The sequence below is a fragment of the Rhizobium sp. P1_C7 genome, assembly GCF_056406295.1.
In genome coordinates this window covers 227024-283395 of record NZ_JBFUAL010000007.1, presented here as the reverse complement: position 1 = coordinate 283395, position 56372 = coordinate 227024, and the positions used below count along the sequence as shown (strand labels likewise).

Sequence of the window (56372 nt, the reverse complement as noted above, 5' to 3'; positions counted from 1 at the left end):
TCAGCCAACCTAGCGGCATAGCGTGCCATCGTATCGACTTCAAAATTAACGAAATCTCCGGCCGTGCGAGCGCCCCACGTCGTCACTTCAAGCGTGTGGCGGATCAACAGCACGTCGAAATCGGTGTGTTCGACGGCATTGACCGTCAGCGACGTACCATCAAGCGCAATCGAACCCTTAGACGCCACGAACTTGGCCAGGTGCTCCGGAGCGCGCAGGCGGTAGCGTGTAGCATCCCCCTCTTCCGTGACCGACAGGATCTCTGCCTTGCCGTCCACGTGCCCGGAGACGATGTGGCCGCCCAGTTCATCCCCGATCTTCAGCGAGCGCTCCAGATTGACGCGGCTGCCTTCCTTCCAGGTCGCGATCGTTGTCAGCCGCAACGCTTCTTCCCATGCTTCAACTTCGAACCAGCGGCCGTTGCTTCCTGCGCTCGGTAGGCCGGTCACCGTCAGGCAAATGCCGGAATGTGAGATCGAGGCGCCCATGTCGATCGTCGCTGGATCGTAGCTTGTGGCCACACGTAGCTTGATGCCTTCTTTCAAAGGCGAAACGGATTCGATCGTGCCGACATCAGTGACAATTCCGGTAAACATCAAACGTCTCTTTCATATTCGTCCAGGCGGTCGTCGCCGACAATGAAGGTGCCTACGTGGGTGAAACCCGATGGCATATCGGTTTTATCGAGCGGCGTTTCAATACCGCCATCTCCAATGATGCCCGGTCCTTGATAGAGCAAGATGCGATCGACATAGCCGGCATCAAGGAAGAGCCGTGCTGTTTTCGCTCCACCCTCGACAAGCAATGAGGAGATTCCCCGGGAGGCAAGAGCGGGAAGAAGCTCGTCCAGACGATAGGGATTGCATTGAACGATCTCCACACCTGCCGCGTCGAGCGCTGCGCGGCGGGCGAGAAATTCAGCGTCCTCGCTATTGTCGAAGTGAGGTGGCTCGGCTGCGACAACAATGACCGGGACGTCCCTTGCGGTCTCGACAAGCTTGCTGCTCAGCTGCAGCGACAGCTTTTCGTCGAGGACGATACGGATCGGCGACCGCCCTTCCAGCCCTCTTGACCGGACGGTCAGCAGCGGATCGTCTGCCATCGCCGTCCCTATGCCCACGAGGATCGCATCGGCTTCTGCCCGGAGCATCTGCACCTCAGCGCGCGCAGCAGCGCCGGTGATGGCGATCTGGCCCTCGCCCTTCCTGCCGATCATTCCGTCAGCAGAAACTGCAAGTTTGAGAATCACATAGGGGCGATGCTTCGTCTGACGCGTGAGGTAGGCAGCTAGAGAACGCTTGCCCTCTTTTTCCAGGACGCCGGCATCGACCTCAATACCCGCGTCGCGAAGCATGGCGATGCCCCTGCCCGAGACGCGCGGGTCCGGATCCGTGACACTGATAACGACGCGGCCAACACCAAAGGCAATCAAAGCCTCGGCGCAGGGAGGCGTCTTGCCATGATGCGAGCAGGGTTCAAGCGTCACATAAGCCGTCGCGCCGCGTGCCGACTCGCCGGCTTCGGCCAAGGCCTGCGGCTCGGCGTGCGGGCGACCGCCGATCGCGGTCACGCCGCGGCCGACGATCTCGCCGTTGCGGACAATGACGCAGCCGACAGAGGGGTTGGTTGATGTTTGCCCCAGATGGAGGAGACCCAACCGGATCGCCTCCTGCATGAAACGCGCGTCGTCTGGCGAAGCGCTCATGGCCTATATGTCCGAGGGGTCGCGGGCGATCTTGGCATTGATCTCGGAAATGACTTTCTCGAAATCCTCGGCATGGGAAAAGTCGCGATAGACCGACGCATAACGAACGAAGCCGACGTCATCGAGGCTCTTCAGGGCTTCCAGCACCTGAAGGCCGATCTGCTCCGAGCTAATCTCCACCTCGCCGGAGCTTTCCAGCCGCCGGACGATGCCAGAGACAGCACGCTCAATGCGGTCCCGGTCAACTGGACGCTTGCGCAGCGCGATCTCGAAGGACCGCACCAGCTTGTCGCGGTCGAAAGGCACCTTCCGGCCCGTCTTCTTCGACACCATCAGTTCGCGCAACTGAACGCGCTCGAAGGTCGTGAAGCGGCCCCCGCAATCAGGGCAAATACGCCTGCGGCGGATGGACGTATTGTCCTCCGCCGGGCGTGAATCCTTGACCTGTGTGTCTTCCGATCCGCAAAATGGGCAGCGCATGCGCTATCCTTAGCCGATGTAGTCGTACATTGGGAAGCGGCCGGTGAGGTTCATCACCTTGCCACGCACGGCTGCTTCGACGGCAGCATTGCCTTCGTCGGAGTTGGCCACCTTCAGACCGTCGAGAACCTCGACGATAAGGGTGCCGATTTCCCTGAATTCCGCTTCCTTGAAGCCACGCGTGGTGCCGGCCGGTGCGCCGAGACGGACACCTGACGTAACAAAGGGCTTTTCAGGGTCGAACGGGATGCCGTTCTTGTTGCAGGTGACGTAGGCGCGGCCAAGCGCTGCTTCGGCCCGCTTGCCAGTCGCGTTCTTCTTGCGAAGGTCGACGAGCATCAGATGATTGTCGGTGCCGCCGGAGACGACGTCGAGGCCGCCTGCGAGCAGGGTTTCCGCGAGCGCCTTGGCGTTCTTGACGATCTGCGCGGCATAGTCCTTGAACTCCGGCTCAAGCGCTTCGCCGAAGGCGACTGCCTTCGCAGCGATGATGTGCATCAGCGGACCGCCCTGGAGACCCGGGAAGACGGCCGAATTGAACTTCTTCGCCAGATCCTCCTCGTTTGTCAGGATCACACCGCCGCGCGGGCCACGAAGCGACTTGTGGGTCGTGGTCGTGGCAACATGGCAATGCGGGAACGGCGACGGATGCTGACCACCGGCAACGAGGCCGGCGATATGGGCCATGTCGACCATGAGGTAGGCGCCGACGCTATCGGCGATCTCGCGGAAACGCTTCCAGTCCCAGATGCGGGAGTAAGCCGTGCCGCCGGCGATGATGAGCTTCGGCTTGGTTTCTTCGGCCTTACGGGCGACTTCGTCCATGTCGAGCAGGTTGTCGCCTTCGCGCACGCCGTAGGAGACGACGTTGAACCACTTGCCGGACATGTTGACCGGAGAGCCGTGCGTGAGGTGGCCGCCCGAATTGAGGTCGAGGCCCATGAAGGTATCGCCCGGCTGCAGCAGCGCCAAGAACACGGCCTGGTTCATCTGCGAACCGGAATTCGGCTGAACGTTGGCGAAGTTGACGCCGAAGAGCTTCTTGGCGCGATCGATTGCGAGTTCTTCCGCGATGTCGACGAACTGGCAGCCGCCATAGTAGCGCTTGCCGGGATACCCTTCGGCATACTTGTTGGTCATGATGGAGCCCTGGGCTTCCAGCACCGCGCGTGAAACGATGTTTTCCGATGCAATGAGTTCGATCTCATGCCGCTGGCGGCCGAGTTCCTTTTCGATCGCGCCGAAGATTTCCGGATCGGTATCGGCTAGCGAACGATTGAAGAAGGTCTGAGTGGAAGCATTGGTCATGGGCGGGCTCCTCAACTTGAATGCGCGAAGCTTTAGCCTTCCGCTTTCACGAGAGCAATACGAAGAACGACATTTGCTAGGCAATCTACGCGCAACAAAAAACCGCGCCCGGAAGGGCGCGGCTTCGAATGCAATTGCTGGGCAATTGGCCTTCGCCTTACTGAACCGGCTGTTCCGTGCCAGCGGTTGTATCGAGCGCCAGTTCGGCGTTGCCGTCCATCTGGTAAATGTCGTCGCGGAACTGCACTACGCCGTCGGGCATGCCCCAGGCGGAGATATAGACAAAGTAAACCGGAACTTCCTCAGCAAGTTTGATCGGCGTGTTGACGCGGGTCGTGATGACCTGCTCCATCTGCTGGCGGGACCAAGGCGGAGTGTCGCGCAGCAGCCAGTTCGTCAGATCGCGGACGTTCTGAACGCGGACGCAGCCGGAAGACTCAAAGCGCATGAGCTTGTTGAACAGGCCCTGCTGCGGCGTGTCGTGCATGTACTCGCCGTTCTTGTTGTAGAAATTGATCTTCGTCGATGCCATGGCGTTGATCTTACCCGGGTCTTGCCGGAACATAAGGTTCGGAGCTTTCTCGGCGTTCCAGTCGATCGTTTCCGGGGCAACCTCGTTCCCCTTGCCGTCGAGGAGGCGAATGGCATTTCTCTCGAGATAGGTCGCGTCCTTGCGCATCAGCGGCACGATGTCCTTTTCGACGATCGAGCGGGGCGCCGTCCAATAAGGATTGAGGATAACTTCGTAGATCTTCGAGTTGACGAGATGCGTGGGGCGGCTGAGACGGCCAACGACCGCCGCATGTCGCGTCGCAACGCTGCCGTCTTCGACAGCCTCGACATAGGCGGCCGGAATGTTGACCATGACGTGGCGGCGACCGAGTTCTGGCGGGAAGGTCTGCAGGCGGATGAAGTTGGTGTTCAGCTGCTGCAGGCGCACGTCGGCTGGAATGTTCATCGCCTTCAGCGTGAACTCCCCGATAACGCCGTCGGCCGGAAGACCGTGGCGCGCCTGGAAGCGCTTCACGGCACCATCCACGTAGGAGTCGAATGCCGAGGACATCCCCGCTTCGCGCGGCAGGTCCCCGGTGATGGCAAGACGCTGGCGAAGAGCCTGGACGGACTGGTCGGTGACGCCAATCTGCAGACGCTGTTCGCCCGGATTGACCTGGGGCCAGCCACCGGCTGATGCGATCTGCTGATACTGCGAAATAGCCTGCTGAATGCTGCCGACCGACTGCGGTCCGAGGATCGGCGTATTGGAAACCATGGCAGTCGCCGTACGGGAGGCAGCCTTCGCATCGAACTGATCGTCCCAATCGCCGCGCTCGGGCGCATTGATCAACGAATCGATCGCGGTCTGTGCCAAAGCAGGGGCTGCAACTGCGCCCGCACCGATCATTGCAGCCGACGCTAGAAACGCCCGGCGAGAGAGAACTTCAGTTCCGTTTTTTTTTGACATCATCCCAACCACTAAATTGCCGCTGCTTGAGAGACCGGCGGCCTTTGCCCTATCACTGCGAGAACGCAGTCCCTATCAACCCGTTGCCACGGCACACCACAAAAGTACGCTACCGGCGATCACATGATTGCGAGCAGGAAGCGCCAGGCTATTGGACCTCTGACTTGGGAAGCCCAAGTTGCCGTGCGTTTCCGCTGACATGCTAATATGGCCGATTCGTGTCGCCGATGCAGAACGCAACCTTCGATAGCAAGCAACCTTGCACAAACTGTGGCGGTCAATAGCGGCTAAAAAACGGCTTGAAAACAGGCGATTGCGCTTCCCCGTCATGCGTTGCAAAGATGACACGCGCACCCTCAACTGCAAAACCGGACGCGCAGGGAAACGCACCCGGTTTTCTTTGACCTTGGAGGGGTCTTGGTCCTTAGAGACGGTACAGGATCTGATCGTTCCAGAAGCGGTCGAGACGGGTCAGCAGCTTATTCATCTGCGTGAATTCATCCGTGCCGATGCCGCCGACCTTGTCGATCGAGGCGATGTGGCGCTCATAAAGCTTGCCCACGGTTTCAGCGATGTCCTGGCCAGTTTCCGTCAGACTGATGCGGACCGAGCGACGGTCGATGCGCGAGCGCTGATGGTTGATGAAGCCGAGGTCGACGAGCTTCTTGACGTTGTAGGACACGTTTGAGCCCAGGTAGTAGCCCCTGGAGCGAAGTTCGCCGGCGGTCAGTTCCGAGTTGCCGATGTTGAAAAGGAGAAGAGCCTGGACGGCGTTGACGTCGCTACGACCCTGACGGTCGAACTCGTCCTTGATGACGTCGAGGAGACGGCGGTGAAGACGTTCAACAAGGTGAAGGGATTCCATGTAAAGATCACGGATGCCCTGCTCCTGCTGGTCACGGAAGTTCGATACCGCCTGCGGCTTGATTTTCGTGTTCATGATGACTGCCTCACTGTTTGTTTGGCGGTGTTGGTTTTCTTCCCGCCTTGAGACAGACCCTATCGAATACAAATAAAATTCTACTTAAACCGCAGGCTTAACAGTGCCTTACCGAAAACCCATCGTTGTATCAGGGTAAATCAACGCTTACCTGCTTTCGCCGTCTTCGCTTTTCCTGCCAGAGCACAAAGCGAAATATGCAATACAAAGCAGCGACAAGAAGGTGCAGCAGGATGATAAGACGGTTGGCGCCAAAAATCTCCGGCAGGAACCCATACATGATGATCTGGCCGCCAGCCGCAAGCACCCAGATCACCGGCCCCCAGGAGACAACCAGCCACAGACCGAGCGCTGCAACCGGAAAAACAACAGCCAGACATGTGCTCGCCACCTTCCACGGCAGGCTGAGAAGATCGAAGCGCCCCGCACCGACAAGCGAATAGCCGACGAGCATCGCCCAATACTGCAAGCCGAACCAGAAGCAGGAGATCGCAACCAGCCGCAGGAAAAGGATAAAGAGAACGCTTGCCAGCGTGTTTTTCGGTATCGTCGGAGAATCAGCGTCCATACTTGAGACAATAGGGGTGCGGTTGCGCCTTCGCCAGCGCTTCGTCCATTGCGGCCAATCGTCCGGTTTCGATTTTGCAGGCAGCATGATAATGAGCACACCGACAAGTGGAATGGCTGAAAGTTAGAACGACCATGCAGGACAAGACGCACCTCGTCGATGAAATCACCGGACACCGCCGCATGCGGCGCAACCGCAAGGCCGACTGGACCCGCCGGCTGGTACAGGAAAACCGTCTGACGGTAGACGATCTCATCTGGCCCGTCTTCGTCGTACCTGGTTCCGGCATCATCGAGCCAATCCCGGCCATGCCAGGCGTAAACCGCATGAGCGTGGACAGGCTGCTCGAGGCCACAAGGGAAGCCGCCGATCTTGGCATCCCGGCGATCGCGACCTTCCCGAATATCGAAATGGAACTGCGTGACGAAACCGGCTCCAACAGTCTTGAGGTCAACAATCTGATCAATCAGGCAACGGCCGCGATCAAGAAAACGGTCCCCAATATCGGTGTCATCACCGATGTGGCACTTGATCCCTTCACCAGCCATGGTCACGACGGCATTTTGCGGAACGGCGAGATAGTCAATGACGAAACCGTGGAACAGGTCTGTCGCGCAGCGGTTATGCAGGCAGAGGCCGGCTCCGATATCATTGCACCCTCGGAAATGATGGATGGCCGGATTGGTGCAATCCGCAGGGCGCTGGATGCCGCCGGCCACCAGGATGTTGGCATCATGAGTTACGCCACCAAGTTCGCGTCGGCGTTCTATGGACCTTATCGGGAGGCAATTTCCACCGGCGGCCTGCTGAAGGGCGACAAGAAGACCTACTACATCGATCCGGCCAACGGCACCGAGGCAATCAGGGATGCGGCACTCGACGTCGAGGAAGGCGCCGACATGCTCATGGTCAAGCCTGGCCTGCCCTATATCGACATCTGCTGGCGAATGAAGGAGGCGTTCGGCCTGCCGACATTCGCCTACCAGGTTTCGGGCGAGTATTCGCAGATCAAGGCGGCCGCGATGAACGGCTGGATCGACGGCGAGCGGGCGATGCTCGAAACGCTGCTGGCGTTCAAGCGCGCCGGATGTGACGGCGTCCTGACCTATTTTGCTGTAGAGGTCGCCAGACTATTGGCAAAACGCTGATCGTTGCCCGCCAATATTGTATTTGAAAGCAGCGATCCCATATTTGCGGCATCGCTTCTCGTAAGGAGACCGTTAAGATGACGCTCAACTCGAATCCGCTCTATGCCGCACCGGACGACTGGCGCGCCTATAGCGGCACGCTGAGCCGTCGTGCCTTTGCGTTCGTTCTCGACTATGTCATCATTCTGCTGCTCTGCATCCCGGCAGCGGTGGTGCTGTTCTTTCTGTCGATCGTCACGCTGGGGCTTGGCTTCTTCCTTTACCCGGCACTCTTCGTGATCGTCGCCGGCCTCTATTTCGGGTTCACGGTCGGTGGTGCCAGCCAGGCTTCGCTCGGAATGCGGGCGATGGGGATCGCGATCGCGCGTGTAGATGGGCATCGCATGGATTTCCTGCTTGCAATTGTTCATCTGGCGCTATTCTGGATACTGAACTCCGTTCTGACTCCGCTGATTCTGCTTGCCGGACTTTTCACAGATCGCAGCCGCCTCATCCACGATTTTCTGGTCGGCACCGTCACGATCCGGACAGCCTGAAAATTCTCGCGGCACGCTGAAATATTGGCGCTTCTCCAGCCTTTGCCGGAGAAACTTGTGGCCCATATCCAAAAGTATAACAGGTCAACACGCGCGCACATCCGCCGTGCTGTTGACGTTTTCTTTTCTTAAGTCATGCTGTTCATAAGCATGTAACCAAGGGATATCTCCGCAGCAGATGAACACGCAGACAACGCCATCACCGCAGTTTTATCTGACGGCCCCGGCTGCCTGCCCCTATCTGGCCCACGAAATGGAACGTAAAGTCTTCACCCATCTCGTCGGCCCGCGCGCGGCCGAAATGAATGACATCCTGACGCAAGGCGGCTTTCGTCGCTCGCAGAATATTGCCTACCGCCCGGCCTGCGAAGCCTGTCGCGCCTGCATTTCGGTACGCATCCTCGCGCAGGAGTTCGAGCCGACAAAATCGATGAAGCGTGTTTTGGCGGCTAATGCCGACATCATCGCGACCGAGTTTCCGGCCCAGCCCTCCAGTGAACAATACTCGCTGTTTCGCCGCTACCTGGACTATCGACATCAGCAGGGCGGCATGTCCGACATGACGGTGCTGGATTACGCGATCATGGTCGAGGACACGCACGTCAACACCAAGATCATCGAATACCGGCGTCGCGTGGAAGGATCCGGCCTCGAAGCCCGACCGAGCGGGGAACTGGTTGCGGCAGCGCTGACAGACACCATGAGCGACGGCCTGTCTATGGTCTATTCCTATTTCAATCCTGAGCTCGAACGGCGTTCGCTCGGAACTTTCATGATCCTGGACCACATCCGGCGTGCAAGGGTGCTCGGGCTGCCGCACGTATATCTCGGCTACTGGGTTCAAGGCTCGCGGAAAATGGACTACAAGACCCGCTTCCAACCGCAGGAGCATCTGACGCCGCGCGGATGGGAGCGTTTCGATCCCTCCATTTTGCCTGAAAGCACCCACGACTAAATGCCCCTACCCGCTCTTTCCGACCATCGGAAAGGCCTGCTGCTGACGGCGATCGGCGGCCTTGCTCTTTCCATGGACATCCCACTCGTGCGTCTCGCCCACGGCGACATGTGGTCAATCCTCTGCACACGCAGCATCACGACAGTTATCGTGACGCTGCTCGTTGTTTGCGCGATACGATATGTAAGGGGAGCCTGGCCGGTTCTGCTGCCCGGCCGCCATGGCATTGCCGCGGGGTTGCTCTACGGGCTTTCGACATTGACGTTCCTGCTGGCGGTCTTCCATACGGCGACCGCCAACGTGGTGTTCATCGTTGCGTTCAATCCAATGTTCGGCGCCCTCTTGTCGTGGGTATTCCTGAAGGAGCGACCGGTCGTGGCCACCATGGCGACCATGATGGCCATGGTGTTCGGGGTCAGCCTGATCGTTTACGACGGGCTGGCCGGCGGCCATATGTTCGGCGACGCGATGGCGCTGCTCAGCGCCTTCATCCTTGCTTCCGCAATCACCATCAGTAGGGCGTCGCGCAAAGATATGGGCTTCGTGCCGCTGCTGGCCGCGATCATTCCCGCGGCGCTCGGCTTCGCAATCGTATTGCCGACCGGTCTTTCGATTGAGCATCCTGCCTGGATCATCTTCAACGGCGCGATCCTCATGCCGGTGGCATTCTGGTGTCTTGCCACCGGGCCGCGCTATCTGTCTGCGCCCGAAGTCGGGATGTTCTATCTCCTTGAAACGATCCTGGCGCCGGTGTGGATGTGGACAATATTCGCGGAAATGCCGCCGGCGATGACGCTCATGGGCGGCGCCATTCTGGTGTGCGCAATTATGGTGCACTCGCTTTGGATGGTGCGGAGGAAGCCTGCGCAAGCAGCTCTTGCACATTGACCCCGCGCATCGCCTCGAGCTCCCGTTCAAGTCCATGCATCACGTGAACCCAGCCCTGGCGGGTCTGCTCCTCGAACTGCGCCCATTCGGCGCACATTTCGTGTGAGAGCGTCAGCCGTGTTCCTTCTGGCAATGGCTCGATTTCGATCTGGATACGATCGGCGTTATGATCATGCTCGGCCACCGAGAAGCAGAAAACCATCCGCCGCGGCCGACGCAACTCCAAAAACACGCCATAATGAACCGCATCGCCTGTCGGCCGCCTGTCGATGACGAGAAAATGGCCGCCCACTCGCGGATCGATATCGGCACGGATGACGCGCCCCCCATCTGTCGCGAATAGGAACCGCTTTGCGATCTCTGGATTGAGCCATGCGTCATAGACCGCACAGGGCGACGCTGCGTAAGTATGCGCTACATTCAACGTAATGGTATTGCAGGCACCCATCAACATTCCTCCGTGATCGGACGTGCAGCCTTCACCAGCCGCACATACGATCATTCCGTCCGCCTCGGAATGATGTTGTCCATGTTGTGATTACAGGACAAAACTAGAGGAATTGCCCCACTCGCCAAGAGCGGAGCGCTGATATATTTCAGCCTGCGAATTTGCCGCTTCGGGGAAAGCCCTTGGGAACGGTACGGCCGGCAGACGCGCGATCGGCCAACCATTCAGAAAGCTCGTCCTTGCCCTTTTTGAAGGTGCGGCCGGCGCTGTCTTCCCAGACGAGCCCATCGGCGATCGCAAAGCAGCGTACATCAGATATGCCGCCATCCTTATAACGTTGCAATCGAACACCCTTGCCTCGGGACATCTCCGGCACCTGCTCAAGCGCAAAGACAAGCAGCTTGCGATTCTCGCCGACGACGGCGACGTGATCACCGCTGACGGGAACGAGCAGCTTCGTTTCGTCCGGCATCGACACGTTCATGATCTGCTTGCCCTTGCGCGTATTGGCGACCATATCGGCTTCCACGACGACAAAGCCATTGCCAGCTGTGGAGACGATCATCTGCCTGCGCTGGGGATCGTGGACAAAGGCAGTCAGGACGTCCTGGTCGTTGTCCATGTCGATCATGATGCGCAGCGGCTCGCCGTGGCCTCGGCCACCCGGCAACCTGTCACCGCCAAGCGTGAACGCCTTGCCGCCTGTCGTGACGATCAGGATCTTGTCGGTGGTCTGCGCCGGGAAGGCGATCCGCAGTCCGTCGCCTTCCTTGAAAGTCAGGGTCGCGGTGTCGGAGATGTGTCCCTTCAGGGCGCGGATCCATCCCTTTTCAGAGACGACGACGGTGATCGGCTCCTTCTCGATCATCGCCTGCTGGATCGCCTCTTCGTCGGCGTCCGGGGCCTCGGCGAACTGGGTGCGGCGGCGGCCAAGCTCGGTTGCCTTGGCAAATTTCTTCTTGACCTCGCCGATTTCCCAGGCGACCGTCTGCCACTGCTTTTCCTCAGAGGCGAGTAGAGCTTCGATCTCGCCTTTTTCATTGGTGAGCGCATCGAACTCGGTGCGGATCTCGAACTCTTCAAGCTTGCGCAACGAGCGCAGCCGCATGTTCAGGATTGCTTCGACCTGATTGTCGGTCAGCCCCCAGCGGGCAACCATCACGGGCTTTGGCTCATCCTCCTCGCGAATGATCCTGATCACCTCGTCGATGTTGAGGTAGGCGATCAACAAGCCCCCGAGGATCTCGAGGCGCTTGTCGATCGCGGCAAGGCGGAAGCTCGAGCGGCGCTGGAGCACTTCGCGGCGGTGATCCAGCCACTCCTTGAGGACATCGTTCAGCGCCATGACGCGCGGAATGCGGCCCATGGAGAGCACGTTCATGTTCAGCGGGAAGCGGCTTTCGAGCTCCGTCAGCTTGAACATCGACTCCATCAGGATGGTCGGATCGACCGTACGGTTCTTCGGCACCAGCACGACGCGGACGTCTTCCGCCGACTCATCGCGTATGTCTTCCAGCAGCGGCAGCTTGCGCGCGATCAGGAGCTCGGCGATCTTTTCGATCAATCGCGACTTCTGGACCTGGAACGGAATCTCGGTGACTATGATCTGGTAGCCACCGCGCCCGAGATCCTCGATCTGCCACTTGGCACGCACACGGAAACCGCCGCGGCCGGTCTTGTAGGCCTCGACGATGCTTTCCCGATTGTCGATGATGATACCACCCGTGGGAAAGTCGGGACCCGGGATGAATTCGACGAGCTTTTCGACGGTCGCGTCCGGATGCTTGATCAGATGCAGTGCGGCGTCGCAGAGTTCGTGCGCATTGTGCGACGGGATGGATGTCGCCATGCCCACAGCGATGCCCGAGGAGCCGTTTGCCAACAGGTTCGGGAATGCACCGGGAAGAACAGTCGGTTCCTCGTCTTCCTCGTTGTAGGTCGGCCGGAAATCGACGGCATCCTGCTCGATGCCTTCGAGCAGCAGCGATGCCACCTCCGTCATGCGCGCTTCGGTATATCGATAGGCCGCGGCGCTATCGCCATCGATATTGCCGAAGTTGCCCTGCCCGTCGACAACGGGGTAGCGCTGCGAGAAATCCTGTGCGAGGCGCACGAGTGCGTCGTAGACGGATTGGTCGCCGTGCGGATGAAACTTACCGATCACGTCGCCGACGATGCGGGCGCACTTCTTGAATGACGAATTGGAGCGAATTCCCATCTCGCTCATCGCATGGATAATGCGGCGGTGGACGGGCTTCAGGCCGTCTCGAACATCCGGCAGCGCGCGGTGCATGATGGTCGACAGCGCATAGGCAAGATATCGCTCCTCGAGCGCTGCCTTCAGGTCGACCGGCAAAATGCTGTCATCGTCTCCGCCTGACGGCGGCAAAATCTCTTGTCCCATTCGTCTTGACTAACCGAGATGCCGGTTCCGAGCAAGGAATCCGGGCATTCCGGCTGTGGATGAAGTCTTCGAACGGGAAGAAAACAACGCCCTGGGCCGATCCGCCTGAATTTGGACTTTGTTTGCTTATCCCTTCAACACAAATTTAGAAATCCCGAAATATAAACCGCCATCGATCCGTAGTAGATTGACGGCCAATTTCACACCGCCACCAGAGGACTACCAATGACATTTTACAGGACGACGCGGCTTATGCTCTCGGGCGTGGCTTTTCTTTCGCTTGCCGGCTCCGCCTTCGCTCTTGACGGCCAGGACCTGCTGAAGAAAATCAACGCGGCCTACACCCTTCAGGGCGGTACACTCGCAGCCGACGGCGTCGATGTCGACGGCACGACGGTCACGCTGAAAAATGCAAGCTTCAAGCCCAACAGCGGCGCGGCCCTGCCGATCGGCGAAATCACGCTGACCGGGGTCGAGGAGGACGAGGATGGCGGCTACTACATCGAGGAAGCTGCGTTCCCCGACATCAACACAACAAACGATGGCGCGACGCTGACGGCAACAGACCTGACGCTCGGCGGCATTTCGATCCCGGCCGATCCGAAGGGCGAAGGCCTGGATTCCATGCTGCTTTATGAGAGTGCGCACAGCGGTCCGGTGAAAGTCGTCAAGGACGGCGCGGAAGTCTTCTCGCTCGGCGGCAGCGACGTCAATCTGACGCTGCGCGAAGACGAATCCGGCTTCGACTTCGATGGCGCGTTCAAAAGCCTCAAGGCCGACCTCACCAAGGCTAGCGACCCGCAGAGCAAAGAAGCGATTGACAAGCTCGCGCTCCAGCATATCAATGGCGACATCACCATGAAAGGCGCCTGGGAGCTGACGCCGGGCACCATTGACGTTTCGGAATTCGCGTTCGATTTCACCAATATCGGCAAGCTGAACCTGGCATTCAAAATCTCCGGCTACACGATGTCCTTCGTGAAGTCGCTGCAGGAAGCCGCCAAGCAGGCGGAAGCCAACCAGAACAAGGAAGAAGCACAGCAGGCGTTCGGCCTGTCAATGCTTGGCCTGATGCAGCAACTGTCGTTCGAAAGCGCCCAGATCCGCTTCGATGATGCGTCGATCACCAAGCGCGCACTCGACTTCGCCGGCAGCCAGCAGGGCATGTCCGGCAAGCAGATGGCGGATTCGCTAAAGGCTATGACGCCGATCATGCTGGCGCAGCTCAATATCCCTGAGCTGCAGAACGCGGTGTCGGCTTCGGTCAGCACCTTCCTCGACGACCCCAAGAGCCTGACGGTGCGCGCAGCGCCTGCCAAGCCAGTACCGCTGCCGATGATCATGGGTGCCGCAATGGGTGCGCCTAATACGCTGCCGGAGGTGCTGGGCGTCAAGGTTTCGGCGAACGACTAAGACTGCGGTCTCGACTTGAAGAACCCGGCGCGCCTTGCTCACCGGGTTCTTTACGTTGTTGTTCCGGGGTGTCCCGCTTTGTTTACCGTGGATCTGCGCGAAGCGATCTACGCTGCGGTCTGACGCATGGTCCTGAAACAAAAAACCCGGCTCACGCCGGGCTTCTTAACTCAAACGTCGATCGCTCAGTCCTTCTTGACGGGCGGGATTGGCCGGATCGCGAGTTCGCGCAGCTGTGCCGGCGTCGCAGGGGTCGGAGCGCCCATGAGGAGATCCTGCGCCTGCTGGTTCATCGGGAAGAGCGAGATCTCGCGCAGATTCTTGGCGCCGACGAGCAGCATGACGATACGGTCGATGCCGAAGGCGGCGCCACCGTGCGGCGGCGCGCCGTATTGGAAGGCACGGTAGAGGCCGCCGAAGCGGTCCTCGACGTCCTGCTGGCTGAGACCGACCTTTTCGAAGGCGGCGACCATGGTCTCCGGCGACTGGTTGCGGATCGAGCCCGAGGCGATTTCGAAGCCGTTGCAGACGGCGTCGTACTGGTACGCCTTGATCGTCAACGGATCCTGGTTCAGCAGCGCGTCGAGGCCGCCCTGCGGCATCGAGAACGGGTTGTGCGCGAAATCGATCTTCTTCTCTTCCTCGCTCCATTCGAAGAACGGGAAGTCGACGATCCAGCACAGTTCGAAACGGTCGCGATCGATCAGGTTGAGCTCGTCGGCAGCACGGTTACGGGCTTCACCTGCGAACTTGTAGAACTTGCTCGGCTCGCCGGCGACGAAGAAGCAGGCGTCGCCCGCTTCAAGGGCGAGCTGCGTGCGGACCGCGTCTGTACGCTCCTCGCCAATGTTCTTGGCGAGCGGGCCGGAGCCGGCGATCTTTCCGTCTTCTTCCTTCCAGAAGATGTAACCGAGGCCCGGCTGACCCTGGCTCTGCGCCCAGGCGTTCATGCGGTCGCAGAACGCTCTGGAGCCGCCGGTCTTTGCCGGGATCGCCCAGATCTCGACCTTCGGGTTCGAGGCGATCATGCCTGCGAAGACCTTGAAGCCGGAGCCGGCGAAGTGATCGGTGACGGCTTCCATGACGATCGGGTTGCGCAGGTCTGGCTTGTCGGAGCCGTACTTGCGGATCGCCTCGTCGTAAGGAATCCGCGGCCATTCCTTGGTAACAGGCTTGCCTTCGGCGAATTCCTCGAAAATCGAGGTCATCATCGGACCCATCGTGTTCCAGATGTCCTCCTGCTCGACGAAGCTCATTTCGAGGTCGAGCTGGTAGAATTCGCCCGGCAGACGGTCTGCGCGCGGGTCTTCATCGCGGAAGCACGGGGCAATCTGGAAATAGCGATCGAAGCCGGCGACCATCAGCAGCTGCTTGTACTGCTGTGGCGCCTGCGGCAGTGCGTAGAAGGTCCCGGGGTGGATACGGCTCGGCACAAGGAAATCGCGCGCCCCTTCCGGCGAAGATGCCGTCAGGATCGGCGTCGTGTATTCGGTGAAGCCGACATTGCCCATTTCGCGGCGCATGGAAGAAATCACCTGCGTCCGCTTCACGATGTTCTTGTGCAGTGTCTCGCGGCGCAGATCGAGGAACCGGTACTTCAGGCGCACGTCTTCCGGATACTCGGGCTCGCCGAAAACCGGCAGCGGCAGCTCCTTGGCAGCAGAGAGAACTTCGATCTCCTGCGCGTAGAGTTCGATCTCGCCGGTTGCCATCGTCTTGTTGACGGTGTCATCGGTGCGCGCCTTGACGAGGCCATCGATGCGGATGACCCACTCGCCGCGGACGGCTTCGGCCTGCTTGAAAGCAGGCGAATCCGGATCGGCGACGACCTGGGTAATGCCGTAGTGATCGCGAAGGTCGATGAAGAGGACGCCGCCATGGTCGCGAACGCGATGGACCCAGCCGGAAATCCGGACAGTCGAGCCGACATCCGACTTGCGGAGGGCTGCACATGTGTGGCTGCGGTAGCGATGCATAATCTCAATTCCCGGTATTTGGCTTAAGACGGCAGCAAGGGGCTCCAATGGCTCTCCCGCGCCGACAAGAAAATCGGGCGGAAAAGCGCATGGACTGCCTGATTTGTCAAGACTTGGCACAAGCGGCATGCGCTTTGGGAAGGGATAATGGTCACGGTACTGGCCTCCCATGCTGCGAAGGCGTGCGTCAGTTTGGCAGCTGATACATATTGCTGAAGCCAGCGGTCAACTTTAAAGAGGAACAAGATCGTCGTTCCGGAGTTTCGCCATGCCCCTCCTCAGCCGCCGCAATCTGTTGAAGGCCTCGGCCGTGGCGGGCGCCTACGGGATCGGCGTCGGGGTCGCGGGAAAGTTCGGGTTCGCGGAAGCCGCGCCAGAACCGCAACTGCTGAAGGCCATGAAGACGCAGGCGGCTCTGACGAATACAGGGCTGACCAAGGATATCATGAGCTGGGGTGATACCGGGATGCCGCCGGCGCTCCGGATGATCAAGGGGAGACCCTACGCCGCAAGGCTGACCAACACGCTCGACGAGCCGACAACCATCCATTGGCATGGCTTGAGAATCGCCAACAAGATGGACGGCGTCCCCTTCATGACACAGCCCTACGTCTATACCGGCGACAGCTTCGACTACAACTTCACGCCCCCTGACGCCGGCACCTTCTGGTATCACCCGCATTGCAACACGCTGACGCAGATGGGCCACGGCATGACCGGCGTGATCGTGGTCGAAGATGCGGCCGATCCGATATTCGATTCCGAAGTCGTGCTCAATCTGAGGGACTGGCGACTCGGCAGCGACGGGCAGTTCATTGCCCCCTTCCGGCCGCGCGATGCGGCGAAGACCGGCACCTATGGAACGGTCAGGACCGCCAACTGGCATCAGGAACCTGAGTACGATGCGCCTGCCGGCGGCCTGATCCGGGTCAGGATTGCCGTTACCGACGTCACCCGCATCTTCTCGCTGAAGATGGAAGGCGCCGAGGCGACGGTGATCGCGATCGACGGCAACCCGGTACCGAAGCGGTTCCCCCTCGACCTGCTGCTGATCGGACCCGGCCAGCGTCTCGACCTTGCAGTCCGCATGCCCGACAATGAAGGCGCGATCGCAACACTGGAAGACATCCGCGGGACCACGCCGAAGACGATCGCCAAGCTCCGAGCCGTTGGACTATCCTTGAAGCGTGATGTCGGCGACCTGACGGCGCTTGGCGAAAACCCAGTTGCCAAGGCAGACCTTTCCTCAGCACGGAAGATACCGCTCATCCTCAGCGCGACGGCCGAAAGCGCACCCGCCGACAGCATCTGCGGCACGCTGGGCTACAGTTTCTGGGCGATCAACAAGGTGCCGTGGCCGGGCGACGCGTCCGATCCGACCGCCCCCCTTGCTGAACTCAAGCTGGGGCGGAGTTATATACTGCAGCTCGAGAACGTGACGCCCCACGCCCACCCCATCCACCTGCACGGCATGAGCTTCACGACGATCTCATCATCGATGCGCGAGGTCATGCCGCTCGTCTCCGATACCTACTTGATCCAGCCGGACGAGAAGGTGCAGCTTGCATTCGTGGCCGACAATCCGGGCGACTGGCTGTTGCATTGCCACATCATCGAGCACCAGAAGACCGGCATGACGAGTTATATCAGGGTTGTTTGAGGGACAATTGCGGGTTCCGGTTGACATATCCGGCTGAAAGGAGAAGGAAGATTTATCAACCTTTGTCCTGTGAATGAATTGAGATGATCGAAACAACCGCCGAATTGGAGGCGGCCTGCAAAGAGCTGGCCAAGTCAGAATTCATTACCATCGACACCGAGTTTCTTCGGGAAACGACGTTCTGGCCGGAACTTTGCTTGATCCAGATGGCCAGCCCGACGACAGAAGTCCTTGTCGATCCGCTGGCGAAGGGTCTCGATCTCAAGCCGTTCTTCGAGCTGATGGCCAATGCCGGCGTGCTGAAGGTCTTTCATGCCGCGCGTCAGGATATCGAAATCATCTTCAACCGCGGCGGCCTGATCCCGCATCCGATCTTCGATACGCAGGTCGCGGCCATGGTCTGCGGCTTCGGCGATTCTGTATCCTACGACCAGCTCGTCAGCCGCACCAAGGGCGTACAGATCGACAAATCGTCGCGTTTCACCGACTGGAGCCGCCGACCGCTATCGGAAAAGCAGCTCGACTATGCGTTGGCCGACGTGACGCATCTGCGCGACGTCTATCTCTATCTCAAGGCAGAGCTCGAGCGCGAGGGGCGTTCCTCGTGGCTTTCGCAGGAAATGGATATCCTCGAAGCCCGCGAAACCTACGACATGCATCCCGACGATGCCTGGCAGCGCCTGAAAATGCGCCTGCGCAAGCCGCAGGAACTTGCTATCCTGAAATATGTCGCAGCTTGGCGCGAACGCGAGGCGCGCTCGCGAAACGTCCCGCGCTCGCGCGTCCTGAAGGACGACGCAATATACGAGGTCGCACAGCAGCAGCCGAAGGATGCCGAAGCGCTCGGCCGGCTGCGGACGATTCCGAAGGGCTGGGAGCGTTCGGCGGCAGGCACGGCGGTGGTCGAGGCAGTCAACGAAGCGCTCTCCCTGCCGAAGGCCGACATGCCCCACGCTCCACGGCAAAGCCAGCCGCCTGAAGGCGCTGCAGCCGCGGCGGAATTGCTGAAGGTTCTTTTGAAGCTGATCTCTGAGAAGCATGGCGTCGCGCCGAAGGTTATCGCCAACAGCGAGGATCTCGACAAGATTGCAGCCGAAGGCGAGAAAGCCGAGGTCGCGGCATTGCAGGGATGGCGCCGGGAGCTTTTCGGCGAGCCGGCGCTACAGCTTATCCAAGGTCAGGTGGCGCTTCGCTTCGTCGGCAAGAAAGTCGAGACCGTCACTCTCTGATCGCCCTTTTTTGAACGCTTTGTATTTCCTATATGCCGAACGGGCATCCGGCAAACTGTCAAGGCGAAAAGGACGGCATGAGGGAAATATCTCCGGTCCAGAACTGGCTTTTGATCGCGCTCGTGATGGCGGCGAGCGGCGTTCTTTATGACGTGTTGTTCTTTGGGGACAGCCGCCCGTTTATCGGCGCGACGTTCGCACTCTTCATCGGGATGCCCATCCTCGCCTTTGAGCGTAAGGTCTTGTTTCGCGGCCTTTACCGCCGCATTCAATTGCTACCGACGCTGACCTTTATCCTGGCCGAGCTGTTCATTTATGAAATCCTGATGAGTGTCGGCTTTGCCGCTGCCGGGTTGTCGCTCTGGTGGCTTGGTCTGATCGAGCCGGCCACTTGGGTCGATGCGGTCATTCTGCCGTTCCATGTTTTCCTCTATGCACTGGCCGTCTGCACCCTCCTCATCTTTGTCCTTCGGGTGCGAGAACTGCTCGGTCGCGATGTCTTTACCAGCATGCTGGTCAGCCGATATCGCAAGCCGATCAGCGAGGAACGCGTATTCCTTTTCATCGACCTGGTGGATTCGACCGCGTTTGCGGAAAAGCATGGCGACTTGCGCGCGCAGCAGATGCTGAGCTCGCTATTTGCGGCATTCGCAGAACCGGTCCGAAAGTACAAGGGCACGATCGACGACTATGTCGGAGATGCGGCGATCATAACCTGGCCGCTTGAGCGTGGAGTTAAATTCTCCAGATGCGTGAACTGCGTTTTCGAAATCATCAGCACGATAGAAGCCGATGCCGAAAGCTGGCTGAAGCAGTATGGGCAAGTCCCACGCCTTCGCGCGGCCCTGCATGGTGGCAACATCATCACGGCCGAAATAGGGATCGACCACCATAAGATCACCTATTTCGGCGACACGATAAACACCACGGCCCGACTGGAATCCCTTTGCAAGACACTGAACCGCTCCGTCCTCATCTCGTCTGATCTCGCTCAGAGGATCAAACTGCCGGAGACTGTTTCGGCCGAGGATCTTGGCCATCACGCCGTCAAGGGACGCGGGCAAAGCCTTGCCGTTATTGCGCTTTCCACGGCCGACAGTCGACTGGCGTCACCAAAGCTTCATGCAGGCGTCAACGCGCCGACATGAAAGCCCTGCTAATCGAAACCCGCATTCAGTTCCCTGGGGGTTTCCATGAAAAATGCTCTTCGTGCTTCCATTTCGTTTGTTCTTTTGGTTGCCGGTTCCGCCGCGGCCGACCAGCAACAGTTCCCCGCAAAGCTCGCAGGTCAGGCCATTCTGCCCGCCAACACGCTCGTTCCGGCACCTGCCGATGCTCCCGAGTTCCTCAAGCATTCCGGTAAGTTCACAACGCCTGACCGCAAGCGCACGGGAGCACTCGGCAGCGTTCCGGGCAAGGATGGCGCCCGCATCACCGATCTGAAGCTTCCCTTGGACGGACAGCCAATCCAAGGGTTCTCCGGCATCAAGACCATGCCTGACGGCACTTTCTGGACCCTGTCGGACAACGGCTTCGGCTCCAAGGCCAACTCAAGCGATGCCATGCTCTTCCTGCATCAAGTGAAGTTCGATTGGAATACGGGCAAGGTCGAAGTGGTGAAAAACCTGTTCCTCTCGGACCCGGACAAGAAGGCCCCCTTCCCGATCGTGCTCGAAGGCGCAGAAATGCGCTATCTCACCGGTGCGGATTTCGACATCGAATCGGTGCAGCCGGTTGCTGACGGCTTCTGGATCGGCGACGAGTTCGGTCCCTACATCCTGAAGTTCGACACCCAGGGCCGCCTGACCGATGTTGTCGCGACTGTCGTCGATGGAAAGCCAGTTTTGTCGCCCGACAATCCGCTTGTCTCGGTTCCTGCCAATCCGGCAGCCAAGATGCCGGTGTTCAGCCTGAAGCGCTCTGGCGGCTTCGAAGGTCTCGCGATGTCGAAGGACGGCAGCAAGCTCTATGGCCTGCTGGAGGGCGCGCTGTATCAGGACGACGGCAAGATGGAGACGGTTGACGGGCATACCGCCATCCGCGTCATCGAATTCGACACCACTTTGAAGAGCTGGACCGGCCGCAGCTGGCTCTATCCGTTTGAGGACAAGGGTGCCTCGATCGGCGATTTCAACATGCTGGACGGTGCGACCGCTCTGGTCATCGAGCGCGACAACGGAGCCGGCACGAAGGACAAGGCTTGCGCCGATTCCAAGCAGCCGAAGCCGGATTGCTTCGACGCTCCTGCCGACCTAAAGCGTATCTACAAGGTCGAGTTCAACGACGCCAATGCCGGCAAGGCAGTGCGCAAGATCGGCTATATAGATCTGATGCGTATCGAAGACCCTGACAACAAGAAGAAGCAGGGCGGCGGCAAGGGCTTCTACGACATGCCGTTCGTGACCATCGAGAACGTCGATCGCGTCGATGCCACGCATATCGTCGTCGGCAACGACAACAACCTGCCCTTCTCCGCAGGTCGCGCGGTCGACAAGGCCGACGACAACGAGTTCAACCTGCTCGAAGTCGGCGAACTGCTCAACGCGAAGTAAGGCGTCGATCCTCACCTGAAACAGCCCCCGTTTGCAGGAACTGGGGCTGTTTGCATATTGGCAGGCTGCAATGCGCAGATGACTATTCGAAGCGGAATGCCAGGCGTTTGTTGGTGAGCTTGGAGAGCTGCTGCAAACGACCATCGAGGCGCTCGCCGGCGAAATCGCGATACTCCGCGGGAACGACGAATTCGAGATCGAGATCCGGGTTGGACGACTTCGCGAACGTCAGATTGCGCACGATCCCCGGCATCGACGCCGAGAAGAGGTACACGACCCGCAGAATGCCCCCCAACAACTTGGCGCGCTCCATATATAGCGGCGTAGCGATCGTCGCCAGCGCCCCGGTCGCGCCGTTATCATTCAGCCCTTCGAAGCGATAGTAGTTCGCGAGCGCAATGAACGCCCGTCCGGGATGGCTGATGCCGACGAAAGACGAGTGCGCAATGATGTTCAGCGCCTGCAAGCCGCGATAGTCGGGGTGGGCACGCCAACTGATATCTGCCAGAAGACAGGCGGCTTGCCGGTATCGCGCCTCTTCCTCCGTCTCTGATATGCCGAACAAGGGCATGATCCGCCCCGTCCAGTCAGCGAGCTCGCGGGCGTGCTCGGGAGAGCGCGCGCGCAAAATGGCGAGCTCGCTCGCAGCCGCCAGCAACGGATCGGCGCGGCGCTCGCTTTCGGACAGCAGCGAATAGAGGTAGCCTTCACGGACGCCCTGCCCCGAGAACGAGATGACCGAGGGCTTCATCGCGCTCAGGACTTCCTTCATAGCAACGGCGCCGAAGGGCAGCAGTGCGCGGCGATACTTCGAAACCGCCATCCATGCCGGGTCCTTGGAATCCCTGGCCGTCTCGACCTGGCTGAGGAACTGCATCATCGCGTCGAGCGAGACTTCGTAGCCCTGCATCATGTGCAACGGATAGTTGGTCATTTCCATGTGTAACTTGGCGATGTTTCGCCATGTGCCGCCAACCGCATAGAAGGTTCGGCCCTCGCCCTTTGCCAGCAGCTTGGCGCTCGTCTTCACATGCTTGCGGGCAAACGCGTGTGCTTTGGCAAGCGAACCGCCGGCATATTCCGACAGACGCAGACCACCGAGCGGCAGCGTAATACCCTTGCCGATCTCCTTGCCCTTGATGTCAATCAGCTCAAGCGAGCCGCCGCCCAAGTCGCCGGCGATGCCGTCCGGGGCAAAGAAGCCGCTGACGATACCGAGAGCGGAAAACTTGGCCTCCTCCTCGCCTGAGAGTACGCGAACCTTGCGCCGGAGGATGGTTTCGGCCCGATGAATGAAGTCCGGTCCGTTGGACGCCTCGCGGGCTGCGGCCGTGGCCAGCACGTACATCGTGGCCGCGCGTGCCTGATCGGACAGCGCCTTGAAACGATGCAGGGCGTTCAAGGCACGCTCGACGCTGGCCTCGTCCATCTTGCCGGTCAGCGCGATGCCTTTGCCGAGGCCGCAGAGTACCTTTTCGTTGAAAAGGATCGTCGGCGACCGGGACATGCCTTCATAGATGACCACCCGGATCGAGTTCGACCCGATATCGACGACGGAGACCGGAGCAATCCCTGGAAGGCGCCCCTGGGCTTCTGATTCAACCATACAGGTCCAGTTTATCTTTGCGTTCGGCCGGAAAGCAGGCCGGCAATCAGCATTGGCGCACTGGATTTCAGGGCTTCACCACGGCCGGAAAGGCTGGGATTGGTCATGAAATACTGTTGCGCGTTGAACGGCTCCTCGCCCTTGCGCACTTCCATGCGCCGGGACGTTCCGTCGGCCAATATCTCGTAGCTTTGCTGATTGTCAATGAGATTGCCAAGCATGATCTGTGACAAAACCTGCTCATGAACGGTCGGATTGGTGAGCGGAACCAGCGTTTCGACGCGCCGATCGAGATTTCTGGGCATCATGTCTGCGGAGCCGATGTAAACGAGTGCCTTGTCGGAGGGAAGTCCCTGACCGTTGCCAAAGCAGAAGATGCGGCTGTGTTCCAGGAAGCGACCCACGATGGATTTGACACGGATATTCTCGGAAAGGCCGGCCACCTGCGGGCGCAGGCAGCAGATGCCGCGAATGACCAGATCGATCTCGACGCCGGCGCGGCTCGCCGTGTAGAGCGCATCGATGATCTCCGGATCGACCAGCGAATTCATCTTCATCCAGATCGCCGCCGGCGCGCCGCTCTTGGCGTGCTTGATCTCTTCCTCGATATGTCGAACGATGCGCGAGCGCAGCGTATACGGGGAAACCGCGAGCTTCATGCTTTCTTCCGGCTCGCCATAGCCGGTGATGAAGTTAAAGATATTCGCCATATCGTGCGCGATCACCGGGTTGCAGGTGAAAAACGACAGGTCGGTGTAGATCTTTGCGGTAATCGGGTGATAGTTGCCGGTACCGAGGTGGCAGTAGCTACGCAGCTTGCCTTCTTCGCGGCGAACGACCAGCGACATTTTGGAGTGCGTCTTCAGTTCGATAAAGCCGAAGACAACCTGGACGCCAGCACGCTCAAGGTCGCGCGCCCATCGGATGTTGGCCTCTTCGTCGAAACGAGCCTTCAGCTCCACAAGTGCAGTCACGGACTTTCCGGATTCAGCCGCATCGATCAAAGCGCGGACGATCGGACTGTCGTTCGATGTGCGGTAGAGCGTCTGCTTTATCGCCAGAACGTCAGGATCGCGCGCAGCCTGGAGAAGAAACTGGACCACCACGTCGAAGGATTCATAGGGGTGGTGGACGACCATGTCCTTCTCGCGGATGGCTGCGAAGCAGTCGCCTGCGTGCTCGCGGACGCGTTCGGGAAATCGCGCATTGTAGGGCGGAAATCGAAGATCGTCGCGCGGCGCCTTGGTGATCTCGGAGAGCGTGTTCAAGGCGAGCAGGCCCGGCAGGACCGCGACGCGGTTGTCCGGGACGTTCAACGCCTGGACAACGAACTGCCGCAACGACGCCGGCATCTCGGAATCGGTTTCGATGCGGATCACGGAACCGCGACGACGTCGCTTCAGCGCCGTTTCGAAGAAGCGTACCAGATCTTCGGCTTCTTCTTCCACTTCGATATCGCTGTCGCGGATGATGCGGAAGGTTCCGGAACCCTGTACCTCGTAGCCTGGATAGAGCCGGTAGATGAAGATGTTTGCGACATCCTCGAGCGTGATGTAGCGAATGGTATTGCCGTCGTCAGGCAGCCGCACAAAACGGTCCAGCGCCGGCGGCAGACGCAGCAGTGCCGTCATCGGGTCGCGGCCGTTCTTGCTGACCAGCTGAAGGCCGATCGAGAAGCCCAGGTTCGGAATGAAGGGGAACGGGTGCGCCGGGTCGATCGACAGGGGCGTCAGGACCGGGAAGATCGCCTGCTCGAATTCGGTCGCAAGCCAGTTGCGGTCGGTTTCGCTGAGCGCGCCCGGACGGACGATCAGAATGTCTTCCTTAGCCAGATACTGCTGCAGGACCGCCAGCGATGCCTGCTGCTCCATCTGCAGGTTGTCGATTTCCTGCAGGATGGCGTCAAGCTGTTCTGCCGGCGTCTTGCCATCCGGAGTACGGACAACGATGTTCTGGCGCACCTGGCCTTCGAGGCCGGCCACGCGCACCATGAAGAATTCATCGAGGTTGGCAGCCGAAATCGAGAGGAAGCGAACGCGCTCGAGCAGCGGATGCTCAGTGTTCAGCGTCTCCTCAAGGACACGGCGGTTGAACTGCAGCCAGGAGAATTCGCGGTTGATGAACCGCTCGGGGCTCGCCAGCAATTCTTCAAGCGGCGGAACATTCCCCTTTGTTTCGGGAGTAGGCTCGAGGTGCTCCGCGACTGCACTGTCCATGATCTGATTGCCCCGTTTCAATTTGGCCAAGCCAAGTATATCAGTTTCACGACGGAACTGTGACAGTCAATCGACCGGGCCCGAATTACCCAATTCATTCAATACTTCGGCGGCGAGCGACCGGGTAATCTTGGTGCCCCTCGAGAGGGCGAGCCGGTCAAGCCTTTCGACGATCGTCTGGGCCGCATTCAGCGACCGCTCCATCCGGTTGACGATATAAAGGACAAGTTTGTCATCTATATTAAGCTGCCGGTCTGCAAACAGCTTGACGATGACCTGAGACAGCAGTTCCTCATCCGGCTCGCCGATTTCGACGACGGTCGCCGCCCTCAAGCGGGAACGCAGATCCGCCAGTTGTACTGGCCACGACATCGGCCACAGGCGACTGGTCATCAACAGGCTGTTGCCGTTTTCGCGCACGCTGTTGATCACATGGAAAAGCTCGGTGTCGTCGAAACCGACGCGATCGACGTCTTCAAAAAGCACTGGACCCGCAGCAGCGGCGACGCTCGCGTTGGCGCCTGCCTTCGGCCAGATATCGGCGGCGCGGCTATGCTCCTGCCAAATGTTGGCAAGGTGCGATTTTCCCGATCCGACGGGGCCCGCAAGGATCACGACAGGGGATGGCCACTGTGGCCAGGCATCGACGATCGAGACCGCAGCAGCGAGCCGCTCGGAGACTAGCAGGTCGTCGCGCCCGGTTGCGGCGTCATGCGAAAAGGCCAAGGGAATCTGCTCGACGACCCTGCGCCTTGAACCAGCATTTTTCACATCAGTCATTTAAGGTCAGCTTTTGTCTTCCGGGCGCGGCCCGTCGTCGACCCGCCCGCATAAAGATCGCTTTCAAGGTAGCGCGAAAGAGCAAACCGAACAAGCACGCCGACGGCGGCGGCCGCAGGAACCGCGACCAGGAGGCCAACGAAACCAAACAGCGCGCCGAAGGCAAAGAGCGCGAACATCAGCCATACCGGATGCAGGCCGACGCTATGGCCCACCAGCTTCGGCTGCAGGATGTTGCCTTCCATGAACTGCCCGCTGAAAAATACGGCAAGAACGGCACCGACCCAGAGGTAGTCCGGCCAGAACTGGACAATGGCCACACCTACCGCAAGGATCAGGCCGACCATGGAACCGACATAGGGGATGAAGCTGATCATGCCTGCGAAAAGGCCGATCAGCAGACCGAAGTTAAGACCGACGACGGAGAGGCCCACAGCATACCAGATGCCAAGAATGAGGCACAACGAGCCCTGCCCACGAATGAAGCCGGCGATTGCCTGATCGATCTCGCGCATGATCTGGTGGACATTCGCGACGTAGTCGCGCGGAATGTACTGATCGACCTTGGCGACCATGCGGTCCCAATCGAGAAGCATGTAGAATGCCACCACCGGCGTCACGATCATCAGGGAGATCACGTTGACGACGGCGAGGCCCGAACTCCAGACTTGGCCGAAGAGACCGGTCAAAAGACCGAAGCCCTGTGACAGGATTTCGGAGAAGTTGTTCTTGATCGTTCCGAGCTGGCTCTTGATCCAATCCGGCAGCATCGAATTCTGTTGTTCGATGATGAATTTCTGCAGCCGATCGATGTAAGTCGGGAGGCGGCCGGCAAAATCGGCGAACTGGCTTGCAAGAACCGGAATGAGGATTATCAGGGCTAGGACGATAACGATCACGAAGGCGATCAGAATGACGATCGTAGCCATAAGGCGGCTGAGGCCGAACCGCTCGAGCCTATCGGCAACAGGATCCAGAAAGTAAGCCAGCGCCATGCCTGCCAGGAACGGCAGCAAGATTGAACTGAAAACCAGAAGGAATGCGATGAAAACCGCGAGCACGACCAACCAGAAGATGACCTGGCGCTTCAGCCCCGCGCCGCTAACCTGCTGTGGCATTACAATCCCCGCTGATCGACCGACGCACCAAGCCGCCGCATCACACCGATGCAGCCTTTGAGCCACATAGGATGCAGGTGCGAGTATGGTCAACCACCCCGACGCTCAAAATCCCGAACAGGTCAGTCAAAAGAGCGGGAAATTGGGGCTTTCTCCGCGCAATCCCTTGCATAAACGCCCCTGTCATGCAATTGCGACCCGCATGTGACGCGGGGACATTTTACCCGCCCGAAGACAGCCATCGGAGAGCAGTATGAGCCAGTCTGGAAGAAACGGCCTGACCTATAGCGACGCAGGCGTCGACATCGACGCCGGCAACCTGCTGGTGGAGAAGATCAAGCCCGCCGTGCGCTCGACGCGCCGCCCTGGCGCGGACGGCGAAATCGGCGGCTTCGGCGGTCTTTTCGACCTGAAAGCAGCAGGCTTCAGCGATCCAGTCCTCGTTGCCGCCAATGACGGCGTTGGAACCAAGCTGAAGATCGCCATCGACGCGGACTATCATGAAACCGTCGGCATCGACCTCGTCGCGATGTGTGTCAACGATCTGGTGGTCCAGGGTGCCGAACCGCTGTTCTTCCTCGACTACTTCGCCACCGGCAAGCTTGATCCTGACCAGGGCGCGGCCATCGTCGGCGGTATCGCCGCGGGCTGCCGCGAGGCCGGCTGTGCGCTGATCGGCGGCGAGACGGCGGAAATGCCCGGCATGTACTCCTCCGGCGACTATGATCTCGCGGGCTTTGCTGTCGGCGCAGCCGAGCGAGGCCAGTTGCTGCCATCCGACGACATTGCCGAAGGCGACGTTATCCTCGGCCTTGCCTCCTCGGGCGTTCATTCCAACGGGTTCTCGCTGGTCCGCAAGATCGTCGGCATTTCGGGCCTTGCCTGGGACGCCCCGGCTCCATTCGCCGCCGGCAAGAACCTCGGCGAAGCGCTGCTCACGCCGACGCGCATCTATGTGAAGCCGCTGCTCAAGGCGATCCGCGAAACCAATGCCATCAAGGCACTGGCGCATATCACAGGCGGTGGCTTCCCGGAGAACATTCCGCGCGTCCTTCCAAAGCACCTCACGGCGGAAATCGATCTGGCTGCGGTCAACGTTCCGCCTGTTTTCTCCTGGCTTGCCAAGACGGGCGGTGTCGAAGCGACGGAGATGTTGCGCACTTTTAACTGCGGCATCGGCATGATCGCCGTCGTCTCGGCTGAAAATGTCGCAACCGTCACCGCTGCGCTCGAAGCAGAGGGCGAGAGGGTCGTGCAGCTCGGCCGGATGATTGCCCGCATCGAAGGCACTGGCGGAACGCTCTACAAGGGTATGCTCGCCATATGACGTCACCGCGCAAACGCGCCGTCGTCTTCATCTCCGGCGGCGGCTCCAACATGATGGCGCTCGTCGCCGCGGCCAAGGCGGCTGATTTTCCGGCAGAGATTGTCGGCGTCATCTCTGACAAGGCCGATGCCGGCGGGCTTGCCAAGGCTGCTGCGGAAGGCATTCCGACCTTCGCCTTCATGCGCAAGGAGTACGCCAGCAAGGAAGCCCACGAGGCCGCAATCTTTGCTGCACTCGATGAACTGTCTCCCGACATCCTGTGCCTCGCCGGATACATGCGCCTCCTGAGCGGCACCTTCATCCAGCGATACGAGGGGCGGATGATCAACGTTCACCCCTCGCTGCTTCCGATGTTTCCCGGTCTGCACACGCATCAGCGCGCGATCGACGCGGGCATGCGGATTTCCGGCTGCACCGTGCATTTCGTGACCGAAGGCATGGACGAAGGGCCGGTCATTGGTCAGGCGGCCGTTCCGATCCTGTCCGGAGACACCGCCGAGACGCTGGCAGCGCGCGTCCTCACAGTCGAGCACCAGCTTTATCCCGAGGCGCTGCGGCTCTTCGCCGCGGGCAAGGTGAAGATGGAAGGCGGCAAGGCCGTCACAACCGGCACGACTCCAACGCCGGCAACAGGCGGGCAGGTTATCTCCCTCATCGGTAACCGGGCCTGAGCTCAGGCCGCAAGTGCCCGTGGCTGGTGCAGCGTGCCATCGCTGTAGACGAAGCGTCCGCCGCGGAAGGTAGCGCGGATCCGGTGCACTTCGCCCGCTTCGACGACAACCAGATCGGCGCGCTGGCCGACGGCGATCTCGCCGCGATCCAAGAGGCCCGCAGAGCGCGCGGCATTCCTGGTCGCCATCGCAACGGCCGTCGGCAGATTGGTCTGATCGGCAATCTTGAAGATGCCGGGCACGAAGGCAGCCGGATGATAGTCGGCGGCAATAACGGTCAACAGACCGGCGCTTGCAGCATCCAGTGCGCTCAAATTGCCCGACATGGACTGCCCGCGAAGAGCATTCGGGGCACCCATCAGCGTCCATAGGTCACGACGTCGTGCTTCCTCGGCTGCTGCAAGCGTCACCGGAAACTCGCTGATCGTGACGCCGAGATCGTGCATCTCGGCGACCTTCTCCGCGCTATCATCGTCGTGGGAGGCAAGCGACAACCCATGGCGCAATGACAGATCGACGATATGCTTCAACTTGATATCTATGTCCGGATTGTTGCGCATGGCGATACGCTTCGCCACCATTTCAGCCGCCATCTCCTGGGAGACGGCGCGGCGCTCAGCAATGCTCAGGATGTAGCTCTGGATGTTGTTGTACTGACCCTGCCCCGGCGTGTGGTCGGTCAACGAGACCATGTCAACATGACCGGCGTTGAGCAGCTTTTCGAGCGCCGGCGCGGCGCCAAGATTGGTGATCTCGTAGCGTGCGTGAACGCGGTGGTCGATCAGCAGATCATCCCTGAGGCTGGTGATGCCTTCAATGATGGCGGCAGTGGTCTCGAGGGAGCGAACATGGCCGTAGACACTCTCGGTGGCAAAGGAGACCGCTGCAAACGCAGTTGTGACGCCATGAGCGGCAAGCTTCTTGTCCAGTTCGTGAATCCCGAAGTTGATCGGCATCATCGCATTCGGACGCGGCGCGATTTCCCGCTCTATCATATCGCCATGCAGATCGACGAAGCCAGGCATCAGCAGGCGCCCACCGCCATCGATGACGCCCCCCGCGACGGCTTCCGGCCGGATCTCGGCAATGACGCCATCCTCGATGCGGACCGAGCCGTTGCTCACGACCTCATCTGGAAGAACGATCGTAAAATTGCTGAGCCACATCGGCGTTCTCCTAACGGACGGTGAATTATGACAAGCCGGAGCGCATAGCGCTGATTCATGACATCGGTGTGAAGACTATCAGACAAGCTACCGCTACAGGTCTAGCCGGTTCAGAACGGCCCATTGCAAAAGAACGATCGTCTTGAGATCGACGATCTCGCCGCTCTCGACCATCGCCATCGCCTTCTCGAGCGGGATCTCCAGCACCTCGATATCCTCGTGCTCTTCGGCAAGACCGCCGCCGTTCGAGACACGATCCGTCGTATCGATCGTGGCCGCGAAGAAGTGGATGACTTCCATGCTGGACCCTGGCGAGCTGTAGGCCTTGAAAAGGAACCGGACGTCGCGGACGCGAAATCCGGTCTCCTCCACCGCTTCGCGACGGATGGCGGCTTCCGGCTCGTCGCCGTCGAGCAGCCCGGCGGGCGTTTCGAGCATCCAGGCGGGTTCGCCGTGAAGCTGGAGCGGCAGGCGGAACTGCTTGACAAGGACCACGGTGCCGCGTTTGGGATCATAGAGGAGGATCGTCGCTGCGGGGGTACGGTGGTAGACCTCGCGGCTGACGCGATGGGTTTCACCTTCTGAATTCGTGTAGTCGACCAGATAGTTGCTGAGCCGTGTCCAGCCTTTCGAGAGCGTCTCTTCGCTTGCGACTTCGGCTTTTGCTTTCTCGAATTTCGTCATGCGACATCCCTGCGCAGCCAGACCTTGTTGTCGTGAACGGCCGCTCCTCCATAGGGGGCCACGGGATCGGCACCAGTCAGTACGTTAATCCCTTCACCGTCCACATGCGCCTTGTTGGGCCACAAGCCTTCGGCAATAAGCACGCCCGGCTTTACCTCGGTGGTGATCCGGGCGTGGAGGCGCACCTCGCCCCTGATATTGCCGACCAGAACGATATCGCCATGCGAAATCCCTTGCGCCGCGGAATCCTCAGGATTGATCATCAGCTCAGGACGCCCCTCCTTCTGGCGAGATGTCTTGGTCTCGGAAAAGCTGGAATTCAGGAAGTTGCGGGCGGGCGATGTCGCCAGACGGAAGGGATGCTCGGCGTCTGCCACCTCGATGACATCGACCTGATCGGGAAACGCCGGCAGCTCCACATGCGGGCCAAGCAGCCCTACAGCTTCGGGCGGCCGGTTTGGCGCTGGCTGGTTGATCCAGTCCGGGCGGAAACGAAACTTGCCGTCAGGGTGCGCAAAGCCGTTCAGGAAATGCGCATCCTCGAACTCCGGCTGGCGATCGAACCACTTGTGTTCCAGGAAATGGTCGTAGTCCGGCAGGTCGCTGGCGGCGAGAACCCGGTCGATCAGCTCACGGGCCGTGAAGCCGAAGCCCGGACGATCGGCGACGCCGAGGCGTTTTGCGAGTTCCTCGATAACAAAGAGGTTGGTGCGCACGGTCGATGGCGGCTCGACAAGCTTGGGACCAAGCAAGATGTGGTTCTGGCCGCCGGCGCGATAGATGTCGTCGTGCTCAACGAACATGGTGGCCGGGATGACGATATCGGCCATATCAGCGGTCTCGGTCATGAACTGCTCATGCACGGCAACAAATAGGTCGTCGCGGGCAAAGCCCCGCTTCACCAGTCGCTGCTCTGGCGCGATGTTCACGGGATTGGTGTTCTGAATCAGCATGGCCGTAACGGGGCCGCGGTTGCGGAGCGCCACGGCATCTCCGGTCAGAGCGCGACCGATCTGCGACTGGTCGATCATCCGGATGTCTGCATCCTTCATCGGCTTGCCGGTCAGCTCCGCGTTGTTCATGCGGAATATGTCGCTGTTCGAGTGGAACGCGCCCCCGCCCTCATATTGCCAGGAACCGAGCACGGTGGCGATCGAGGCGGCGGCATGCATGGCCACTGCGCCATTGCGCTGGCGCGTGAAGCCGTAGCCGAGACGGAAATATGTCTTCTTGGTCGTGCCGACGAGCTTGCCGAAGGCCTCTATCTCTTCGACGGAAAGGCCCGTGATTGCGGCAGCCCATTCCGGTGTCCTGGATTTCAGATGCGCTTCCAACCCAGCCGGATCGTCGGCATATTTTGCCATGTAGGCGCGATCGGCATAGCCATCGCGGAAGGCGATGTGCATGACGGCGCAGGCGAGCGCCGCATCCGTGCCGGGCTTGACGATCAGCGCCATGTCGGCCTGTTTCATCGTCGGATTGTCGTAAATGTCGATCACGACGATCTTGGCCTGACGCTCCTTGCGGGACTTGATGGCGTGGGTCATGACGTTGACCTGGGTCGCGACCGCATTGGTGCCCCAGATGACGACGCAATCGGTGCGCGCCATCTCGCGCGGATCTGGTCCCCGCAATGTACCCGTCGCCATGGTGAAACCGGTCCAGGCGGGATTGGTGCAGATCGATGAGAAGAAGCCGGAGTAGCGCTTGGCATGGCGCAGGCGTTCGATGCTGTCGCGCTGCACCCACCCCATGGTGCCGGCATAGTAGTAGGGCCAGATCGCCTCGTTGCCGTCCTTGGTCTCCGCCTTGACGAAGGCCTCGGCGATCTCGTCCAGCGCATTGTCCCAGGATATCTGCTGCCACTCGCCTGCCCCCTTGGCGCCTTTTCGGCGTTGCGGGTGCATGAGCCGGTCCGGGTGGTAAAGCCGCTCGGCGTAGCGTGCCACCTTGGCACAGATGACTCCAGCGGTATAGGAGTGGTCGTTCGCGCCGCGCACACGGCCAATGCGACCGTCCTCGGTCAGCTCGACCTCCAGCGCGCATGTGGAGGGACAGTCGTGCGGACAGGCGGTATGGCCGACCTTGGTTTCAGACTTCGGAGATTTGGCTTGGATGGGGGTCGCAATGTTCATGGGAATTCTATATTCCAACCGGGAACCGGCCAAAAGCCACAAATGACGCCGATCAGGCGAATTCATCACGGGCATCAGCAAAAATGAACTACCGCCACATCTACCACGCGGGCAACTTTGCCGATGTGCTGAAGCATGCCGTCCTGGCCCGCCTCGTTCGCTACATGCAGAATAAGGATGCTGGCTTTCGCGTGCTAGACACGCATGCCGGCCTCGGTCTCTACGACCTTTCCTCCGAAGAGGCGCAAAAAACAGGCGAATGGCGCGACGGCATCGGCAAAATCCTGGATGCCGAGCTTGCGCCGCAAGTTGCCGAGCTGCTGGAGCCCTACCTCACTGCTGTCCGGGAACTCAACCCGAATGGCGGCATCCGTTTTTATCCCGGTTCGCCCAAGCTTTCTCGCATGCTGTTTCGTCCGCAGGATCGGCTTTCGGCCATGGAACTGCACCCCGAAGACTATGTGCGTCTGCACCGCCTGTTCGAAGGCGACCACCATGCCCGCATCACCGAACTCGATGGCTGGCTTTCACTCGGCGCGCATCTGCCGCCGAAGGAAAAGCGCGGCATCGTCCTGGTCGATCCGCCGTTTGAAGAGGAAGGCGAATACGACCGCCTGGTCGACGGGCTTGCGAAGGCTTATCGCCGCTTCCCCGGCGGAATCTATTGCCTCTGGTATCCGCTGAAGCGCGGCGCGCCGCTCAAGGAATTCCACGAGGCGCTGCAGGCTCTCGACATTCCGAAGACTCTTTGCGTCGAACTCAGCGTGCGCAGCGATCGTGGCATCACCGGTCTCACGGGTTCGGGTCTGATCGTCGTCAATCCGCCCTATACCCTGAAGGACGAGTTGCACGCGCTGCTGCCGGCGCTAAAGGACCATATGGCGCAGGACCGCTACGCTTCGCATCGCGCATTCTGGCTGCGCGGGGAAAGCAAAGCTGCGAAAGACGATTGACCCGCTCTCGCGGTAGCGAAATAGTCCAGGCAAACAGACGGCCTTTCAGAGAGAAAAACGATGAAGATTCTTTGCGCACCGACCTCGCCCTACTCCAGCAAGGTACGGATGGCTGCGCGCTATCTTGATCTCGAAGCCACCGAAATTCGCGTCGACACCAACGCCGGACCGGCGGTGCTCGTCGACAACAATCCGCTTGGAAAAATCCCGACGCTGCTGACGGACGACGGCCTCTCGATCTTCGACAGCATCGCGATCATGCACTATTTCGGCCGGCTGAAAGGCAAGCAGCTCTATCCTGTAAAGAACGGCAAGCGCACCGACGCCGAAATCCTCGAAGCACTGTGCGACGGCATTTGCGATTGTCTGCTGGCGATCGTCTACGAACGCCGGTTTCGCGACGACGAGAAAGTGCACCAGCCGTGGATCGATCGGCAATGGAAGAAAGCCGTCAGCGGGCTCAACCACCTGAGCGTCCACCTGCCGAAGATCGGCAAGAAGCTGCATGGGGGCCACTTTGCGCTTGCCGCGACCCTCGGCTACCTCGACCTGCGTTTCAAGGGACAGTGGGAGGCAGATCACTCCGAGCTGATCGGCTGGCTTCGCGACTTCGAGAAGAAATTCTCCGCCTACGGCGAGCTGAAGCCTCAGAGCTGAGGCTTTTCCCGGTCGGCCTTGACAAAATCGATGACGCGCAGCGCCGCCGGCAGTTGCCGGTGGCTCGGATAATAAAGAAAGTGGCCGGGATAGAAGGGCCTGCGCGGACCGCACGTGGTTGTCAAAAGAGATAGCCCCGCCCGTCCCCCTGAAGCACGGCATCTGATATGATGTGTCCTGGTCACCCAGCGTAAGCGGCCCCTGGACCTCGATCTCGACCTCGACCTCGATTTCGTCGCACGTGAACTCCCATCGATAGATTGCGCCGCCGGCGAAGCGGTGAACGCGGGCCGATCGGGACCACGATCATGTCGGAGGCACTTTCGCCGAAGCGTATGCCGGCATCGAAGCCCGATGACATCATGTCGACGAGTGTATTGTTGATGACCACTTCGACCTCCACGGAGGGATCGACCCCCAGGAATCGCAAGACGATCGGCAAGAGCACGAACCGTGTGGCTGCGCGGGCTGCGTTGATGCGAAGTTTTCCAATTGGTTGGCCTCGAAACAGATGACCGCTGCGCAAAAAACAAAAAAAGCCGGACACTGCGTCCGGCTTTTTTGTCATTCGATGTTCGGCCTAGAACTTCATGCCGATACCGACCTTGACGCTGTGTTCGTCGTAGCCGCGCGAAACGTTCGTGCCGCCGATGTCGAAGTCGTTGTGCTGGTAGTCGGTGTAGCGATATTCCACACGAGCCGTGATGTTGTTCGTGATGAACGTTTCCGCACCTGCGCCAACCGTGTAGCCGAGCGCCGTATCAGTGTCGGAGCCGACAGCATTGCTGAACTTGTTCTTGGTCGCAGCCAGACCAGCCGTACCATAGAGCAGGAAGGGGTTGAGGTCGTAGCCGATGCGGCCACGGAGCGAGCCATTGACTTCGTTCTTGGCGATGCCACCGTCTGCCGGAGCGTCAGCGCCGGAATAACCGATATCGCCTTCAACACCGTATACGATCTGGCCCTGCTGCCAGTTGTAGCCGCTGTAGATCTGGCCGCCGAAAGCACGAGCGTTGTACGTGTCGGTGAAGCTGCCCAGGTTATAGGTGCCGGCGCCGCCGAGGTAGAAGCCCTGCCAGTTGCCGGCCGGGTTTACCGGCTCATTCTGTGCAATCGGCGCCTCAGGAATCTGGTCAACGGCGTCTGCTGCATAAGCAGCGGATACACCACCAAGGGCAACGCTCGAAACCAACAGGCCAGCAATAAAAGTACGCATACTCGTCTCCTTTCAAACCCGCGCCCTTCGCCAACTGTCTTATAGCGAAGCATTCGCGAGCAATTACTTACGTCCCTTTCGGATCGAGAGGGAAACTGATGCCCAAATGAGGATTTGGAAGAGCCAAATTGTGATTTGATTGTGGCGCCTGGGTGGCTGAAATTCGATGTTGCTTTGCCGCAACAAACTATTTGTTAACCTTATCGAATGATTAAAACGTTAATACTTATTTTATGAGAATAATACCTTAAATAATACGGACAACATCACGCCCTGCTCTCGGACTCCCACCCCTATTTATAAGGTCTGCGCACGCGTCTATATAAGCAGCGCACAGACTCGCGTGATGAAGAGGCATGATTTTGAGGGACAAAAGACTTCGCACGGCACTCGTGACCGGCGCGGCCAAAAGAATAGGCCGGGCGATAATCGAAGATCTAGCAGCGAGCGGCTTTGCCGTCGTCATCCATGCGAACCGTTCGATCGAGGCGGCCGAGAATTTCGCGGCAGAATTGCGGCAAAAGGGCTTGAGGGCGATTTCGCTGCAGGCCGACCTGAAAGATATTTCCGCGACGAGCGGGCTGATAAAGAGGGCCTCGGAAGAGCTGGGGCCCATCGATTTGCTCGTCAACAACGCATCGGCCTTCCACAATGATTCGGCAGATCGCTTCGATGTAGCTGCGTGGGAGGAGCATTTCGCGTTGCATGTACGGGCGCCCTCGATATTGGCTGCGGCATTTGCCGAGCAATTGCCGCAAGTCAGTACGGGCCTGATCGTCAATGTGATCGACCAGCGTGTCTGGGCGCTCAATCCCACTTTCTATTCCTACACGCTTTCGAAAGCGGCACTCTGGACGGCAACGCAGACCATGGCGCAGAGCTTTGCGCCGCGGATCCGCGTGAACGCCCTTGGTCCCGGCCCGACTGTGCGCAGTGCGAGGCAGACGGAAGAGGACTTCCAGGCGCAGGTCGACGGGCTTATCATGAAGGTGGGGCCGGGATTCGGCGAGTTCGGACGAACGATCCGCTTCCTCTATGACACGCCCTCGATCACCGGCCAAATGATTGCCCTCGACGGCGGCCAGCATCTTGCCTGGCAGACGCCCGATGTGGCGGAGATTACGGAATGACTTCAAGGAAGCTGCCGGACGGCGGTGTTCTTTACGACGAAACCGACGAGAACGAAGACGACATCGAAGTGGAGAGCGATGCCTCTGCTGCGCCGATGTCGGCTGTGGTCGACTGGAACGAGGGTGGGCTCAACGAAACGGGCCTGATCGGCGCCGAGCTGATCGCCGAATTCGTCAAGCGGCTGCCGAACAGCCCCGGCGTTTACCGCATGTTCAACGAAGCCGGCGACGTGCTCTACGTCGGGAAGGCCCGCAGCTTGAAGAAGCGCGTCGGCAACTATGCGATGGGCCGCGTCCACTCCAACCGCATTGCCCAGATGGTGCGCCAGACGGCAAACATGGAGTTCGTGACGACGCGCACCGAGATCGAAGCGCTGTTGCTGGAAGCGAATCTGATCAAACGCTTGCGGCCGCGCTTTAACGTTCTGCTGCGCGACGACAAGTCGTTTCCCTATATCCTCATCTCCGGCGGCCACCGTGCGCCGGCCATCCTGAAACACCGCGGCGCCCGTGCCAGAAAGGGCGACTATTTCGGGCCGTTTGCCTCTGCCGGCGCTGTCGGTCGGACGATCAATTCGCTGCAGCGCGCCTTTCTTATCCGGACCTGTACGGACAGCGTCTTCGAGACGCGCACCCGTCCCTGTCTGCTCTTCCAGATCAAGCGCTGTTCGGCGCCGTGCACGCACGAGATCAGCGACGCTGGCTACGGCGAACTCGTGCAGGAAGCCAGGGATTTCCTCTCCGGCAAGAGCCAGAAGGTGAAGGCGCATATGGCCGAGGCGATGAACGCCGCAGCCGAGGACCTCGATTTCGAACGGGCTGCCGTCTATCGCGACCGCCTCGCCTCGCTGTCGCACGTGTCGAGCCATCAGGGCATCAACCCTGCCAGCGTCGATGAGGCCGATGTCTTCGCGATACATCACGACGGCGGCGTTTCCTGTATCCAGGTCTTCTTTTTCCGGACGGGGCAGAACTGGGGCAATCGCGCCTATTTCCCGAAAGCCGATCCGCAGCTGTCGGGCGGCGAGGTGCTGAGCGCCTTCCTGGCCCAGTTTTACGACGACAAACCGGTGCCGAAGCAGATCCTGCTGTCGGAGACAGTCGACGAGATGGAGCTTCTTGCTGCGGCCCTCGCTGAAAAGGCAGGACGCAAGATTTCCATCCTCGTGCCGCAGCGAGGCGAAAAGCGCGATCTCGTCGAGCATGTCATCGGCAATGCGCGCGAAGCGCATGGGCGCAAGCTCGCCGAAACCGCATCGCAATCGCGGCTGCTGGAAGGCTTCAAGGAGACCTTCAAGCTCTCGTACGTGCCGCAGCGCGTCGAGATTTACGACAACTCGCATATCATGGGCACTAACGCCGTCGGCGGCATGGTGGTCGCCGGGCCTGAGGGGTTCGTGAAGAACCAGTATCGCAAGTTCAACATCAAATCGACGGACATCACGCCGGGCGACGACTTCGGCATGATGCGCGAAGTGATGACACGGCGGTTCTCGCGGCTGATCAAGGAGGAAGGCATCCCGGATCGGAGCCAGCCGGTATCGGCAGCGGATGCTGTGGACATGCCCTTTCCTGCTTGGCCCGACGTCATCCTTATCGATGGCGGCCAAGGGCAGATGACAGCAGTTCGGGCGATTCTTGAGGAGCTCGGCATTGCCGACAGCGTGACAGCCATCGGCGTCGCCAAGGGCGTCGACCGAGACGCCGGCCGCGAGCGATTCTTCCAGAAAGGCCGCGAGAGTTTCGCGCTTCCGCCGCGCGATCCGGTTCTGTATTTCATTCAGCGCATGCGCGATGAAGCACACCGTTTCGCCATTGGATCGCACCGGGCGCGGCGCAAGAAAGAGATGGTCAAGAATCCTCTCGACGAAATCGGCGGCATCGGCCCGTCGCGCAAGCGCGCCCTGCTCCAGCATTTCGGGACAGCCAAGGCCGTGTCGCGTGCTGCCCTTTCGGACCTGATGGCCGTCGAGGGCATTTCGGAAACTGTCGCCAAGCAGGTTTATAATCATTTTCACGACGACGCCGCGAAATAGGTGGAGTCGGTCGCAAATTCCACGCAAAGGCAGCAAAAAAACAGAAAGAATGTTGACGCCTTGCGGTCAAAGCCGTCATCTACGGACGCACCAATTCAGAGAAAAGCTTCATGGCATCGCGCGCATACAATATTCCCAATCTGCTGACATACGGCCGCATCCTGGCTGTGCCACTGATCGTCCTGTGCTTCTTCCTCGAAGGGAAGCTGGCGATCAGCAACACCGCCCGGTGGGTGGCGCTGTGGATATTCGTCATCGCGTCGCTGACGGACTTCCTCGACGGTTACCTTGCGCGCATCTGGAACCAGACATCGAATATCGGCCGGATGCTCGACCCCATCGCCGATAAATTGCTTGTGGCCTCTATTCTGCTGCTCGTTGCCGCGGATCAGACGATCGCCGGTTGGTCGATCTGGGCAGCAATTACCATTCTCTGCCGTGAAATTCTGGTGTCCGGTCTTCGCGAATACCTGGCAGCCCTGAAGGTCAGCGTGCCGGTGACCCGGATCGCCAAATGGAAAACGACGGTGCAGCTCGTTGCGATTGCATTCCTGCTTGCCGGCCCGGCGGGCGACGCGGTCTTCCCGTATACAACCAGCACAGGCATCGGCCTTCTCTGGATTGCGGCCATTTTGACCATCTATACCGGCTACGACTATTTCCGCGCCGGCATCAAGCACATCGTGGACGACGAGGAATGACAAAACTCGTCTATTTCGCATGGGTGCGCGAACGGATCGGCAAGGGCGAGGAAGAGATCACCCTTCCCCGCTCGGTCGTCACTGTGTCTGATCTTCTGAGTCATTTGAAGACGCTAGGCGAAGAGTATGAGACAGCGCTTCAATTCCCAGATGTGATCCGGGTGGCGCTCGACCAGGAACATGTCGAACACGATGAACCCATAGGCAACCCGCGGGAGATCGGCATTTTCCCGCCAATGACAGGGGGATGAGGTGACCAAAAGGGTCGAGGCTTTCATCCGCGTCCAGCGCGAAGACTTCGATCTACGTGCCGAAGTCGACCGGCTCAGCAAAACGTCCCGAGGCATCGGCGCCGTCGTGACCTTTTCCGGCCTCTGCCGAGACGAAGGCGGGACGCTTGCAGCGCTGGAACTTGAACACTATCCCGGCATGGCCGAAGCGGAGATGGCGCGGATCGCCAAGCTTGCGATCGAGCGTTTCGGCCTCTTGGGGCTGACAGCGATCCATCGCTACGGAAAGATCGCTGCGGGCGAGACTATCGTCCTCGTCATTGCGGCCGCGCCCCATCGCCAGGCAGCCTTCGACGGCGCCAATTTGGTCATGGACTTCCTGAAAACATCCGCGCCGTTCTGGAAGAAGGAACACAGCACGGACGGTTCCTCCGGCGCGTGGATTACGGCCAAAGACGCTGATGACGCAGCTCGCGACAAATGGAAGTGATTAGGGAATGGCGCGTTCGCGCCGGCTGAGCACCAGCAGAAGCACCAGTAGCGAAAACACCACCAGGTCGCGCCACAAGATCGGACCATAGGCCGTCCACATAGTCTCGACCACGCCGAGACCTGCAGCGCCGCCCGCTGATTTCAGCGGGTCCGAGTGGCCGCCCACGGCCGCCACCATCAGAACCTTGAGGCCGAACATCAGGCCGGCACCAAAATCCATCGTGCCGTAATAGACGGTGGACAGTAGACCGCATAGCGTCGCCACTAGTATGGCGGCGGCATAGGCGACCAGAAAAACCCGGTCGGCGCTGGTGCCACATAGCTCCGCCGCCAGTGGATCGTCGGTAACGGCGCGCCAGACACGCCCCCAGGAGGTTCGTTTGAGGACGACCGCGCCAATCGTGATAAAGACGCACATCAACGCCGTATTGATGAGCTGGATCTGCGTCAGCACAACCTCGAAAGTCCCATCGCGCCAGAACACGACGCCGTGGTTGAGAAAGGGCGAAAGCCATAGGCTTCTTGTGCTCGATGCCAGCCGCGCGGTCTCCATCAGGACGATGGTGATGCCGACAGCAGCAACGATAACAGTGTTGGAAGACTGGCGAACGAGCGGCAACATGATCGAGCGTCCGATCCATATCCCCGCCCCCATCGAATAGACCAGCGACAGCACCGCGCCGAACACCAAGGCAGCCGGAAGTATCAGCCAAAGCCTGTTGTATCCGAAATCGGTGAAGAGCAGCAGGATCTGGCCCGCAAACGCAAAGATCGCACCATAGGTTATGTCGGCCCTCTTCGTGACGCCGAAGGCGAGCGCATAGCCAAAGGCGAGCGCAGCATAGAGCGCGGCCAGCGGTATCGCATTCGCCAGTTGCTGCAGCAAGTACGCCATCAAGACCCCCCGACCCTGAAAATAATAACTGGCAAAATTAGTTTTACCAGTTATATTTTCTCAATGATCTTTTCGTGGACCCCACATCGCTTCTCAGGCGGCGCACTGGCGCTGGATGTCGCCAACAGCGTCATTCTCAGGCATGACGGTACCCGCCGTGTCGATCGCTTTGCGATAGATCAGCAGCTGGAAGCGTTTCCCGAGGCGGCATCCGCGTTCTGCGCCGAGCGCGCGATCTTCGGTGGGCTTGCGCCCGCGGCCACGGAAAACAAGACGCAATTCATTGCGTTGCGCGAAGCAACTGACCGCTATTTCCGCCGCCGCGTATTGACAGGGAGCGATGACCTGCTGCTCGCAGAACTCCTCGAGGCAACAGCGCTGACATTGCGTGCGGCATCAGGGCCTTACGATCTGGACAGGGCAACCGCGCATTCCGTGCTGAAGTTGATCGCAACCCCCGAGCCGGAACGCACGAAGATATGCCGAAACTGCGGGTGGCTGTTCATCGATCGCAGCAAGAACAGGAGCCGTGCCTGGTGCGACATGGCCGTCTGCGGCAATCGCGCCAAGGCGAACCGCCACTATCTCCGGAAGAAGGAGGAGGCGCCATGAGGATCAAGGTCATTGCTGCGCTGGCAATGAGCGCCGGGCTCATCGCCGGATGTCAGAGAGAGATGGAGACGATGGTCGAAGTCAGCGGTCACATCTTCGTCTTCAATTACCGTGTCGCGACGGCAACGTATCTCGTGACGCTGCGAAAGACGGGAATTATTCCCGATGGCTCCATGGCGGTCGCCGAATTCGAGGATCCGGCCGGTGGCGATCCAATCGTGCTCAATGAAAAGGTCTATCCTGCATGGGACCAGATTACGCTGCAGAGTCCGCCCGTCCATTGCATCCGCAAGGCCAGGCCTTATGCCGTCAATATCCGGCTGGTAGACGCAGACGGCGAGACGTTGCAGGTATTGAAGACGCATCTTGTCTCGGATGTCGATCAAGCCGCGATGTTGCCAAGCAAGCCGCTGGTCATCGGGCCGTTTTACAACAAGAACCCGGAGGTCTTCAAAGCGGACGGAACCGTGGATTACTCCAACACCGACAAGTGCCCGGCGGGCTGAATCAAAAAACCGGAGCAATGCCCCGGCTTTGAGAGTCGTCAATGTGTTCAGCAGCTTTGCTGGACTCTTCAATCAGCCGACGATTTCGGTGTCGGAGAACCAGTACTTGATTTCCTGCGCAGCCGTTTCCGGAGCGTCGGAACCATGAACCGAGTTCTCGCCGATCGAAAGGGCATGAACCTTGCGGATCGTGCCTTCGTCAGCGTTTGCCGGGTTGGTCGCGCCCATGATTTCGCGGTTCTTCAGGATTGCGCCTTCGCCTTCAAGAACCTGGACGATCGTCGGGCCCGAGGTCATGCCTTCGACGAGTTCGCCGAAGAACGGGCGTTCCTTGTGTACGGCGTAGAAGCCTTCTGCTTCGCGCGTGCTCATCCAGACGCGCTTGGAGGCGACGACGCGCAGGCCGGCATCTTCGAGCATCTTGGTGATGGCGCCCGTCAGGTTACGCTTTGTTGCATCGGGCTTGATCATCGAAAAGGTGCGTTCAATCGCCATTGTGAAAATCCTCTGCTTACGGGGAAAAGTGGGCGGTCTTTACCCGTCCGATAGCCTGAAAACAAGGGGGCATCGGTAATTTCACGCCGCCGTCACACGACCCATCGGATCCGTGCACTCTTCAGGCAGGGGCGTATCGCTTGGCCGGATCGCGCGTCGCCTATCATAAACATTCATGGCTTCATCAACGCCAACGCTGCGGAAAGCGCTTAATGTCACCGGCAAACATGACAATTGGGGGGTGGAGATGCTGCAGCAATATGGAATGTTTGCAGACTATAATCGCTGGGCGAACGCGCTCGTCTATAACGCCGTATCCGAGCTGACCGATGCCGAGTTTCGGGATGACAAAGGCGCCTTCTTCGGTTCGCTCCACCGCACGCTGAACCACCTGATTGCCGCCGATCGGATATGGATGAAGCGTTTCACCGGCACCGGCGAGGCTCCCGCGGCCCTCGACACTGTCCTGTTCGACAATCTTGCCTCGCTGTCGTTGGCCAGACGGGTCGAGGATCGACGCATCGTCGAATGGGTGGGAGAACTCGACGCTCGTTCGCTTACCGCGGATTTCACCTACACGCCAATGACCCAGTCGATCTCCATCACCCAGCCGCTGTGGACGGGCCTGTCGCACTTCTTCAACCACCAGACGCATCATCGCGGGCAGTGCCACATGATCCTGACAGCGCTCGGCAAACCGAGCCTGGGATTGGATCTGGCCTATTTCCTGCGCGGAGACGGCGAAAAGTGGCTTAAATCAACATCGTATTAACCGCGTTCTCCGATCGGAACGACTCCTTGCCTTCGGACCGTGGCGAAATTCAAGCTATATTAAACGCTCGGGTGCATAGCGGATGAGACGCCCGGCCGGACAGAGCCAGCAAGCGAGGGAGCCGTCATGCGAAGTGCAGCATCGAGTACACGGGTGCAACGCGGAGCCCTGCGCCCGGCGGCCGTGTCGGCAACCGACATCCAGCGGATCAGCCAGCATATGGCACGACTTGGCATTGCCGGCATGCCGCGCAACTACGAGCTGCTTCATGATGCAATCATTGGCCAGAACGCCGCTCTTGCACAAGACATCGCAGCGCTTGGACCGGCGCCGAAACAACCTGCTCTCGACGAGATCGGCTTGAGATACCGCCTCGTGAGTCATTGTGGCCTCGTCGGCGAGTCTTCTCAAGCTGAGATGGGGAGAATGCTGCAGGACATGGCGGCGCACCTCTCGGAAAGCCTTCGCCAGAAACAGAATTTTGTGCGCTCGGCGGAAACAGTATTGCAATCGATCACCGGCAACCCACAGCAAAGCCTCGCATCCTTCATGAGCGAAATGGACTACCTGTCGACGTCACTGACCGACGTATTGGCCGGTGAGACGAACCTTACCGCGAAGCTGCGCGGCGACATCGAGAAGCTGGAGGCGCTTGAACGCGGGGTTGCCGCCGCACAATCCGCATCCTTGACCGACAGGCTTACCGGGCTTCCGAATCGCGTCGCTCTCAACAAAACGATGCTCGGTCTCTACGAGCGCGAGGACGGCGCCTCTGGCAGCGCGCTCATCATGGTCGACATCGACGATTTCAAAGCACTCAACGGCCGCTACGGCACCCAAGCAGGCAGCAGGCTGCTCAAGAAGCTCGCCGACCTCTTTCGAAAATCGATCAAGAAGAACGATTTCGTTTCGCGCACGGATGGGGACGAATTCACCTTCCTGTTCGCCAATGTCGGCATGCAGGAGGCAATGGCGATCGCGGAGCGACTGCGTATCTCCGTCGAAGAGAATATTGTCTTTGCGGCCACCGAAACCGTGGTCGCTTCACGGCTGACGATCTCGCTGGGGGTAGCGCTGAGCGCGGACGCGGTGACGGCATCGCAATTGGTGGCGAACGCCCGTATTGCGCTGCATGCAGCCCAGTCGAACCGCCGCCAACCCGTCCAGGCCTTCGGACGCTGAACGACAGGCCCCTTGCGCTGATCGCAGGTTTCCGCCAAAACGCAGCCTATGATCACGATTACCGATATTTCCGCACGCATTGCCGGCCGGCTGCTTCTCGACCATGCCAGTGTTTCGCTTCCATCCGGCACCAAGGCCGGCCTGGTGGGTCGCAATGGCGCCGGCAAGTCCACGCTGTTTCGGGTCATTGCCGGCGATCTGGGTTCGGAAACCGGCGTCGTGTCGATCCCGAAGAACACGCGGATCGGTCAGGTCGCTCAGGAGGCCCCCGGAACGGAAGACGCGTTGATCGAAATCGTACTTGCTGCCGACAAAGAGCGCGCCGCCCTGGTTGCGGAAGCGGAAACTGCAACCGATCCGCACCGCATCGCCGATATCCAGATGCGGCTCGTCGACATCGACGCACACTCCGCCGAAGCCCGCGCGGCGGCCATCCTTGCTGGTCTCGGCTTCGACCAAGAGGCGCAGTCGCGTCCGGCCTCGGCCTTTTCCGGCGGATGGCGGATGCGCGTGGCACTTGCCGCAGTCCTGTTCTCCGAACCCGACCTGCTGCTCCTGGACGAGCCGACGAACTATCTCGACCTTGAAGGCACGCTGTGGCTCGAAGACTATATTCGTCGCTACCCGCATACCGTCATCATCATCAGCCACGACCGCGATCTCCTCAACAACGCGGTGAACTCGATCGTTCACCTGGACCAGAAGAAACTAACCTTCTATCGCGGCGGCTACGACCAGTTCGAACGTCAGAAGGCCGAGGCAGACGAGTTGCAGACCAAGGCCAAGGCGAAGAACGATGCGGCGCGCAAGCATCTGCAAGGCTTCATCGACCGCTTCAAGGCCAAGGCCTCCAAGGCGCGCCAGGCACAGAGCCGCGTCAAGGCGCTAGAGCGCATGGGCACGGTCGCAGCAGTGATCGAGGACCATGTGCAGCCGATCACCTTCCCCGAACCGGAGAAGCAACCTGCCTCGCCGATCGTTGCCATCAGCGGCGGCGCTGTCGGCTATGAGCCCGGAAATCCGATCCTGCGCAATCTCAACCTGCGCATCGACAATGACGACCGCATTGCGCTGCTGGGCTCGAACGGCAACGGCAAATCGACATTCGCGAAGTTCATCTCCGGCCGCCTCAAATCTGAAGTCGGCGAGGTCAAGCTCGCACCGAGCCTGAAAATCGGTTTCTTCGCACAGCATCAGCTCGACGATCTCATCCCGGCCCAATCGGCCGTCGAGCATGTGCGCCGGCTGATGCCCGAGGCACCGGAAGCGAAGGTGCGCGCCCGCGTCGCGCAAATGGGTCTGGCGACCGAGAAGATGGCGACGGCTGCCAAGGATCTTTCCGGTGGCGAGAAGGCACGCCTGCTGATGGGGCTTGCGGCCTTCCATGCACCGAATCTGCTGATCCTCGACGAGCCGACGAACCACCTAGACATCGACAGCCGTCGTGCGCTGATCGAGGCGCTTAACGACTATGAAGGCGCCGTCATCCTGATTTCACACGACCGGCATCTGATCGAAGCAACGGTCGACCGGCTCTGGCTGGTCAACAACGGCACGGTGACGGCCTTTGACGGCGACATGGACGAGTATCGTGACATCGTCGTCGCATCCGGTAAAAAAAAAGAAGAAAAGCCGCAGCTGAATGAAGACGCCGCCTCGAAAGCCGATCAGCGGAAGCTGAACGCCGAGAAGCGCGCATCGCTTGCTCCGCTCAAGAAAAAGATCAACGAAATCGAATCCTTGACCGGCAAGCTGGAGAAAGTGATTCAAGCACTTGATGCAGAGCTTGCAGATCCTGTGCTCTACGAGAAGGCACCGGCCAAGGCAGCTGACAAGGCAAAGCAGCGTGGTGAGGCAGCAACAAAGCTTGCTGCCGCCGAGGAGCAGTGGCTGGAACTCTCGTCCCAATACGAAGAGGCAATGGCAGGATAGCCACACGCCTGTTTCGAACGTGCCGAAATTTCGCTTTCGTCAACGCGATCTGCAGCCATCGAAACTGATCGTTAACCATAATCCTAAAGGTTGGCTCAACATTCGTTACTGATTTGTTGAGCCAACTTTCATGCATCGCTTCGCTATTAGCTCCGGTCTCATTCTATGTGCCGCTCTTGCCGGTTGCCAAACCGCAAAACACCCCGCTCCCGATAGGACCATAAAAACCTCTTCAATCGTCTCCCCCGAAGGCAAGCAGGCGCCGGCCGATGTTGCCGATCTGCCGACCTCACCCGACAGCGGCAAGCACCGCCTGGTCGGGCGCACGCTGACGATTTCTTCGCTGCACGAGCTGCGCCTGCAGGACAAGGAGGTCATCCTGAGCTTCGACGATGGCCCGATCCCCGGGCGCACGGACCGCGTGATTGCGACGCTCGACGAGTTCGGCGTCAAGGGCGCCTTCATGATGGTCGGCGAAATGGCCGAGCTACATCCGGCGCTCGCCCGCAAGGTCGCCATGGACGGAAATGCGATCGGAAGCCATACCTACAAGCATGACAATCTGGCATCGCTGACGTTCGACCTGGCAATGGCAGAGGTAACGCGCGGCGAAGCGGCAGTGACGAAGGCGACGGGCATGGAGGTCAACTTCTTCCGGTTTCCCTATCTGGCTGATAGCCGCAAGCTGAGGGCCGCCGTCGCAATGCGCGACATGGTCGTGATGGACGTGGACATCGATTCCAAGGACTATTTCAGCGTCACATCCGCCAACGTCACCAGGCGAACGATGGACCTGCTGCACCAACGCGGCCGCGGTATCATCCTAATGCACGACATCCACAATCGGACAGCTACCATGCTGCCCACGCTTCTTACCAAGCTCGAAGCCGAGGGCTACAAGGTGGTGACGCTGAAATTCAGGAAGCCTGAGGCACAGGCTGAAATGGCATCGTTGTAATCGACAGGCCGGCGCTTGCCCGTCGGCTTCTTTCTGATAAAACAATGAAAAATAAATCATACTTTTGAGCGAAACACCGAACGCGAGCCACGAGCATGTCACCCATCAATCTCGCCATCGTCGGCGTGGGCAAAATTGTCCGCGACCAGCACCTTCCCTCCGTCGCCAAGAACCCGAATTTCAAGCTGATCGCAACGGCAAGCCGTCATGGCACCGTCGAAGGGATCCAGGGCTTTACCACCATCGACGCGATGCTGAACGCGGTGCCCGCGATAGATGCCGTCTCTCTCTGCATGCCACCGCAGTATCGCTACGAGGCTGCTCACAAAGCGCTCTCGGCAGGCAAGCACGTCTTCCTCGAAAAGCCTCCCGGCGCGACGTTGAGCGAGGTCGCCGACCTTGAACACCTCGCCGCGAGCAAAGGCGTTTCGCTTTTTGCGAGCTGGCATTCGCGCTATGCCGCCGCCGTCGAAGCCGCCAAGTCATTCCTCGCCTCCACGACCATTCAAAGCGTTCATGTGATCTGGAAAGAAGACGTCCGTCACTGGCATCCGAATCAGGACTGGATCTGGCAGGCCGGCGGCCTCGGCATTTTCGATCCGGGCATCAACGCACTCTCCATCGTCACGCATATCCTGCCCAAGGCGATCTTCCTGACCAGCGCGACGTTGGAATTCCCCGAGAACCGCGACGCTCCGATCGCTGCCGACCTGCATTTCAGCAATGCCGACAATGTGCCTGTCCACGCCGAATTCGACTGGCGCCAGACAGGCAAGCAGAGCTGGGACATAGTGGCCGAAACGGCTGCCGGGCAGATGGTTCTTGCCGAAGGTGGTTCGAAGCTTTCGATCAACGGCGAACTGGCATTCTCGGCACCCGAGGCGGAATACCCGGCCCTCTACAGCCGCTTCGCCGAGATCGTCAAAGCAGGCAAATCCGATGTCGATCTTGCCCCGCTGCGCCACGTTGCCGATGCCTTCATGCTCGGCAGGCGCAAGTTCGTCGATGCGTTTTACGATTGATATCGCAATGCCGAACCTCGTGATACTGTGAAGCGCTCACGGATTATCGCGAGGTTTGGTATGCGGGATGATGCGTCTTTCGGACTGGGCTGAAGAACCTGACGGTTTTGCTGGCCGAACCCAATGCCCTGTGGCACCAAGCCTACGAAGGGGAAGCGGAAGCAATCCGGCAGGCTCTGGGAGATATGGCAATCGATATGCAACACGTCGGCAGCACGGCTATTCCCGGCATCAAGGCAAAACCGATCATCGACATATTGGTCGGTGTGAAACACCTTGCGGACGGCTTGGCCTGCATCGGAGCCATGAAAAGCATCGGCTACGACTACGCCGGCAGCGACATTGTTCCGGACGACCACATTTTCGGCCGCGGTACCAACGGCGAGACCCGAACCCATCTTGTTCATGTCGTGGAGCATCGCGGCCACAATTGGAACAGCATGATCGCGTTTCGCGATGCTTTGCGCAGCGATGCCAGACTTGCCCAGGCCTACGAGCAGCTGAAGGTCAGTTTGGCCGGTGAGCATGCCGAAAGCCGCGCTGAATACACGAAAGCAAAGCGGGACTTTATCGACAAGGTCGTCATGGATTGTGGTCCGACCTAGATCAGCACCAGCTCAAGCCTTCTTCTCCCATCGCCCCTCGGGCGTCTGCTGCCAGTATGTGAGGGAGTGCCCCTCGTCTCTCAGCCTCTTCCACTGCGCCCGCGCGCCTTCCAGTTGTTCCTGGTCATAGCCGTCGAACATGAAGACGACGCGCTCATAGGCGTCGACAGGCGGTGGCTCGGCGCTATCGACGATGAAACGCACCGTTGCAGCGTTGGCATTCTCTTCCGTGATGGTCAGGAGAACCGGCTGGCTTGCGGCGAGGTCGCTCTCGTCGGTGCCGTGCGGCAGGAAGCTGTCCTCGCGAAATGTCCACAAATGCTGATCCATCAGTTCGCGGCGCGCGGCATCCTTCATCTGTACGCAGACGCGCCAGCCGCGCTCGACGCTTTTGTCAAGCAGCGGCGGAAGCGCGTCCTCCAGTTTGGATTCAGTCAGATGATAGAACAGGACTTCCGTCATGATTCGTAGTTAGCGCGGACGAGCTCGTCGAGCAGACGCACGCCGAAGCCGGATCCCCACGATTGGTTGATCTCGTCGAGCGGCGAACCCATCGCGGTCCCGGCGATATCGAGATGTGCCCAGGGCGTTTCCTGCACGAACCGCTTAAGAAAGTGCGCCGCGGTGATCGAGCCGGCGTGCCGTCCGCCGGTGTTCTTCATGTCGGCGAACTTGCTGTCGATCATTTTGTCGTATTCCTTGCCGAGCGGCATCCTCCAGAGCTTCTCGCGGGTCTCAAGCCCCGCCGCGGTCAACTGCTCGGAGAGCCGGTCGTCATTCGAGAACAGGCCGGCATGAACATTGCCGAGCGCCACCAGAATCGCACCCGTCAGTGTTGCCAGGTCGATCATGAACTTCGGCTTGAAGCGATCGTTGCAATACCAAAGGGCGTCGCAGAGAACGAGGCGCCCCTCGGCGTCGGTATTGATGACTTCGATCGTCTGGCCCGACATCGAAGTGACAATGTCGCCGGGACGCTGGGCGTTGCCATCAGGCATGTTTTCCACAAGGCCGATGATTCCGACGGCGTTGACGGCAGCCTTGCGCGCGGCGAGCACATGCATGAGCCCGGTGACTGTCGCAGCGCCGCCCATGTCACCCTTCATCTCTTCCATGCCCGCTGCCGGTTTGATGGAGATGCCTCCCGTATCGAAAACCACCCCCTTGCCGACGAAGGCGACCGGGTTCTCGCCGCTCTTGCCACCTTTCCACTGCATGATGGCAAGTCGCGGCGGACGCACGGAGCCCTGGGCTACGCCGAGCAGGGCGCCCATGCCGAGTTTCTGCATGTCCGTTTCGGTAAGGATGTCCACGTCGACGCCGAGCGCCTCGAGCTGCTTGGCTTTTGAGGCAAACTCTACTGGACCAAGGACATTCGGAGGCTCGTTGACGAGGTCACGGGCCAGATTGACGCCATCAGCCACGGCCTTCGAGATCTTGAAGGTCTTCGCGGCCTCGCTTGCGTTGGCAGTGACGACTGTCACCTTGACGGCGCCATTCCCGCCCTTGCCGTTGCCGTCGTCATCTGCCTTCTTCGTTTTATAGGTATCGAAGCTGTAGGCACGCAGCAGCATGCCGAGCGCAAAGTCCGCGACCTCACGGGCGCCGACCTTGGCACCGGGCGCGTCCAGAAATATCGTCACCTGGATCGTATTCTTGATCTTGGAAGCAGCCGCTCCGCCCGCTTTCAGCCAGTCATGCGATGTCAATTCCTGGGCGTTGCCGAGACCAACGACGAAGATGCGCTCGGCTGACGAGCCTTCAGGCGCAACGATATCGAGAGCGGACGCAAGCTTGGCGGTAAATCCGGCAATCTTGGCGGCCTTAGCCACAACGCCGGACGGATCTGCGGCCTGCGCACCGGCAGAAAGATCCGCGTCCTTCGCCTTCAGCAGAATTACGCAGCCGCCGGCAATCTCGGCAGATTTTACAAACGATATATCGAACTTGACAGACATGTCTTCTCCAGTGGGTTTCTTGCGCGCCCTCTGCCCTGATCATTTCGGTTTTCACCCTCGAAAACAAGTCCGCGTTGGGGCGTTCTGACCGTCACCAACGCGGAAATCGCGTTAACATGCTGTGATTCACCCCGGCTCGCATTGACAGGACGTGGATCGCCCATCGTTGCTGCAATCACCATGGCGCTACTTCGATGCGATACGCGCACGCGCGCTGAAAGTCGCGCTCGGCTCGCTCGTCCCCGGCCCCACTGTTCTGGTGAATTTGATCCTCAAGGGTTATTGGGGCCGACCCCGGCCATCGCCGGCTGTTCTGCCTCGTCCCCTCGCGCCCCAGCCTTTGCGCTCCGCGCTTGCCTCCCCTTGCGACCATTTCGCTGCTCGCGCCTGCACTGCGTGTTGCGTTTGGCGCTCACTATCTCTCGGACGTCGTCCTTGGCTGGCTTTCGTCACTTGTTGTTTTCGTAGGATTACGCGCACTAGCCGATTCGCCACAGCGCGAAAAAAACTGAAATTTGACTGGTTTTTTTGACGACGGCTTGTCGCAAAAGCAAAGCAAAGAGCGTAGATGGTTTTCGCTGCGCAGCGGCGAGAGTTCGCAAAGAGCGTTCAAGGGCGTGCATGAAACTGCTTGAAACATACATATTGCGGCGCGTCGGCCAGATGTTTCTCGTCGCCCTATTGCCTGTACTGGCGATTATATGGACGACGCAGGTGCTGCAGCGTATCAATCTGGTCACCGACAGCGGCCAGTCGATTGGCTCGTTTGCGAAGCTCGCGACGCTGATCCTGCCGTCCATCATTCCGGTGGTCCTGCCGTTTGCGCTGGTTATCGGCGTAACGCAGACGCTTACGACGATGAACAACGATTCGGAGCTTGCGGTCATCGACGCTGCCGGGGCCAGGCGTAGCATCATCCTCCGCCCGATTCTCGTTCTCGCGGCGGTTATCAGCGTCTTCTCCTTCCTGGTGGACAACGTTGTCGAGCCGAAAGCGAAGACTGGCGCACGCCAGATGATCGCGGCCGCCTATGCCGATCTGCTGTCCACGGTTATCGAAGAGAAAAATTTCCGGCGGATCGATACCGGCCTCTACGTTCAGATATCGGAAAGGCTCGCGGGGCGCGTCCTGAAGGGCCTTTTCGTCGTGGATGAGCGCGACCCCGCGTTCGAACTTATCTACTATGCGCGCGAAGGCGCCGTCGATGCCAAGGGCACGTCGCTCATCATGCACGATGGGGAAGTGCACCGCAAAACGCCTACCGGCGACGTTTCGGTTATTCGATTCGATTCCTACTCCTTCGACCTTTCCGACCTGACCCAGAACCGTGGCCAGGCAACACTTCGCGCGTCCGACCGCGAATTGCCGTTCCTTCTGAACCCCGATCTGACCGACAAGGACTATATCGCCCGGCCGGGCAGCTATCGCGCCGAATTGCATCGTCGCTTGACCGACTGGCTTCTGCCAATGGTATTCGCCTTGATGTCGCTCGCGATCGCCGGTGACGCGCGATCGCATCGCGAAGCGCGCCTTCATCCGATGGTCTCGGCCCTGGTGCTGGCATTTACGATGCGCTGGGCGACATTCTATGCGGCCAACCAGATCGACAGGGAGCCGATGTTCATCGGTGTTCTCTACGCTATACCAATTGCCGTCAGCCTGATCGCCATCCTGTCGCTCGCACTTCACAAGCGGCTATCGCTGTTTGGCATGCTGATCGACCGAATTGCTATCCTCTGGCGCAAATACCAGCAGCGACGCCATCGTTCTGCGGGGCCGTCGATAGGAGGCGGCGCATGATTTTCGGCACGCTCGGGCGCTACTTCTTCCGCCGCTACCTGGCGACCACGATCTGGTTCTTTCTCGGTGTTACTGGAATCGTCTATCTGGTCGATTTCAGCGAGACTGCAAGTCGCATGGCGAATTTGCCCGGCTATACCGTGACCGGCGGTCTGCTGATGACGGCCGTGCGCCTGCCGCTCATTCTGCAGCAGACCGTGCCGTTCATCGCACTTTTCGTCGGGATGACGGTCCTGATCGGCCTCAATCGGAAATATGAGCTTGTCGTCACGCGCGCAGCCGGAATTTCGGTCTGGCAGTTCATGTCACCATTCGTAGCGGGCGCGTTCCTGCTCGGCGTTGGGGTTATGACGGTGCTCAATCCAATCGCTGCATGGGGGCAGCGGCAGGCCGCACTCGTGGAGAGCGAATGGCGCGGGGATAACGGGTCTTCCAATACCGTACCGCAGGTCCCTTGGATCCGGCAAATCAGCGGCGAGGACGACGTTGTCATTGGCGCCCACAGCATCTTGGAGGACGGTACGCTGCTTGTCGATGCCGTCCTGATACACTTTGATTCGACAGGGCATATCATTCTGAGACAGGACGCCGCCTCGGCAAAATTGGAGGATGGTTACTGGCTTCTTAAGAGCGTCGTCGAGCGTCGACCCGGTGAGATCGCCGCACGCAGAGATGAGGTACGAGTCCGCACCAATTTGAAACAGGATTTCGTCCAGCAGAGGCTTACTGCCCCTGAAACTATTGCGTTTTTCAACCTCTCGGGCCGCATTCAGGCCGCAAAATCCTTCGGGATTCCGACCAAGACTCTTGAGACCCAATTTCACTCATTATTGTCGCAACCACTGCTGTTGGTCGCAATGACTCTCATTGCTGCAACAGTGTCCCTAAAATTTAGCCGGTTCAACCAATCGAGGTCAGTGATTCTGGGTGGAATCCTGTCGGGCTTCGTGCTTTATGTGATCACCGTGCTTGTAAAAGCATTCGGAAGCAGTGGGGTTGTCCCGCCTTTCGTGGCGACGTGGATTCCGGTCACCGTCGCCTTGGCTTTGGGTGCAACAATTTTGCTTCATCAGGAGGATGGCTAGTGGCGGCAGGCAACCGCAAGAGTTTTGGCGAGCAATTGGTTGCCCTGTTCGCAGGCGTAGCCCTGTGGAGCTGTGCAGGCGGCATTCCCGCTGCACTCGCACAGGATGCTTTACAAGGCATGAAGCCCAATGTCCCGGCGGAAGCAAAGATGCTTCTTTCGGCAAACGAGCTCGTCTATAACAAAGATGCAGAAATCGTTTCTGCTATCGGCGGCGTACAGATCAACTACGCCGGTTACAAAATGGTCTCGCAGCGCGTCGAGTACAACCAGAAGACCGGCCGGCTTATGGCGCTCGGGAACGTCGAGCTCATCAGCCCCGACGGAAATCGGATGTACGCCGACAAGCTGGATGTAACGGACGACTTCGCGAACGGCTTTATCAATTCGCTGCGAATAGAGACGGCGGACAACACGCGGCTTGTCGCCGAAAGCGGAGAACGTGTTGGCGGCACGGAGATGATCCTGAACAAGGGCGTCTATACCGCGTGTCTGCCTTGCGCGGAAAATCCGCAGAAACCGCCTTTCTGGCAGGTTAAGGCCGAACGCGTCATTCAGAATGGTGAGAAGCATACGATTCGGCTGGAGACAGCGCGTTTGGAACTTCTCGGCCACCCGATAGCCTATGTTCCGTGGCTGGAAGTTCCCGACAACACGGTAAAGCGGAAATCCGGCTTCCTGTTTCCGAGCTTCGTCACAGCACAAAACCTGGGCTTCGGGCTTTCCGTTCCCTACTACTACGTCATTTCGCCCAGCATGGACGCGACCGTCACAGGCACCGGCTATACTACACAGGGCTTCCTGGTTGACGCCGAATTCCGGCAGCGTTTCGAAAACGGGACGCACGTGTTGCGAGCGGCGGGCATCAACCAGATGAGCCCGGAGACGTTTAGTCCCGGCACAAGCGACGCGCAGGAGGATTTCCGCGGTGTCGTTTCGTCAAAGGGGAATTTCCAGATCAATCCGCGCTGGACGTTCGGTTGGGACGTCATGGTGCAGAGCGACAACAATTTCGCTTACACCTACAACCTCAAGGGTCTCAACAGTTCGACGCAAACTAATCAGGCCTATCTGACCGGCCTTGGAAAACGGAACTACTTCGACCTGCGATCCTTCTATTTCGATGTGCAGAACGCAGATCCGACCAACACCGCGGAAAAGCAGCAGCCTATCGTCTATCCGGTGATGGACTATCACTACGTCGCCCCGCAGCCCCTTGCAGGCGGCGAGCTCTCCGCGGACGTGAATTTAACGAATCTATCGCGGTCGCAAGAAGATTTCTACCAGAGCGCCGGCTACAATCGCTTTCCCGGTCTGGAGGGGCAAACGTCTCGCCTCACCGGAGAACTTGCCTGGAAGCGTACATTCATGACGCCCGAGGGAGTGCTCATCACTCCGTTGCTGGCCGCCCGTGGTGATGCGCTGGCGCTCAACATGACGCCACCGCCGACGTCTGGTGCCTTTGCCTATGACGGCAATTTCGACACGGGCAATTCGGCAACCCGCACCATGCTGACGGCTGGTCTTGAGATGCGTTATCCGATCCTTGCCACGACAGCGAACAGCACGCATCTGTTCGAACCGATCATGCAGGTTTACGCCAGACCCGATGAACAGCTTGCCGGGCGACTTCCGAACGAAGATGCGCAGAGCTTCGTCTTCGACGCGACCAGCTTGTTCGAGCGCGACAAGTTTTCCGGTTACGACCGCATCGAGGGCGGTACACGCGCCAACGTAGGTATCCAGTATACCGGTACTTTC

52 protein-coding genes and 2 pseudogenes (3 of these 54 only partly in view) are annotated in these 56372 nt (G+C 59.6%); 31 read left to right on the top strand and 23 right to left on the bottom strand.

Going from position 1 to position 56372, the window contains the following annotated elements; translation table 11 throughout:
* Positions 1–13, top strand: partial view of a GNAT family N-acetyltransferase gene (locus AC1D2R_RS13855; protein ID WP_477967842.1) — the final stretch only. It extends 524 nt beyond the left edge of the window; only the last 13 of its 537 coding nucleotides appear in the window; its start codon lies off the left edge, out of view; its stop codon occupies positions 11–13.
* On the opposite strand, the gene AC1D2R_RS13850 is transcribed toward AC1D2R_RS13855, so the two are convergent.
* The 7 genes from AC1D2R_RS13850 to AC1D2R_RS13820 form a co-directional block, all read right to left on the bottom strand.
* Positions 1–596 carry the 5' portion of a riboflavin synthase gene (locus tag AC1D2R_RS13850; RefSeq protein ID WP_477967841.1) on the bottom strand. Its footprint begins 25 nt before the window's first position, so 596 of the gene's 621 nt are visible here — the first part of the coding sequence; the start codon lies at positions 594–596; the stop codon falls past the left edge of the window. The genes AC1D2R_RS13855 and AC1D2R_RS13850 overlap by 38 nt on opposite strands.
* Positions 596–1705 carry a bifunctional diaminohydroxyphosphoribosylaminopyrimidine deaminase/5-amino-6-(5-phosphoribosylamino)uracil reductase RibD gene (gene ribD / locus AC1D2R_RS13845; RefSeq protein WP_477967840.1) on the bottom strand — a complete coding sequence of 370 codons (1110 nt, stop codon included), beginning with the start codon at positions 1703–1705 and terminating at the stop codon, positions 596–598. The genes AC1D2R_RS13850 and ribD overlap by 1 nt, the downstream gene beginning before the upstream one ends.
* Before the next feature lie 3 nt (positions 1706–1708).
* Positions 1709–2185 (bottom strand): transcriptional regulator NrdR, encoded by a 477-nt coding sequence (gene nrdR, locus AC1D2R_RS13840; protein ID WP_477967839.1) that lies wholly within the window; start codon positions 2183–2185, stop codon positions 1709–1711.
* Positions 2186–2194: 9 nt separating this feature from the next.
* Positions 2195–3493, bottom strand: coding sequence for a serine hydroxymethyltransferase (gene glyA / locus AC1D2R_RS13835; RefSeq protein WP_477967838.1), 1299 nt, complete (start codon positions 3491–3493; stop codon positions 2195–2197).
* A gap of 157 nt (positions 3494–3650) precedes the next feature.
* Entirely contained in the window at positions 3651–4955 is a 1305-nt protein-coding gene (locus AC1D2R_RS13830; protein WP_477967837.1) for a L,D-transpeptidase family protein, read from the bottom strand.
* A 424-nt stretch (positions 4956–5379) separates the two neighbouring features.
* Complete coding sequence (gene ldtR / locus AC1D2R_RS13825) at positions 5380–5895, bottom strand: transcriptional regulator LdtR (RefSeq protein WP_037063725.1); 516 nt, start codon at positions 5893–5895, stop codon at positions 5380–5382.
* Positions 5896–6025: 130 nt separating this feature from the next.
* Positions 6026–6463 (bottom strand): DUF6163 family protein, encoded by a 438-nt coding sequence (locus AC1D2R_RS13820; protein ID WP_477967836.1) that lies wholly within the window; start codon positions 6461–6463, stop codon positions 6026–6028.
* 134 nt (positions 6464–6597) lie between these two features.
* On the opposite strand from AC1D2R_RS13820, the gene hemB reads away from it, so the two are divergent.
* The 4 genes from hemB to AC1D2R_RS13800 all read left to right on the top strand — a co-directional run bounded on the left by hemB (position 6598) and on the right by AC1D2R_RS13800 (position 9990).
* Positions 6598–7611, top strand: coding sequence for a porphobilinogen synthase (gene hemB, locus AC1D2R_RS13815; protein ID WP_477967835.1), 1014 nt, complete (start codon positions 6598–6600; stop codon positions 7609–7611).
* Between the two features lie 77 nt (positions 7612–7688).
* Complete coding sequence (locus tag AC1D2R_RS13810) at positions 7689–8147, top strand: RDD family protein (protein WP_477967834.1); 459 nt, start codon at positions 7689–7691, stop codon at positions 8145–8147.
* 178 nt (positions 8148–8325) lie between these two features.
* On the top strand, positions 8326–9102 hold the full coding sequence (locus AC1D2R_RS13805) for an arginyltransferase (RefSeq protein ID WP_477967833.1): 777 nt from the start codon (positions 8326–8328) through the stop codon (positions 9100–9102).
* A complete protein-coding gene (locus AC1D2R_RS13800) occupies positions 9103–9990 on the top strand; it encodes a DMT family transporter (protein WP_477967832.1) in 888 nt (295 codons plus the stop codon).
* Here the strand turns inward: AC1D2R_RS13800 and AC1D2R_RS13795 are convergent.
* Together AC1D2R_RS13795 and parC are read right to left on the bottom strand one after the other, a co-directional pair.
* Positions 9929–10438, bottom strand: coding sequence for an SRPBCC family protein (locus AC1D2R_RS13795; RefSeq protein ID WP_477967831.1), 510 nt, complete (start codon positions 10436–10438; stop codon positions 9929–9931). The genes AC1D2R_RS13800 and AC1D2R_RS13795 overlap by 62 nt on opposite strands.
* 148 nt (positions 10439–10586) lie before the next feature.
* The gene (parC, locus tag AC1D2R_RS13790; protein ID WP_477967830.1) at positions 10587–12842 is read right to left on the bottom strand and encodes a DNA topoisomerase IV subunit A; all 2256 of its coding nucleotides are present in this window, start codon (positions 12840–12842) and stop codon (positions 10587–10589) included.
* A gap of 225 nt (positions 12843–13067) precedes the next feature.
* On the opposite strand from parC, the gene AC1D2R_RS13785 reads away from it, so the two are divergent.
* Positions 13068–14255 (top strand): hypothetical protein, encoded by a 1188-nt coding sequence (locus AC1D2R_RS13785; RefSeq protein ID WP_477967829.1) that lies wholly within the window; start codon positions 13068–13070, stop codon positions 14253–14255.
* A 185-nt stretch (positions 14256–14440) separates the two neighbouring features.
* Here the strand turns inward: AC1D2R_RS13785 and aspS are convergent, their stop codons facing one another.
* A complete protein-coding gene (aspS, locus tag AC1D2R_RS13780) occupies positions 14441–16231 on the bottom strand; it encodes an aspartate--tRNA ligase (protein ID WP_477967828.1) in 1791 nt (596 codons plus the stop codon).
* A gap of 268 nt (positions 16232–16499) precedes the next feature.
* Between aspS and AC1D2R_RS13775 the strand changes: the two genes are divergently transcribed.
* The 4 genes from AC1D2R_RS13775 (at position 16500) to AC1D2R_RS13760 (ending at position 21672) form a co-directional block, all read left to right on the top strand.
* A complete protein-coding gene (locus AC1D2R_RS13775) occupies positions 16500–17891 on the top strand; it encodes a multicopper oxidase family protein (protein ID WP_477967827.1) in 1392 nt (463 codons plus the stop codon).
* A gap of 83 nt (positions 17892–17974) precedes the next feature.
* Positions 17975–19120, top strand: coding sequence for a ribonuclease D (gene rnd, locus AC1D2R_RS13770; RefSeq protein ID WP_477967826.1), 1146 nt, complete (start codon positions 17975–17977; stop codon positions 19118–19120).
* A gap of 77 nt (positions 19121–19197) precedes the next feature.
* Complete coding sequence (locus AC1D2R_RS13765) at positions 19198–20268, top strand: adenylate/guanylate cyclase domain-containing protein (protein ID WP_477967825.1); 1071 nt, start codon at positions 19198–19200, stop codon at positions 20266–20268.
* A 45-nt stretch (positions 20269–20313) separates the two neighbouring features.
* Positions 20314–21672 (top strand): esterase-like activity of phytase family protein, encoded by a 1359-nt coding sequence (locus AC1D2R_RS13760; protein ID WP_477967824.1) that lies wholly within the window; start codon positions 20314–20316, stop codon positions 21670–21672.
* Between the two features lie 82 nt (positions 21673–21754).
* Here AC1D2R_RS13760 and ppx read toward each other — a convergent pair whose 3' ends face one another.
* The 4 genes from ppx to AC1D2R_RS13740 all read right to left on the bottom strand — a co-directional run bounded on the left by ppx (position 21755) and on the right by AC1D2R_RS13740 (position 27392).
* Positions 21755–23278, bottom strand: a complete 1524-nt coding sequence (gene ppx, locus AC1D2R_RS13755; protein WP_477967823.1) for an exopolyphosphatase — start codon at positions 23276–23278, stop codon at positions 21755–21757.
* Positions 23279–23289: 11 nt separating this feature from the next.
* Complete coding sequence (locus AC1D2R_RS13750) at positions 23290–25494, bottom strand: RNA degradosome polyphosphate kinase (RefSeq protein ID WP_477967822.1); 2205 nt, start codon at positions 25492–25494, stop codon at positions 23290–23292.
* A 66-nt stretch (positions 25495–25560) separates the two neighbouring features.
* Positions 25561–26274, bottom strand: a complete 714-nt coding sequence (gene hdaA, locus AC1D2R_RS13745) for a DnaA regulatory inactivator HdaA (RefSeq protein WP_477967821.1) — start codon at positions 26272–26274, stop codon at positions 25561–25563.
* Positions 26271–27392, bottom strand: coding sequence for an AI-2E family transporter (locus AC1D2R_RS13740; protein ID WP_477967820.1), 1122 nt, complete (start codon positions 27390–27392; stop codon positions 26271–26273). Before AC1D2R_RS13740 ends, hdaA begins: the two co-directional genes overlap by 4 nt.
* A gap of 253 nt (positions 27393–27645) precedes the next feature.
* On the opposite strand from AC1D2R_RS13740, the gene purM reads away from it, so the two are divergent.
* Together purM and purN are read left to right on the top strand one after the other, a co-directional pair.
* Entirely contained in the window at positions 27646–28719 is a 1074-nt protein-coding gene (gene purM, locus AC1D2R_RS13735; protein WP_477967819.1) for a phosphoribosylformylglycinamidine cyclo-ligase, read from the top strand.
* Positions 28716–29390, top strand: coding sequence for a phosphoribosylglycinamide formyltransferase (gene purN, locus AC1D2R_RS13730; RefSeq protein WP_477967818.1), 675 nt, complete (start codon positions 28716–28718; stop codon positions 29388–29390). The genes purM and purN overlap by 4 nt, the downstream gene beginning before the upstream one ends.
* Positions 29391–29392: 2 nt before the next feature.
* Here purN and AC1D2R_RS13725 read toward each other — a convergent pair whose 3' ends face one another.
* The 3 genes from AC1D2R_RS13725 to AC1D2R_RS13715 form a co-directional block, all read right to left on the bottom strand.
* A complete protein-coding gene (locus tag AC1D2R_RS13725; protein WP_477967817.1) occupies positions 29393–30556 on the bottom strand; it encodes an alpha-D-ribose 1-methylphosphonate 5-triphosphate diphosphatase in 1164 nt (387 codons plus the stop codon).
* A 93-nt stretch (positions 30557–30649) separates the two neighbouring features.
* Positions 30650–31240 (bottom strand): NUDIX domain-containing protein, encoded by a 591-nt coding sequence (locus tag AC1D2R_RS13720; RefSeq protein WP_477967816.1) that lies wholly within the window; start codon positions 31238–31240, stop codon positions 30650–30652.
* Positions 31237–33375 (bottom strand): molybdopterin-containing oxidoreductase family protein, encoded by a 2139-nt coding sequence (locus tag AC1D2R_RS13715; protein ID WP_477967815.1) that lies wholly within the window; start codon positions 33373–33375, stop codon positions 31237–31239. The genes AC1D2R_RS13720 and AC1D2R_RS13715 overlap by 4 nt, the downstream gene beginning before the upstream one ends.
* An 83-nt stretch (positions 33376–33458) precedes the next feature.
* Between AC1D2R_RS13715 and AC1D2R_RS13710 the strand changes: the two genes are divergently transcribed.
* Complete coding sequence (locus tag AC1D2R_RS13710; protein WP_477967814.1) at positions 33459–34328, top strand: 23S rRNA (adenine(2030)-N(6))-methyltransferase RlmJ; 870 nt, start codon at positions 33459–33461, stop codon at positions 34326–34328.
* 60 nt (positions 34329–34388) lie between these two features.
* Positions 34389–34985, top strand: coding sequence for a glutathione S-transferase family protein (locus AC1D2R_RS13705; protein ID WP_477967813.1), 597 nt, complete (start codon positions 34389–34391; stop codon positions 34983–34985).
* Here AC1D2R_RS13705 and AC1D2R_RS13700 read toward each other — a convergent pair.
* Positions 34976–35493 (bottom strand): annotated as a pseudogene (locus AC1D2R_RS13700) (LysR substrate-binding domain-containing protein); the annotation flags it as partial. The gene AC1D2R_RS13705 and the pseudogene AC1D2R_RS13700 overlap by 10 nt on opposite strands.
* Positions 35494–35565: 72 nt before the next feature.
* Complete coding sequence (locus AC1D2R_RS13695) at positions 35566–36201, bottom strand: outer membrane protein (RefSeq protein ID WP_477967812.1); 636 nt, start codon at positions 36199–36201, stop codon at positions 35566–35568.
* Positions 36202–36563: 362 nt separating this feature from the next.
* Between AC1D2R_RS13695 and AC1D2R_RS13690 the strand changes: the two genes are divergently transcribed.
* From AC1D2R_RS13690 to AC1D2R_RS13670, 5 genes are all read left to right on the top strand, one after another.
* Positions 36564–37331 carry an SDR family oxidoreductase gene (locus tag AC1D2R_RS13690; protein WP_477967811.1) on the top strand — a complete coding sequence of 256 codons (768 nt, stop codon included), beginning with the start codon at positions 36564–36566 and terminating at the stop codon, positions 37329–37331.
* Positions 37328–39367 (top strand): excinuclease ABC subunit UvrC, encoded by a 2040-nt coding sequence (gene uvrC, locus AC1D2R_RS13685; RefSeq protein WP_477967810.1) that lies wholly within the window; start codon positions 37328–37330, stop codon positions 39365–39367. Before AC1D2R_RS13690 ends, uvrC begins: the two co-directional genes overlap by 4 nt.
* A 110-nt stretch (positions 39368–39477) precedes the next feature.
* Complete coding sequence (pgsA, locus tag AC1D2R_RS13680) at positions 39478–40068, top strand: CDP-diacylglycerol--glycerol-3-phosphate 3-phosphatidyltransferase (protein WP_477967809.1); 591 nt, start codon at positions 39478–39480, stop codon at positions 40066–40068.
* Positions 40065–40319: a molybdopterin converting factor subunit 1 gene (gene moaD, locus AC1D2R_RS13675; protein ID WP_477967808.1), complete on the top strand. Its 255-nt coding sequence runs from the start codon at positions 40065–40067 to the stop codon at positions 40317–40319. The genes pgsA and moaD overlap by 4 nt, the downstream gene beginning before the upstream one ends.
* A gap of 1 nt (position 40320) precedes the next feature.
* Positions 40321–40788, top strand: a complete 468-nt coding sequence (locus AC1D2R_RS13670) for a molybdenum cofactor biosynthesis protein MoaE (protein WP_477967807.1) — start codon at positions 40321–40323, stop codon at positions 40786–40788.
* Here the strand turns inward: AC1D2R_RS13670 and AC1D2R_RS13665 are convergent, their stop codons facing one another.
* Positions 40789–41685, bottom strand: coding sequence for a branched-chain amino acid ABC transporter permease (locus AC1D2R_RS13665; RefSeq protein ID WP_477967806.1), 897 nt, complete (start codon positions 41683–41685; stop codon positions 40789–40791).
* 63 nt (positions 41686–41748) lie between these two features.
* Here AC1D2R_RS13665 and AC1D2R_RS13660 point away from each other — a divergent pair, with 63 nt between their 5' ends.
* Together AC1D2R_RS13660 and AC1D2R_RS13655 are read left to right on the top strand one after the other, a co-directional pair.
* Positions 41749–42297 (top strand): CGNR zinc finger domain-containing protein, encoded by a 549-nt coding sequence (locus AC1D2R_RS13660; RefSeq protein WP_477967805.1) that lies wholly within the window; start codon positions 41749–41751, stop codon positions 42295–42297.
* Positions 42294–42803, top strand: coding sequence for a hypothetical protein (locus AC1D2R_RS13655; protein WP_477967804.1), 510 nt, complete (start codon positions 42294–42296; stop codon positions 42801–42803). Before AC1D2R_RS13660 ends, AC1D2R_RS13655 begins: the two co-directional genes overlap by 4 nt.
* Before the next feature lie 72 nt (positions 42804–42875).
* Here AC1D2R_RS13655 and ndk read toward each other — a convergent pair whose 3' ends face one another.
* A complete protein-coding gene (gene ndk, locus AC1D2R_RS13650) occupies positions 42876–43298 on the bottom strand; it encodes a nucleoside-diphosphate kinase (protein ID WP_477967803.1) in 423 nt (140 codons plus the stop codon).
* A 247-nt stretch (positions 43299–43545) separates the two neighbouring features.
* Here ndk and AC1D2R_RS13645 point away from each other — a divergent pair, with 247 nt between their 5' ends.
* From AC1D2R_RS13645 to AC1D2R_RS13620, 6 genes are all read left to right on the top strand, one after another.
* On the top strand, positions 43546–44070 hold the full coding sequence (locus AC1D2R_RS13645; RefSeq protein WP_477967802.1) for a DinB family protein: 525 nt from the start codon (positions 43546–43548) through the stop codon (positions 44068–44070).
* A gap of 126 nt (positions 44071–44196) precedes the next feature.
* On the top strand, positions 44197–45252 hold the full coding sequence (locus AC1D2R_RS13640; RefSeq protein ID WP_477967801.1) for a GGDEF domain-containing protein: 1056 nt from the start codon (positions 44197–44199) through the stop codon (positions 45250–45252).
* A 48-nt stretch (positions 45253–45300) separates the two neighbouring features.
* On the top strand, positions 45301–47184 hold the full coding sequence (locus AC1D2R_RS13635) for an ABC-F family ATP-binding cassette domain-containing protein (protein WP_477967800.1): 1884 nt from the start codon (positions 45301–45303) through the stop codon (positions 47182–47184).
* 130 nt (positions 47185–47314) lie between these two features.
* A complete protein-coding gene (locus tag AC1D2R_RS13630; protein ID WP_477967799.1) occupies positions 47315–48142 on the top strand; it encodes a polysaccharide deacetylase family protein in 828 nt (275 codons plus the stop codon).
* A 95-nt stretch (positions 48143–48237) separates the two neighbouring features.
* Positions 48238–49164, top strand: coding sequence for a Gfo/Idh/MocA family protein (locus AC1D2R_RS13625; RefSeq protein WP_477967798.1), 927 nt, complete (start codon positions 48238–48240; stop codon positions 49162–49164).
* Positions 49165–49271: 107 nt separating this feature from the next.
* Positions 49272–49769 (top strand): GrpB family protein, encoded by a 498-nt coding sequence (locus AC1D2R_RS13620; RefSeq protein ID WP_477967797.1) that lies wholly within the window; start codon positions 49272–49274, stop codon positions 49767–49769.
* 12 nt (positions 49770–49781) lie between these two features.
* Here AC1D2R_RS13620 and AC1D2R_RS13615 read toward each other — a convergent pair whose 3' ends face one another.
* Complete coding sequence (locus AC1D2R_RS13615) at positions 49782–50231, bottom strand: DNA polymerase III subunit chi (RefSeq protein ID WP_477967796.1); 450 nt, start codon at positions 50229–50231, stop codon at positions 49782–49784.
* Positions 50228–51727, bottom strand: a complete 1500-nt coding sequence (locus AC1D2R_RS13610; RefSeq protein ID WP_477967795.1) for a leucyl aminopeptidase — start codon at positions 51725–51727, stop codon at positions 50228–50230. The genes AC1D2R_RS13615 and AC1D2R_RS13610 overlap by 4 nt, the downstream gene beginning before the upstream one ends.
* Before the next feature lie 152 nt (positions 51728–51879).
* Here AC1D2R_RS13610 and AC1D2R_RS13605 point away from each other — a divergent pair.
* The 4 genes and pseudogenes from AC1D2R_RS13605 to AC1D2R_RS13590 all read left to right on the top strand — a co-directional run.
* Positions 51880–52239: pseudogene (locus AC1D2R_RS13605) on the top strand (phosphatase PAP2 family protein); the annotation flags it as partial.
* A gap of 109 nt (positions 52240–52348) precedes the next feature.
* Positions 52349–53527 carry an LptF/LptG family permease gene (locus tag AC1D2R_RS13600; RefSeq protein ID WP_477967794.1) on the top strand — a complete coding sequence of 393 codons (1179 nt, stop codon included), beginning with the start codon at positions 52349–52351 and terminating at the stop codon, positions 53525–53527.
* A complete protein-coding gene (gene lptG, locus AC1D2R_RS13595) occupies positions 53524–54612 on the top strand; it encodes an LPS export ABC transporter permease LptG (RefSeq protein ID WP_477967793.1) in 1089 nt (362 codons plus the stop codon). The genes AC1D2R_RS13600 and lptG overlap by 4 nt, the downstream gene beginning before the upstream one ends.
* Positions 54612–56372: the 5' portion of an LPS-assembly protein LptD gene (locus AC1D2R_RS13590; RefSeq protein ID WP_477967792.1), read on the top strand. Its footprint extends 594 nt past the window's final position; 1761 of the gene's 2355 nt are visible here — the first part of the coding sequence; its start codon is at positions 54612–54614; its stop codon lies off the right edge, out of view. Before lptG ends, AC1D2R_RS13590 begins: the two co-directional genes overlap by 1 nt.

Bases quoted from the DNA above. Each gene is read 5' to 3' on its own strand.
- purN (WP_477967818.1), top strand. From the start codon at position 28,716: ATGACGTCACCGCGCAAACGCGCCGTCGTCTTCATCTCCGGCGGCGGC.
- AC1D2R_RS13720 (WP_477967816.1), bottom strand. From the start codon at position 31,240: ATGACGAAATTCGAGAAAGCAAAAGCCGAAGTCGCAAGCGAAGAGACG.
- glyA (WP_477967838.1), bottom strand. From the start codon at position 3,493: ATGACCAATGCTTCCACTCAGACCTTCTTCAATCGTTCGCTAGCCGAT.
- parC (WP_477967830.1), bottom strand. From the start codon at position 12,842: ATGGGACAAGAGATTTTGCCGCCGTCAGGCGGAGACGATGACAGCATT.
- AC1D2R_RS13655 (WP_477967804.1), top strand. From the start codon at position 42,294: ATGAGGATCAAGGTCATTGCTGCGCTGGCAATGAGCGCCGGGCTCATC.
- rnd (WP_477967826.1), top strand. From the start codon at position 17,975: ATGATCGAAACAACCGCCGAATTGGAGGCGGCCTGCAAAGAGCTGGCC.
- AC1D2R_RS13635 (WP_477967800.1), top strand. From the start codon at position 45,301: ATGATCACGATTACCGATATTTCCGCACGCATTGCCGGCCGGCTGCTT.
- AC1D2R_RS13810 (WP_477967834.1), top strand. From the start codon at position 7,689: ATGACGCTCAACTCGAATCCGCTCTATGCCGCACCGGACGACTGGCGC.
- uvrC (WP_477967810.1), top strand. From the start codon at position 37,328: ATGACTTCAAGGAAGCTGCCGGACGGCGGTGTTCTTTACGACGAAACC.
- AC1D2R_RS13705 (WP_477967813.1), top strand. From the start codon at position 34,389: ATGAAGATTCTTTGCGCACCGACCTCGCCCTACTCCAGCAAGGTACGG.
- AC1D2R_RS13715 (WP_477967815.1), bottom strand. From the start codon at position 33,375: ATGAACATTGCGACCCCCATCCAAGCCAAATCTCCGAAGTCTGAAACC.
- AC1D2R_RS13805 (WP_477967833.1), top strand. From the start codon at position 8,326: ATGAACACGCAGACAACGCCATCACCGCAGTTTTATCTGACGGCCCCG.
- purM (WP_477967819.1), top strand. From the start codon at position 27,646: ATGAGCCAGTCTGGAAGAAACGGCCTGACCTATAGCGACGCAGGCGTC.
- ldtR (WP_037063725.1), bottom strand. From the start codon at position 5,895: ATGAACACGAAAATCAAGCCGCAGGCGGTATCGAACTTCCGTGACCAG.
- AC1D2R_RS13610 (WP_477967795.1), bottom strand. From the start codon at position 51,727: ATGTCTGTCAAGTTCGATATATCGTTTGTAAAATCTGCCGAGATTGCC.
- nrdR (WP_477967839.1), bottom strand. From the start codon at position 2,185: ATGCGCTGCCCATTTTGCGGATCGGAAGACACACAGGTCAAGGATTCA.
- AC1D2R_RS13820 (WP_477967836.1), bottom strand. From the start codon at position 6,463: ATGGACGCTGATTCTCCGACGATACCGAAAAACACGCTGGCAAGCGTT.
- AC1D2R_RS13695 (WP_477967812.1), bottom strand. From the start codon at position 36,201: ATGCGTACTTTTATTGCTGGCCTGTTGGTTTCGAGCGTTGCCCTTGGT.
- AC1D2R_RS13615 (WP_477967796.1), bottom strand. From the start codon at position 50,231: ATGACGGAAGTCCTGTTCTATCATCTGACTGAATCCAAACTGGAGGAC.
- ribD (WP_477967840.1), bottom strand. From the start codon at position 1,705: ATGAGCGCTTCGCCAGACGACGCGCGTTTCATGCAGGAGGCGATCCGG.
- AC1D2R_RS13640 (WP_477967801.1), top strand. From the start codon at position 44,197: ATGCGAAGTGCAGCATCGAGTACACGGGTGCAACGCGGAGCCCTGCGC.
- AC1D2R_RS13785 (WP_477967829.1), top strand. From the start codon at position 13,068: ATGACATTTTACAGGACGACGCGGCTTATGCTCTCGGGCGTGGCTTTT.
- AC1D2R_RS13625 (WP_477967798.1), top strand. From the start codon at position 48,238: ATGTCACCCATCAATCTCGCCATCGTCGGCGTGGGCAAAATTGTCCGC.
- AC1D2R_RS13645 (WP_477967802.1), top strand. From the start codon at position 43,546: ATGCTGCAGCAATATGGAATGTTTGCAGACTATAATCGCTGGGCGAAC.
- ppx (WP_477967823.1), bottom strand. From the start codon at position 23,278: ATGGTTGAATCAGAAGCCCAGGGGCGCCTTCCAGGGATTGCTCCGGTC.
- aspS (WP_477967828.1), bottom strand. From the start codon at position 16,231: ATGCATCGCTACCGCAGCCACACATGTGCAGCCCTCCGCAAGTCGGAT.
- AC1D2R_RS13665 (WP_477967806.1), bottom strand. From the start codon at position 41,685: ATGGCGTACTTGCTGCAGCAACTGGCGAATGCGATACCGCTGGCCGCG.
- AC1D2R_RS13795 (WP_477967831.1), bottom strand. From the start codon at position 10,438: ATGGGTGCCTGCAATACCATTACGTTGAATGTAGCGCATACTTACGCA.
- hdaA (WP_477967821.1), bottom strand. From the start codon at position 26,274: ATGACTGATGTGAAAAATGCTGGTTCAAGGCGCAGGGTCGTCGAGCAG.
- AC1D2R_RS13600 (WP_477967794.1), top strand. From the start codon at position 52,349: ATGAAACTGCTTGAAACATACATATTGCGGCGCGTCGGCCAGATGTTT.
- AC1D2R_RS13725 (WP_477967817.1), bottom strand. From the start codon at position 30,556: ATGTGGCTCAGCAATTTTACGATCGTTCTTCCAGATGAGGTCGTGAGC.
- hemB (WP_477967835.1), top strand. From the start codon at position 6,598: ATGCAGGACAAGACGCACCTCGTCGATGAAATCACCGGACACCGCCGC.
- pgsA (WP_477967809.1), top strand. From the start codon at position 39,478: ATGGCATCGCGCGCATACAATATTCCCAATCTGCTGACATACGGCCGC.
- AC1D2R_RS13630 (WP_477967799.1), top strand. From the start codon at position 47,315: ATGCATCGCTTCGCTATTAGCTCCGGTCTCATTCTATGTGCCGCTCTT.
- AC1D2R_RS13710 (WP_477967814.1), top strand. From the start codon at position 33,459: ATGAACTACCGCCACATCTACCACGCGGGCAACTTTGCCGATGTGCTG.
- AC1D2R_RS13800 (WP_477967832.1), top strand. From the start codon at position 9,103: ATGCCCCTACCCGCTCTTTCCGACCATCGGAAAGGCCTGCTGCTGACG.
- AC1D2R_RS13760 (WP_477967824.1), top strand. From the start codon at position 20,314: ATGAAAAATGCTCTTCGTGCTTCCATTTCGTTTGTTCTTTTGGTTGCC.
- ndk (WP_477967803.1), bottom strand. From the start codon at position 43,298: ATGGCGATTGAACGCACCTTTTCGATGATCAAGCCCGATGCAACAAAG.
- AC1D2R_RS13750 (WP_477967822.1), bottom strand. From the start codon at position 25,494: ATGGACAGTGCAGTCGCGGAGCACCTCGAGCCTACTCCCGAAACAAAG.
- AC1D2R_RS13830 (WP_477967837.1), bottom strand. From the start codon at position 4,955: ATGTCAAAAAAAAACGGAACTGAAGTTCTCTCTCGCCGGGCGTTTCTA.
- moaD (WP_477967808.1), top strand. From the start codon at position 40,065: ATGACAAAACTCGTCTATTTCGCATGGGTGCGCGAACGGATCGGCAAG.
- AC1D2R_RS13740 (WP_477967820.1), bottom strand. From the start codon at position 27,392: ATGCCACAGCAGGTTAGCGGCGCGGGGCTGAAGCGCCAGGTCATCTTC.
- AC1D2R_RS13660 (WP_477967805.1), top strand. From the start codon at position 41,749: ATGATCTTTTCGTGGACCCCACATCGCTTCTCAGGCGGCGCACTGGCG.
- AC1D2R_RS13765 (WP_477967825.1), top strand. From the start codon at position 19,198: ATGAGGGAAATATCTCCGGTCCAGAACTGGCTTTTGATCGCGCTCGTG.
- lptG (WP_477967793.1), top strand. From the start codon at position 53,524: ATGATTTTCGGCACGCTCGGGCGCTACTTCTTCCGCCGCTACCTGGCG.
- AC1D2R_RS13775 (WP_477967827.1), top strand. From the start codon at position 16,500: ATGCCCCTCCTCAGCCGCCGCAATCTGTTGAAGGCCTCGGCCGTGGCG.